This is a genomic window from Acetobacterium wieringae, from assembly GCF_001766835.1.
GTDB lineage: Bacteria > Bacillota > Clostridia > Eubacteriales > Eubacteriaceae > Acetobacterium > Acetobacterium wieringae.
This window is the reverse complement of the sequence record NZ_LKEU01000015.1, coordinates 1-57,671: the sequence shown is the minus strand read 5'-3', so window position 1 is coordinate 57,671 and position 57,671 is coordinate 1. Positions and strand designations below refer to the sequence as shown.

At 42.9% G+C, this 57,671-nt stretch carries 47 protein-coding genes and 1 riboswitch (1 of these 48 running past the window's edge); of the genes, 31 read left to right on the top strand and 16 right to left on the bottom strand.

Going from position 1 to position 57,671, the window contains the following annotated elements; translation table 11 throughout:
* The 15 genes from ACWI_RS03815 to ACWI_RS03745 form a co-directional block, all read left to right on the top strand.
* Positions 1–641: the 3' portion of a class II fructose-bisphosphate aldolase gene (locus ACWI_RS03815; RefSeq protein WP_070370107.1), read on the top strand. 208 nt of this gene lie to the left of the window's left edge; 641 of the gene's 849 nt are visible here — the last part of the coding sequence; its start codon lies off the left edge, out of view; it ends in the stop codon at positions 639–641.
* Positions 642–836: 195 nt separating this feature from the next.
* Complete coding sequence (locus tag ACWI_RS03810; RefSeq protein ID WP_084633477.1) at positions 837–1,886, top strand: thiamine pyrophosphate-dependent dehydrogenase E1 component subunit alpha; 1,050 nt, start codon at positions 837–839, stop codon at positions 1,884–1,886.
* A gap of 49 nt (positions 1,887–1,935) precedes the next feature.
* The gene (locus tag ACWI_RS03805) at positions 1,936–2,910 is read left to right on the top strand and encodes an alpha-ketoacid dehydrogenase subunit beta (protein ID WP_070370106.1); all 975 of its coding nucleotides are present in this window, start codon (positions 1,936–1,938) and stop codon (positions 2,908–2,910) included.
* 20 nt (positions 2,911–2,930) lie between these two features.
* Positions 2,931–4,160 (top strand): dihydrolipoamide acetyltransferase family protein, encoded by a 1,230-nt coding sequence (locus tag ACWI_RS03800; RefSeq protein WP_070370105.1) that lies wholly within the window; start codon positions 2,931–2,933, stop codon positions 4,158–4,160.
* Between the two features lie 57 nt (positions 4,161–4,217).
* The gene (lpdA, locus tag ACWI_RS03795; RefSeq protein WP_070370104.1) at positions 4,218–5,615 is read left to right on the top strand and encodes a dihydrolipoyl dehydrogenase; all 1,398 of its coding nucleotides are present in this window, start codon (positions 4,218–4,220) and stop codon (positions 5,613–5,615) included.
* Positions 5,616–5,829: 214 nt separating this feature from the next.
* Positions 5,830–6,822, top strand: coding sequence for a lipoate--protein ligase (gene lplA, locus ACWI_RS03790; protein ID WP_242871572.1), 993 nt, complete (start codon positions 5,830–5,832; stop codon positions 6,820–6,822).
* 226 nt (positions 6,823–7,048) lie between these two features.
* Positions 7,049–8,554, top strand: a complete 1,506-nt coding sequence (glpK, locus tag ACWI_RS03785; RefSeq protein ID WP_070370102.1) for a glycerol kinase GlpK — start codon at positions 7,049–7,051, stop codon at positions 8,552–8,554.
* A gap of 92 nt (positions 8,555–8,646) precedes the next feature.
* Entirely contained in the window at positions 8,647–10,146 is a 1,500-nt protein-coding gene (locus ACWI_RS03780; RefSeq protein WP_070370101.1) for an NAD(P)/FAD-dependent oxidoreductase, read from the top strand.
* On the top strand, positions 10,127–11,404 hold the full coding sequence (locus ACWI_RS03775) for an NAD(P)/FAD-dependent oxidoreductase (RefSeq protein ID WP_070370100.1): 1,278 nt from the start codon (positions 10,127–10,129) through the stop codon (positions 11,402–11,404). The genes ACWI_RS03780 and ACWI_RS03775 overlap by 20 nt, the downstream gene beginning before the upstream one ends.
* A gap of 17 nt (positions 11,405–11,421) precedes the next feature.
* Positions 11,422–11,790 carry a DUF1667 domain-containing protein gene (locus ACWI_RS03770; protein WP_070370099.1) on the top strand — a complete coding sequence of 123 codons (369 nt, stop codon included), beginning with the start codon at positions 11,422–11,424 and terminating at the stop codon, positions 11,788–11,790.
* A 263-nt stretch (positions 11,791–12,053) separates the two neighbouring features.
* Positions 12,054–12,995 (top strand): PHP domain-containing protein, encoded by a 942-nt coding sequence (locus ACWI_RS03765; protein ID WP_084633476.1) that lies wholly within the window; start codon positions 12,054–12,056, stop codon positions 12,993–12,995.
* A 37-nt stretch (positions 12,996–13,032) separates the two neighbouring features.
* A complete protein-coding gene (locus ACWI_RS03760; protein WP_070370097.1) occupies positions 13,033–13,707 on the top strand; it encodes an HAD family hydrolase in 675 nt (224 codons plus the stop codon).
* Positions 13,708–13,731: 24 nt separating this feature from the next.
* Positions 13,732–14,451 (top strand): deoxyribose-phosphate aldolase, encoded by a 720-nt coding sequence (deoC, locus tag ACWI_RS03755; protein WP_070370096.1) that lies wholly within the window; start codon positions 13,732–13,734, stop codon positions 14,449–14,451.
* A 114-nt stretch (positions 14,452–14,565) separates the two neighbouring features.
* Positions 14,566–16,107 (top strand): FGGY-family carbohydrate kinase, encoded by a 1,542-nt coding sequence (locus ACWI_RS03750; protein WP_070370095.1) that lies wholly within the window; start codon positions 14,566–14,568, stop codon positions 16,105–16,107.
* 117 nt (positions 16,108–16,224) lie between these two features.
* A complete protein-coding gene (locus tag ACWI_RS03745) occupies positions 16,225–16,956 on the top strand; it encodes a GntR family transcriptional regulator (RefSeq protein WP_242871571.1) in 732 nt (243 codons plus the stop codon).
* Positions 16,957–16,999: 43 nt separating this feature from the next.
* Here the strand turns inward: ACWI_RS03745 and ACWI_RS03740 are convergent, their stop codons facing one another.
* The 9 genes from ACWI_RS03740 to glpK (ACWI_RS03700) all read right to left on the bottom strand — a co-directional run bounded on the left by ACWI_RS03740 (position 17,000) and on the right by glpK (ACWI_RS03700) (position 26,514).
* The gene (locus ACWI_RS03740; protein WP_084633475.1) at positions 17,000–18,187 is read right to left on the bottom strand and encodes a DHHW family protein; all 1,188 of its coding nucleotides are present in this window, start codon (positions 18,185–18,187) and stop codon (positions 17,000–17,002) included.
* 10 nt (positions 18,188–18,197) lie between these two features.
* The gene (locus ACWI_RS03735; protein WP_070370093.1) at positions 18,198–19,598 is read right to left on the bottom strand and encodes an MBOAT family O-acyltransferase; all 1,401 of its coding nucleotides are present in this window, start codon (positions 19,596–19,598) and stop codon (positions 18,198–18,200) included.
* 9 nt (positions 19,599–19,607) lie between these two features.
* The gene (locus tag ACWI_RS03730; protein WP_070370092.1) at positions 19,608–20,078 is read right to left on the bottom strand and encodes a DUF4358 domain-containing protein; all 471 of its coding nucleotides are present in this window, start codon (positions 20,076–20,078) and stop codon (positions 19,608–19,610) included.
* A 12-nt stretch (positions 20,079–20,090) separates the two neighbouring features.
* Positions 20,091–20,855, bottom strand: coding sequence for a GDSL-type esterase/lipase family protein (locus ACWI_RS03725; protein ID WP_070370091.1), 765 nt, complete (start codon positions 20,853–20,855; stop codon positions 20,091–20,093).
* Positions 20,856–21,057: 202 nt separating this feature from the next.
* Positions 21,058–21,420 (bottom strand): DUF1667 domain-containing protein, encoded by a 363-nt coding sequence (locus tag ACWI_RS03720; protein ID WP_070370090.1) that lies wholly within the window; start codon positions 21,418–21,420, stop codon positions 21,058–21,060.
* Positions 21,420–22,685 carry an NAD(P)/FAD-dependent oxidoreductase gene (locus tag ACWI_RS03715; RefSeq protein WP_207648642.1) on the bottom strand — a complete coding sequence of 422 codons (1,266 nt, stop codon included), beginning with the start codon at positions 22,683–22,685 and terminating at the stop codon, positions 21,420–21,422. The genes ACWI_RS03720 and ACWI_RS03715 overlap by 1 nt, the downstream gene beginning before the upstream one ends.
* A gap of 2 nt (positions 22,686–22,687) precedes the next feature.
* Positions 22,688–24,160 carry an NAD(P)/FAD-dependent oxidoreductase gene (locus ACWI_RS03710; protein ID WP_070370088.1) on the bottom strand — a complete coding sequence of 491 codons (1,473 nt, stop codon included), beginning with the start codon at positions 24,158–24,160 and terminating at the stop codon, positions 22,688–22,690.
* A gap of 111 nt (positions 24,161–24,271) precedes the next feature.
* Positions 24,272–24,883, bottom strand: a complete 612-nt coding sequence (locus ACWI_RS03705) for a glycerol-3-phosphate responsive antiterminator (protein ID WP_070370087.1) — start codon at positions 24,881–24,883, stop codon at positions 24,272–24,274.
* Positions 24,884–25,023: 140 nt separating this feature from the next.
* Complete coding sequence (gene glpK / locus ACWI_RS03700) at positions 25,024–26,514, bottom strand: glycerol kinase GlpK (protein ID WP_070370086.1); 1,491 nt, start codon at positions 26,512–26,514, stop codon at positions 25,024–25,026.
* 513 nt (positions 26,515–27,027) lie between these two features.
* Here glpK (ACWI_RS03700) and ACWI_RS03695 point away from each other — a divergent pair.
* The 3 genes from ACWI_RS03695 to pyk all read left to right on the top strand — a co-directional run bounded on the left by ACWI_RS03695 (position 27,028) and on the right by pyk (position 33,452).
* Complete coding sequence (locus ACWI_RS03695) at positions 27,028–30,576, top strand: DNA polymerase III subunit alpha (RefSeq protein WP_070370085.1); 3,549 nt, start codon at positions 27,028–27,030, stop codon at positions 30,574–30,576.
* 1 nt (position 30,577) lies between these two features.
* Complete coding sequence (locus tag ACWI_RS03690; protein ID WP_070370084.1) at positions 30,578–31,534, top strand: ATP-dependent 6-phosphofructokinase; 957 nt, start codon at positions 30,578–30,580, stop codon at positions 31,532–31,534.
* A 175-nt stretch (positions 31,535–31,709) separates the two neighbouring features.
* On the top strand, positions 31,710–33,452 hold the full coding sequence (gene pyk, locus ACWI_RS03685) for a pyruvate kinase (RefSeq protein ID WP_070370083.1): 1,743 nt from the start codon (positions 31,710–31,712) through the stop codon (positions 33,450–33,452).
* Positions 33,453–33,523: 71 nt separating this feature from the next.
* Here the strand turns inward: pyk and ACWI_RS03680 are convergent, their stop codons facing one another.
* The 4 genes from ACWI_RS03680 to ACWI_RS03665 are packed head-to-tail and all read right to left on the bottom strand — an operon-like array spanning position 33,524 to position 37,891.
* Positions 33,524–34,654: a TolB-like translocation protein gene (locus ACWI_RS03680; RefSeq protein ID WP_070370082.1), complete on the bottom strand. Its 1,131-nt coding sequence runs from the start codon at positions 34,652–34,654 to the stop codon at positions 33,524–33,526.
* Positions 34,635–36,443, bottom strand: coding sequence for a HAMP domain-containing sensor histidine kinase (locus ACWI_RS03675; RefSeq protein WP_070370081.1), 1,809 nt, complete (start codon positions 36,441–36,443; stop codon positions 34,635–34,637). The genes ACWI_RS03680 and ACWI_RS03675 overlap by 20 nt, the downstream gene beginning before the upstream one ends.
* Positions 36,443–37,129 (bottom strand): response regulator transcription factor, encoded by a 687-nt coding sequence (locus tag ACWI_RS03670; RefSeq protein WP_070370080.1) that lies wholly within the window; start codon positions 37,127–37,129, stop codon positions 36,443–36,445. The genes ACWI_RS03675 and ACWI_RS03670 overlap by 1 nt, the downstream gene beginning before the upstream one ends.
* 51 nt (positions 37,130–37,180) lie before the next feature.
* Positions 37,181–37,891, bottom strand: a complete 711-nt coding sequence (locus ACWI_RS03665; RefSeq protein ID WP_070370079.1) for a tRNA 2-thiocytidine biosynthesis TtcA family protein — start codon at positions 37,889–37,891, stop codon at positions 37,181–37,183.
* Between the two features lie 150 nt (positions 37,892–38,041).
* Here ACWI_RS03665 and ACWI_RS03660 point away from each other — a divergent pair, with 150 nt between their 5' ends.
* The 5 genes from ACWI_RS03660 to ACWI_RS03640 all read left to right on the top strand — a co-directional run bounded on the left by ACWI_RS03660 (position 38,042) and on the right by ACWI_RS03640 (position 42,435).
* Positions 38,042–38,527 carry a COG2426 family protein gene (locus tag ACWI_RS03660; RefSeq protein WP_070370078.1) on the top strand — a complete coding sequence of 162 codons (486 nt, stop codon included), beginning with the start codon at positions 38,042–38,044 and terminating at the stop codon, positions 38,525–38,527.
* A gap of 15 nt (positions 38,528–38,542) precedes the next feature.
* A complete protein-coding gene (locus tag ACWI_RS03655; protein WP_070370077.1) occupies positions 38,543–39,724 on the top strand; it encodes an aminopeptidase P N-terminal domain-containing protein in 1,182 nt (393 codons plus the stop codon).
* Positions 39,725–39,847: 123 nt separating this feature from the next.
* A riboswitch (SAM riboswitch) is annotated at positions 39,848–39,943 on the top strand.
* A 94-nt stretch (positions 39,944–40,037) separates the two neighbouring features.
* Positions 40,038–41,216 (top strand): methionine adenosyltransferase, encoded by a 1,179-nt coding sequence (metK, locus tag ACWI_RS03650; protein ID WP_070370076.1) that lies wholly within the window; start codon positions 40,038–40,040, stop codon positions 41,214–41,216.
* Positions 41,217–41,344: 128 nt separating this feature from the next.
* Positions 41,345–41,779 carry a C-GCAxxG-C-C family protein gene (locus ACWI_RS03645; protein ID WP_070370075.1) on the top strand — a complete coding sequence of 145 codons (435 nt, stop codon included), beginning with the start codon at positions 41,345–41,347 and terminating at the stop codon, positions 41,777–41,779.
* Between the two features lie 41 nt (positions 41,780–41,820).
* Complete coding sequence (locus ACWI_RS03640) at positions 41,821–42,435, top strand: DUF308 domain-containing protein (protein WP_070370074.1); 615 nt, start codon at positions 41,821–41,823, stop codon at positions 42,433–42,435.
* A gap of 86 nt (positions 42,436–42,521) precedes the next feature.
* Here the strand turns inward: ACWI_RS03640 and ACWI_RS03635 are convergent, their stop codons facing one another.
* On the bottom strand, positions 42,522–43,796 hold the full coding sequence (locus ACWI_RS03635) for a glycosyltransferase (protein WP_070370073.1): 1,275 nt from the start codon (positions 43,794–43,796) through the stop codon (positions 42,522–42,524).
* A gap of 234 nt (positions 43,797–44,030) precedes the next feature.
* Between ACWI_RS03635 and ACWI_RS03630 the strand changes: the two genes are divergently transcribed.
* The 8 genes from ACWI_RS03630 (at position 44,031) to ACWI_RS03595 (ending at position 56,240) form a co-directional block, all read left to right on the top strand.
* Positions 44,031–46,520: a U32 family peptidase gene (locus ACWI_RS03630; protein ID WP_070370072.1), complete on the top strand. Its 2,490-nt coding sequence runs from the start codon at positions 44,031–44,033 to the stop codon at positions 46,518–46,520.
* 16 nt (positions 46,521–46,536) lie between these two features.
* Entirely contained in the window at positions 46,537–48,906 is a 2,370-nt protein-coding gene (locus tag ACWI_RS03625) for an endonuclease MutS2 (RefSeq protein ID WP_070370071.1), read from the top strand.
* Positions 48,907–49,044: 138 nt separating this feature from the next.
* Positions 49,045–49,578, top strand: coding sequence for a dCTP deaminase (gene dcd / locus ACWI_RS03620; protein WP_070370070.1), 534 nt, complete (start codon positions 49,045–49,047; stop codon positions 49,576–49,578).
* Between the two features lie 45 nt (positions 49,579–49,623).
* Positions 49,624–50,790: a cysteine desulfurase family protein gene (locus ACWI_RS03615; RefSeq protein ID WP_070370069.1), complete on the top strand. Its 1,167-nt coding sequence runs from the start codon at positions 49,624–49,626 to the stop codon at positions 50,788–50,790.
* A 17-nt stretch (positions 50,791–50,807) separates the two neighbouring features.
* Positions 50,808–51,968: a tRNA uracil 4-sulfurtransferase ThiI gene (thiI, locus tag ACWI_RS03610; protein ID WP_070370068.1), complete on the top strand. Its 1,161-nt coding sequence runs from the start codon at positions 50,808–50,810 to the stop codon at positions 51,966–51,968.
* A gap of 624 nt (positions 51,969–52,592) precedes the next feature.
* A complete protein-coding gene (locus ACWI_RS03605; protein WP_070370067.1) occupies positions 52,593–53,321 on the top strand; it encodes a DUF2971 domain-containing protein in 729 nt (242 codons plus the stop codon).
* Positions 53,322–53,456: 135 nt separating this feature from the next.
* On the top strand, positions 53,457–55,958 hold the full coding sequence (locus tag ACWI_RS19295; protein ID WP_070370066.1) for a Spaf_1101 family AAA-like ATPase: 2,502 nt from the start codon (positions 53,457–53,459) through the stop codon (positions 55,956–55,958).
* A gap of 51 nt (positions 55,959–56,009) precedes the next feature.
* A complete protein-coding gene (locus ACWI_RS03595; protein WP_070370065.1) occupies positions 56,010–56,240 on the top strand; it encodes a transposase in 231 nt (76 codons plus the stop codon).
* A gap of 10 nt (positions 56,241–56,250) precedes the next feature.
* Here the strand turns inward: ACWI_RS03595 and ACWI_RS03590 are convergent, their stop codons facing one another.
* Positions 56,251–57,141, bottom strand: a complete 891-nt coding sequence (locus ACWI_RS03590) for an IS3 family transposase (RefSeq protein WP_242871573.1) — start codon at positions 57,139–57,141, stop codon at positions 56,251–56,253.
* A 20-nt stretch (positions 57,142–57,161) separates the two neighbouring features.
* The gene (locus tag ACWI_RS03585; protein ID WP_070370063.1) at positions 57,162–57,446 is read right to left on the bottom strand and encodes a transposase; all 285 of its coding nucleotides are present in this window, start codon (positions 57,444–57,446) and stop codon (positions 57,162–57,164) included.
* Positions 57,447–57,671: the final 225 nt, after the last annotated feature.

The window sequence follows — 57,671 nt, the reverse complement described above, 5'->3', positions numbered from 1 at the left end:
CTGAAAATGCCAGGGTTAATGTGGCTATCCATCTTGATCACTCCACTGATGTTGATTTTACCAAAGCTTGCATTGATGGCGGTTGGTCGTCAGTCATGTATGATGGATCACAGTTATCCCTCATGGAGAACATCAAAAATACCAGTGAAATTGTGGCATACGCCCAAGCCAGAAATGTGACCGTTGAAGGTGAACTGGGGGCGATTGTCGGAGTCGAAGATGATATTGTCGTGCTGGAGGGAAACCACGCTCACGCCAATCCGGAGGATTGTCACCTTTATCTGAAGGAAACCGGGATTGATGCCTTTGCTCCAGCAGTCGGCACAGCTCACGGGGTATATAAAGGGGCAATCAATATCGACTACAATCTTTTTGAAACAATCAATCAGTTTTCACCATGTCCGCTGGTACTTCATGGGGGAACCGGGTTAACCGATGAGATGTTCCATCGGCTGATTGCTTTAGGTGCCTCAAAAGTCAATATCTCAACGGCCATAAAAATTGCTTATTGTCAGGGGATGGTTGATTATACCAGAAACTATCCGGATCAGAATGACCCACTGAAACTGGATGCTTTCACCAAAGAACAGGTCAAGAAAGTTGTAACAGAACATATCCGTTTCTTTGCGCTGCTGGATTAAAGAAGATCGGATTGAAGGCAAGACAAATAAAATTGCGTAAAAAGGTCGGTTAAAACCTAACGATGAATCTGTGAAAGTTCAGTGTGTGACATCACCCTGAATTTTCACAGATAATCATACTTTTTTTGCAGCGATGAAAAAATATAGCTACCATGTATACCGGAATAACGATGATAAAATACAAGGAGAACAATTATGAAAAATACCAATTGCATTGAAGAGCTCAAAAAAGAATTTGACGCTTATGCAGAGATGTATGTCCCAGAAGGACTGGATCGGGAAGAACAACTGAGAATGTACAGTATTATGTGGGTAATGCGCAAGTTTGAAGAAGCAGTGAAGCCATTGTGGATGGCCAATAAAGTCCATGGCTATTACCATCCCTATATTACTGAAGAAGCGATCGCAACTGGTATTATCACACAGTTGAAAAGAAGTGATTATGTCGGCTCAACACACCGTGGTCACGGCCATCTGATTGCCAAGGGTGGTGACATCAATAAAATGATGGCCGAGCTGTTTGGCAAAGAGGAAGGTTATAATAAGGGCCGGGGTGGTTCGATGCATATCAGCGATATGAGTATTGGGATGCTCGGCGCCACAGGAATTGTTGGCGCAGCGACGGCTCCGGCAGTTGGCAGTGCCCTAAAAAGCTGGATTAAGGGGACCGACGATGTGACCGTGGTATTTTTCGGTGATGGCGGAGCTAACGCCGGATCGATTTCAGAAGCCATGAATATGGCCGCTGCCTGGAAGCTACCCGTTGTTTTTGTCTGTGAAAACAATCAATGGGCCATCGCAACGGATTTTGCCCGGGTAACGGGTGAACAGGATCTCTACAAACGCGGCATCGGCTTTGGTATTCCCAGTTGTCGGGTCGATGGATATAACATTTATCAGATTTGGGATACGGCTAAGACGGCCATTGCCCGAGCCCGAGCTGGTGAAGGACCATCTTTTATTGAATGTAAAACGATGCGGATGCTGGGCCACCATGCCACTGACGATAGCTGGTACCGGGATATGACAGTTTGTGACAAATATTGGGAGATCGAACCAATCAAACGGATGGGTGAGTTTTTAGTCGAAAATAAGATAGCAACACCCGAAGAACTGGAAGCGATTGAAGCAGAGGCAATCAAACAAGTTGAGGCGTCCATCGACTATGCAGATACGCAATGCCATGAACCCTCTCTTGATACTTTCTACGATTATATTTACGCAGATGGCGAAGTTATCAAATAGAGGCAGAATCGATTAGCGGGATTATTAAAAAAGATTAGGAGAAAATATAATGGCAATCATAACACTTAGAGAATCGATTACCCAGGCATTACGTGAAGAAATGGCACGAGATGAAGATGTATTTATCATGGGGTGTGACGTCGGTCTGCGCGGTAATCCCTTTGGGATTACCAAGGGACTGATGAAAGAATTTGGCGAAAGACGGGTGATTGATACACCAATTTCGGAAGCAGCATTCACAGGTTTAGGCGTTGGCGCTGCCATTGCCGGCATGCGTCCGCTAGTCGAAATTCTATATTGCGACTGGCTGACCCTGCCAATGGATAATATTGTCAATACGGCAGCGAAAACAAGTTATATGTTTGGGGGGCAGGCAAACGTCCCGATTGTAATTCGTGCTCCGTTTGGAGTGGGCGGTGGGGTTGCTGCGCAGCATTCCCAGAATAATGAAAACTGGTTTGTTCATGTACCCGGTCTGAAAGTTATCGCACCGTCCACTCCTTATGACATGAAAGGTTTGCTGAAATCAGCAATCCGGGACAATAATCCGGTCATGTGCTTTGAACACAAACGAAATTACTCCCTGAAAGGCGAGGTTCCCGATGGCGAATACACCATTCCAATTGGGAAAGCCAATATTCGCAAACCCGGAACAGACTGTACGATTGTTGCTTATTCATATATGACTTACGTGGCCGAAGCCGCAGCCGCCGAGCTCGAAAAAGACGGAATCAGCTGTGAAGTCATTGATTTGCGGTCACTGCTGCCCCTGGATTATGAAACCGTCATGGATTCAGTCAAGAAAACCAGTCGGGTTGTTGTGGTAACAGAGGCGCCATTACGGGGATCCATTGCTGGCGAGATCGTTGGCGAAATCATCGACCGTGGCTTTGACTTGCTGGATGCGCCACCACAACGTGTCGGCAGCAAAAACTCTCCGGTTGCATATAATGAAGGTCTGGAAGCGTTGTGCACACCTAAGAAAGAAGACATTATTGCAGCAGTACGCAAAACATTTGAATAAATTGTGAAGGAGTGTATATTATGGCAAAACTAATGAATATGCCAAAGATCGGCGTTAACATGACAGACGGGACGGTCACGGAATGGTATGTAAACGAGGGCGACGAAGTCAAATTTGGCGAAATGGCACTGGCTGCCGAGACCGATAAAGACGTACAGGACATTCCGGCTGATCAGTCGGGGACTGTCTTAAAAATTATTGCCCAGGTAGGCGATAACGTGGAATGCCATAAACCTCTGGCAATCGTCGGAACGCCGGGAGAAAATATTGACAGCTTGCTGGCTGAAATCAGTGGTAGTGGTGCAACGTCAGCTGCGGTTGAAGCTTCTGTAGCCCCGGCGGCGGCACCAGCGCAAGCCGCTGAAGCAGTAGAAAAATCACCCACTGGACGGGTTCCGGTCTCACCTTTAGCCAAGAAAATGGCTAAGGATATGGGCATTGACCTGTCAAATGTCAAATACGGTGGGGTTCGTGTTACCAAGGCAGATATTTTAGCCTATCAAGAAACACCACAGCCAACAATGACAGCTCCCGTCACAGCAACTGTTGTCAGTTCGTCCACGGGTGTTCAAAACACCATTCCCTATGAAGGGATCCGTCGAAAAATTGGGAGCCGCATGACCGAGAGTGTGGTCACCAAACCCTGGGCAGCGTTGACTGTGGCAGTCGATATGACTAAAGCCATTGAATGGCGAAAACGGGTCAACGACTTGGCTGACATTAAAGTAGGCTTTAATGAAATGGTGGCCAAGGCCTGTTCACGGGCGTTGCAGGAATTCCCGATGATGAATTCTCAATTAGCAGCGGATGGCACAGAAATTTATGAGATGGAAGATATCAACATTGGTATTGCTGTCAATACAGACCGTGGTTTGATGGTACCAGTGTTAAAAAATGTGGCAGCCAAAGGCGTGGTTGAACTGGCTCGAGACTTTGCCAGTCTGGTCATCCGAACCAAAGAACAGGAAAATATTCCGGGTGATCTGTCTGGAGCAACCTTCACCATCAGCAATTTGGGTTCCCGGGGAATCGCAAGTTTCCGGGCGGTGATCAATCCGCCGGAATGTGGTATTCTGGCTTTGGCAGCTACCGTCAAAACCCCAGTTGTTGTCGATGACGAAATTGTTATCCGTCCGATGATGAACATCACCCTGAGCTTTGATCACCGGATCGTTGACGGCGATTATGCAGCTCAGTTTGTGGCTTACATCGGGACACTGCTGGAAGATCCGATGAAAATTCTGATGTAATACTAATACGCCATAAGGTTAACAAATGACCCGATGATTCAGTACAGGAGATAAAGAATGAATAAGTTTGATCTAATTGTAATCGGAGGTGGTCCAGGCGGCTATGTGGCAGCGATTTATGCTGCCCAGAAGGGCCTGAAAACTGCGTTGGTTGAAAAAGCGGATCTCGGAGGGGTTTGCCTGAACTGGGGCTGTATTCCCACCAAAGCACTGGCCAAAAATGCAGAGATCCTGCGGATGGTCAAGGAAGCCGATAAATATGGCATTGCACTAAATGGCAGTGGCATAAAAGCCGACTATGCCGTGGCGCAGAAGCGCAGCCGGGAAGTCAGTGGAAAATTGACCATGGGTATCAAGAGTTTAATGAAGAAGAACAAAGTGACCGTTTTTCAGGGCGAAGCTAATCTGATCAACGGAACCAGCTTGAAAATTGCGCCATCCGGAGAAATACTGGAAGCGAAAAACATTATTTTAGCTACCGGTGCCCATGCTTTCCGCATTCCCGGAATTGATTACAGCAATCCCCAGATTATGACATCCAAGGAAGCCCTGGAATTGACCCAGGTGAATCCGGGCGATCAAATCGTTGTCATTGGTGCGGGTGCCATCGGAATGGAATTTTCCAGCATCTGGGACAGTTATGGTGCCGAGGTAACGGTGATTGAAATGCTGCCACACTTGCTGCCGAACGAAGACTCCGATGTTTCGAAAGAGATCGAAAAAGCATTTAAAAAACGGGGCATCAAATTTAAGGTCGAAACAAAAGTTAATGCTGTCGTGGCAGATAAAAACAAGCTTAACCTGACAATTGATGAAAAAGGTAAAACCGAAACCATTATTTGTGACCGTCTGCTTGTGTCGGCTGGGATCCGACCAAATGTTGAAGGGATCGGGCTGGAAAAAGCTGGCGTAAAGCTGACCGATCGGGGCTACGTGCAGGTGAATAACCAATTGCAGACAACCTGCCCATCGGTTTATGCCATCGGTGATGTAACCGGTAAACTGGCCCTGGCCCATGTGGCTTCGGCACAAGCTTTGGCAGCGGTTCATGGAATTCTCGGAGAACCAGTGAAACAGTTCAATTATGTCAATATGCCACGTTGTACCTATACTTACCCGGAAGCAGCAAGCGTCGGCTTGACGGAAGACCAGGCCCGGAAATCCGGCTATGATGTTAAAGTGGGAATCTTTCCCTTGGCTGCCAATGGAAAATCAGTGGCGATGAATGAGACCGGTGGTTTTGTCAAAATTGTTGCCGATACTAAATATAATGAAATACTGGGTGTTCATTTGATCGGGGCCCATGTTACCGAGCTGATCACTGCGGCCACTTCTTACATCGATCTGGAGTTTACCGCCGATGACATTGCCCAGGTTGTGCATCCCCATCCGTCGGTATCGGAAGCGATCATGGAAGCTGCCCATGCTGTGGTTGGACATGCCATCCACATTTAGAGTTTCTATAAAATAGACTATTGTTTAAGAATTTTTGGGGATGCTGTAGAAGTTGACATGAAAGCTGCTAAGCATCCCCGGCAAACTCATTTAGAATGTGTCGAGTTTATCGATGTTTTGAATTTTAACGCTTAAAACTAAAAACTATTGCTAGTTAAGTTGGTTTTAGTACCGGAACCTTTGCACTAATGATTCAATCCCATTGAGGTGGCTGATGATGCATTTATACTACAGTGAATCCACAGATCCCTACTATAACTTAGCATTGGAAGAATATATTTTTGCGAATGTCAAATTGGACAAGGGGTTGTTTATGCTCTGGCAGAACGACAACACAGTTGTAATTGGTCGAAATCAGAATGCAATGAAAGAGATTGATCTACATTATGCCAGTAAAATGAATACTCGTATCGCCCGGCGAAATACCGGCGGCGGCACCGTTTATCACGACCTCGGAAATCTGAACTATTCATTTATTCAGGATTGTGACAAAAGATATAGCATTGATTTTAAACAATTTGCGGTACCGATTCTTGATGCCCTTAAACAGCTTGGTGTCCAGGCCGAATGTAACCATCGCAATGATCTGGTCATTAATGGCCGGAAGTTTTCAGGAACTGCACAGACGGTTAAAAACGGCCGGATGCTTCATCATGGAACACTGCTTTTTGACTCTGATTTGGATTTTGTACGCAAAGTACTGGCTGTAAAAGATGAGGTTATTCAGGGGGGCGGGGTAAAATCGGTTAGAAGTCAGGTTACCAATATCAGTGAGCACTTGCCCAAGTCAATGAGTGTCAATCAGTTTTGTGACCATCTGATGGCGAGCATCAGTGCGAAAGAGACAGCTGTTTTTTTACAGCTTGATGAAAAGGATTACAAAGCAATTGAAGCACTCAGAGATTCAAAATACCGGACCTGGGATTGGACCTATGGCAAGGCCCCGCATTACAAAATGCAAAAGGTCCGCAGCCATGAAGGTGGCAGCTTAACGATTGCGATGAATGTCGCAAAAAATGGCATTATCGATTCGATTACCATTGACGGGGATTTATTGGGGTCTGGCAACATCAGGCAATTGGAAAAACTCTTAACCGGGAAACGGTTAAAAAAAGATGATTTGCAGGAGGTGCTCAGCTATTGTGAAATCAGTGATTACATCACCAACTTAACGCCGCAGGAATTGCTTGAAATTCTTTTGTATTAAGGTTAAAAATTTTCGTGATGATTCGGCACAATGACACGTCATCACGAGGATCTTTAAATCTTTCGGGATTAAAAAACTAGACCAGGGAATATCATACAAAAAATACGTGCTCATGTTTCCAGCTTTGCTCGACAAATCAGGTGAGTGTTTGTCAAGGATTGGAAAAATTAAAATCGAAAAAATGCAATCTTCTGCATTTTAATAAATGAAAAGGTGGTAAAAACGGATGAAGGAGTATATTTTAAGTATTGATCAGGGGACTACAAGTATTCGGGCGATTTTCTTTAACCATGACGGCGATATTGTCAGTGTTCACGCAAAAGAATTTGCACAGTTTTATCCAGATTCAGGCTGGGTAGAGCAGGATCCAATGGAAATGTGGGCAGTTACCGGGGAAGTAATTGAAAAAGCCATGGCTAAATCCAATATTAAAGAAGAAGAAATTGTCGCAATCGGCATAACCAATCAACGGGAAACGTCCATTGTTTGGGATAAAAATACGGGCGAACCAGTATACAATGCTATTGTCTGGCAGGATCGCAGAACGGCAGAATACTGTGATCAATTAAAAGCAGATGATCCTGAGATCGAAGCAGTTGTTCGAAATAAAACCGGCTTAATGATTGACTCTTATTTTTCAGCCACAAAGGTAAAATGGATTCTTGATAATGTTGAAGGCGCCAGAGAAAGAGCCCAAAACGGCGATCTCCTTTTTGGAAACGTTGACACCTGGATTATGTGGAAGCTGACCGACGGAAAAGCTCATGCCACCGATTATAGTAATGCTTCACGAACATTGATGTTTAATATCAATGAACTGAAATGGGATGAGGAGTTGCTAAAAGTCTTTGATGTTCCAGCCAGTATGCTGCCTAACGTTCAGGAAAGCAGTAGCCATTTTGGTGTAACGTCAAAAATATTTAAACGTGCTATTCCGATTACCGGCGATGCTGGAGACCAACAGGCAGCAACATTTGGACAATGCTGTTTCCAAAAAGGGATGGCCAAATTCACCTATGGTACGGCTGGGGTTATGACTGTAAACATTGGTGACAAACCCTTCCTCTCAAACAACGGATTAACCACTACCATCGGCTGGGGATTAAATGGAAAAGTTGAATATCTTCTGGAAGCAGTGGCTTTTTCCGCTGGATCCGCCATTCAGTGGCTTCGTGATGAAATGGACATGCTCGATGAATCTCCTGATTCCGAATATTTTGCATTGAAAACAAAAAAAGTCAGTAACTGTGGTGTTTATTTCGTACCGGCGTTCACTGGTTTATGCGCACCTTACTGGAACTCCTATGCACGTGCCGCCATTGTTGGGATTGAACGGGGTACCACTAAAAACAATATCATCAGAGCGGTACTTGAATCACTCGGTTATCAAACCCGTGATATGTTCGATGCCTTTTCGGAAGATCTGGGCGAACGTCTGTCGATCCTTAAAGTTGATGGTGGAGCCTGCAACAACAACCTGTTGATGCAATTTACGGCCGACATTGTTAATGTGGACATTGAACGACCGGACAATACCGAAACAACTGCAGCCGGAGTAGCCTACCTGGTAGGCTTGGCAGTTGGTTTCTGGAAAGATCAGGATGAAATCGTCCAGAAACGAACAGTTGACCAGGTATTCCATCCACAAATGGATGAAGGCTTACGTTCAGACCTCTACAAAGGCTGGAAACGGGCAATCAATTCCAACCTTTGCTGGGCAAATGATCGTTAAAATAAATACAAGATAAAACTGACGTTGAGCAACATTTGCATGCACTATTGTAAGTGTTGCTCAACATAAAAAAAGAATATGGAGGTGACACCATGAAAACAGAGGTTTTAATCATTGGTGGCGGTGTAATTGGTGCTTCCATTGCACATCAATTAGCAAAATATAATTTGGATATCATTTTGGTGGAAAAGGCCAGTGATGTGTGTATGGGAACGAGTAAAGCAAACTCGGCAATGATTCATAGCGGTTTTAATATTGATGGTGGCACATTAAAAGGGAAGCTGGCATTAGCAGCCAATAAAGTTGTCAAGCAACTATGTCAAGATCTGGACGTCGATCTCGTGAAACCACTGGGCTCAATTACGGTAGGATTCGAAGAATCAGATTTGGAAAAAATGAAGAAAACCATGGAAAATGGAATCAAAAATGGCATTCAGGGGATGAGACTGTTAGATCAGCAAGAATTACATGAGATGGAACCCCACTTGAATCCAGAAGCAAAATACGGTTTATTCGAACCGGAAACTGGAATCATCAATCCGTTTGAATATACCGTTGCACTGGCGGAAAACGCTGTAATCAATGGGGCGAAGGTGATGCTGGACACAGAAGTTCTGGATATTATGATTGAAAATAAAACTGTAAAAGGTGTTAAAACAAATAAAGGCAATATTGAAGCCAAAGTGATTATTAATGCAGCCGGATTATATGCCGATAAAATTGCAGCGATGGTTGAAGACATTGATTTTGAAATAAAACCCCGAAAAGGACAGTATTTTCTCTATGATAAAAAATGGGGAAATATTTTGACCTATACCATTTATTCGGCCCCAACCAAGGTATCCAAGGGGATGATTGTGGTACCAACGATTGACGGCAATATTCTGGCCGGTTCCAATGCCGAAGCCCTCGAGGATAAAACGGATCTGCGAACAACGGCCGAAGCCCTCGACCAGATCTATACCAGTACGATTTCACACCTGTTTCCCGAGCTGCCTAGAATGGGGGATGTGATTACCACCTTCACCGGTCTGAGAGCAGCCAGCAGCAATGAAGACTTCATCATTGAAGCGGCGAAAACCGTAAAGGGTATGATTAACGTTGCAGGCATTCAATCGCCGGGCTTAACCTCGGCACCGGCAATTGCTGTCATGGTCGAGGAGTTGGTACGAGCGCAGAATCTGGAGCTGGATTTTACACCAAAAGCGAACTACGAAAAAGGTCGTAAAGCGCCAGTGATGCTGGCTGAATTGTCTTATGACGAAAGAAATGCATTGATTGAAAAAGAACCGGCTTATGGTGAAATTATCTGTCGCTGCGAGTCGATCAGCAAGGGGGAGATTAACGATGCCATTCATCGGCCGGTTCCGGCAACCAACATGGATGCCATCAAACGCCGTGTCCGTGCCGGGATGGGACGCTGTCAGGGTGGTTTCTGTGGTCCTAAAGTTTTGGACATTCTCAGCCGGGAGTTAAACATCTCTCCCCTTGAGGTGACCCAAAAAGGCAATGCATCCTTCGTGCTGGCTGCCAGAAACAAAGAGCTACCTTTAGCAGAAGGAGATCAAAAAAATGAAAAAATTAGAATATGATCTGGTTGTCATCGGCGGCGGCCCGGCTGGTCTGGCAGCTGCATTGGAAGCCAGAAAAAATGGTGTCAAAAAAATTCTGATTTGTGAAAGAGCGCCCTATCTGGGCGGGATTCTGCAACAGTGTATTCATAATGGCTTTGGCTTGCAATATTTCAAGGAAGAGCTGACTGGGCCGGAATATGCCAGCCGATTTATTGATGCGGTTGAACAGTCGGACATTGATGTGAAACTTGGAACAATGGTGATGGAAATTCTTGAGGATAAAAAAATTATTTCTGTCAACCGTGAAGATGGGATGTTTGAAATTGGCACAAAAGCCTTGATTCTGGCGATGGGCTGTCGGGAACGGACGCGTGGGGCGATTACCATACCGGGCAGCCGTCCGGCTGGAATAATGACCGCCGGAACCGCCCAAAGTTATGTTAATCTTGAAGGTTTGATTCCCGGTAAGGAAGTGGTTATTCTGGGTTCTGGGGACATCGGTCTGATCATGGCAAGACGTTTAACGTTAGAAGGGGTTAATGTCAAAGGGGTTATTGAGTTGATGCCCTATTCAACGGGGCTGATCCGTAACAAGGTTCAGTGTCTTGATGATTTCAATATCCCGCTGCTTTTGAGTCATTCGATTGTTGAGGTTCATGGGAAGGACAGACTGGAAGGGGTTACGATTGCCAGGGTTGATCAAAAACTCAAACCAATCCATGGGACTGAACAGTATATCAGCTGTGATACACTCTTGTTGTCAGTGGGATTAATACCAGAGAATGAATTGTCCAGTAAGTTGGGCTGCGAAATCGATACGGTGACCAGAGGACCAGTGGTAAATGAAAAACGGATCACCAACATTCCCTGGGTATTTGCCTGTGGCAATGTGCTGCATGTCCACGATCTGGTCGATAATGTAACCCAGGAAGCCGAGATTGCCGGGAGAGCAGCAGCAGATTTGATTAATCAAGCTGCTGCCGAGGTCGAAAAAGATGTAGTCATCCGTCACGATCAGAACATTGGTTATGTTGTTCCACAACATATTGATGCGCTGAACAATAAAGAAAAAACCGTCAAATTTTTCCTCAGAGTCAAAAATCCAGACGAACACGTTCGTCTGGTGGTGAAAGATAATTTTGATCAGGTGCTGCTTAATCTAAAAAAAACCATCGTTGAACCAGGAACCATGGTGACGTTTAACTTACCCCGAGAACTTGTAACGAAGGATACTTCATCAATCAGCATTTCAATTGCCCGGGAACAGGCAGAATAAAGATGGAGGTCAGAAAAATGGAAGTAACAAAATTAGTCTGCATCGGCTGCCCGAATGGGTGTGGATTAACAGTCGAACACAGTGGTAAAACAATTGAAAAAATATCGGATTATGGATGTAAAATCGGTCTTGAATATGCCAAAAATGAGTTTACTGAACCGAAACGCATCATTACAACGACGGTCAGGGTTAAAGCCGGTGACTTACCCTTTGTGCCGGTTAAGACGAAAGATCCAGTGAATAAAGAAAAAATCTTTGTAGTCATGAAAGAAATCAGTGAACTGGAAATTGAGTCACCAGTCCATGTCGGGGATGTGATCCGTTCAAACATTGCCGGAACTGGGGTTGATCTGGTCTGTACCCGTAATATCAAAAAAGTCTCTTAAGATAAAAACCGAGGGCTCTATGATGGCATATCTGTTCTTTTGGGAGGCGTTGTGGTTGATTTGAAAATCTGAAAACAATTGAAAGTTTTGTCATTAAATTTGGATAAATTATGATATAATGATATAGCAGTGATCATATCTCATCATACGTACGTATGATGAGATAAAAAAGAAGTGAGCCGCTGAAATGGGATTGCTTAACAAGATTAAAAGAGCGTGATAAAATGAACCCGATTTTTTATCAGAAATATTAGAGAGGTAAGATGATGACGACAAAACCCAACTATATTGTAGACCTACACAGTCATACCACACGATCTGATGGGGCTGATACCCCCCAGGAATTTATATGCAATGCAGCAGCTTTGGGAATGAAGGTGATTGTGATCACCGATCATGATATTCTTCCCCCAGATCGTATCGAGGTCAATGGTGTAATGGTTGATCCAGTTCTTTATGCAAAGAAAAAAGGGATGAAACTGTTGCCAGGAATTGAATTCTCTTGCGAGACCCTGGTTGAGGATGTGCACATTGTGGTACTGGGTTGTGATTATACCAATCCGAAAATACTGGAAATCAATGAGCAGATTGTCAAAAGCAAAATCTACTCCTACCAAAAGCTTTTGGATGTGCTGGCGGATAATGGCATTGACATCAGTTGGGAGGAGGTTTTAAATTATAACGACATTCCCCGAAACCCTGAAGATGTTCAGAAAAAAGTCATTTTTAATCTGATGGCTGAGAAGGGATACACCAAAACCTGGAGCGAAGCGAAATTATTAATCCGAAATAATCCGGTATTCAGTGTGAAACGCGAAAAACCAGACCCGGTTGAAATTATTCAAATCGCCCATGAAAGTGGCGGTATTGCGATTCTGGCGCACCCATACCTGATTGACGAAACCGTAATGACCCGTGATGGTAGCATGACCCGGGAGGAATACATAGACAAATTAATTGATGCCGGATTGGATGGCATTGAAGCGTGTTATACATATGATAAGACGACTTATAATGGACCGTTCACCAAGGAAGAGATCATCGCCAGGGTACGGGCCGCATACACAGACCGGGTCAAGATTATTTCTGGAGGTTCAGATTATCATGCTGACTATAAAAAGACTGATAAAAATGTCAGAACTATCGGTGAGTGCGGCGTTACTCTGGAATATTTTAACAGCAATGACTATTTAAGAAATCTGTGATTGGTTTTTGAAGTTAAAACTTAAATGGAGGCTGGTCATGATAATTAAAAACAAGGAACCGCGTGCGTATCAGTATGTTATTTTTGATTTGGATGGAACCTTGGTAGATACGTGTCCAGATATCATCGAAACGATAAAATACATTATTGATCGTTATCAGTTTGAACAAAAAGAAGATGCGTTTATTCGGAGCTGTATTGGTGGGGGAGCAAGAAATGTGCTCATTAAATCCCTGGGAGAGGATAAAGAAGATCTGATCGATCAGGAAATACTACCCTTATTTGTAGAGTATTACACCGAGAACTGTGATAAAAAAACCGTTGCTTACAGTGGTGTGGAAGAGGTGCTGGCATACTATAAAAGTCAGGGGAAAGCATTATCTGTGGCTACGTTTAAGATAAGAAGTGCCACCGAAAAGATTTTAAAAACGCTAAAATTATATGATTATTTTGATATTCTGGTGACAGCAGATGATGTAAAAAATCCAAAGCCGCATCCGGATTGTATTCATTCAATTCTCGATTATTATCGTTGCCGGAAAAATGAGGCGATTCTGATCGGCGATACAAAAACTGACTATCTCACTGGTACAAATGCAGGTATTGACGTTTGTGGGGTCACGTTCGGATATGGTGCCCCGGAGGTCGTCAGATCATTAAATCCAACCTATGTTATTGATCGTATAGAAGAACTGAAAGAAGTTGTTCTATAAAATAAAACTAGGAGGTATGTAGTTATGGTTGATTTATCAAAAATGGATAAAAAAGCCCTGGGAAAGTGTTTCGATCACTCGGTGTTGCCTAAAAACACCACTGAAGCTGATATCCGGTCCGGTTGTCGTGAGGCAGTAGCCTATAATTGTGCCGCATTTTATTCTGCGACACCTTATTGGACGCCTGTGGTGGTGGATGAACTAAAAGGAACAGACATTCATATCGGGACCGGTCTTGATTTTCCCTTTGGTGCATCGGCATCGATTGTTAAAGCCTTTGAAACTGAACAGGCAGTAAAAGCGGGTTGCACCGTGTTAGATCTGGTCATGAACGTTGGGGCGTTGAAAGACAAACGATACGATGTGATCAAAGGCGAATTGATGGATTTCAAAACCGCAGCTCAGGGTCATATCACCAAATGCATTATTGAAACCTGTTTTTTAAGTGACGAAGAAATAGCAGCAGCCTGCAAACTGATTGCAGAAGTTGGCATCGATTATGCCAAAACCTCAACCGGTCAATTTGAAGGACCCAGTATGGAACAGTTTCTGATTATGAAAAAGACGTTGACGGAAACGGATGTTAAACTCAAGGTTGCCGGGGTTAAATTCCCACGGCCTCAAAACGCCTATGTATTTATCTTGGCAGGCGCTGATCTGATCGGTACACGAGCTGCGGTTGCGATAATTGATGCTTTTGATCAAATGCGTGAAATTGGACTAGTACCCCAGTATAATGGCTAAGCCAAAGCGATCATTTTCATCACATTGCTGAGCAAAATTCCCTTTTACTAAGCATAATATTAAATTAATTCATGGTTTAGAAGTTAATTTTTATTATTAAAGGAGAATTTGAATATGGGTAAGTATTTAATCGGTATTGATGTAGGAACAACTGGCACAAAGGCGATGATTCTTGACAAAAAAGGCCAAATCTATGGTAAAGGATATGGTGAGTATCCCTGCAACTATCCAAATCCCAACTGGGTTGAACAGGATGTGGATTTACTGGTGGAGGAAACCTTTAAAGCCTGTAAACAAGCAGTTACATCATCAGGCCTTGATCCAAAGGAAATTGAGGCAGTTGGATTTTCTTGCCAACGGGCAACATTTACACTGGTCGATAATAATAATCAGGCTATCGACGCTATTTTTTATGGCTGGCAGGATAATCGTGGTGCTGAAATTTTAGAAGAAGCCATGGCACTGGTGGATCCCGATACTTTCTTTAAAAGTACTGGTATGCCAATGGCACCTACCTTTACGTTTATCAAATTGTTATGGTTAATGAAGAAAAAGCCAGAATTATATGAAAAGACCAAGTATGTGGCGATGATGCCGGAGTATATCCAATATTGTTTTGGAGCAGATGATTTTTATTGTGAAGTGACCAATGCCTGTACATCCGGCTATCTTAATCCGAATACAATGGATTGGGCGGACAACATTATTGATGCTTTTGGTTTTGATAAAACAAAATTCCCCAAACTAGTGAAACCCGGTGATATTGTCGGAAAAGTGACACCTGCCACGGCGGAAAAAACGGGTCTGGCAGTTGGTACACTACTTGTTGCCGGAAGTGGAGATCAACAATGCGCAGCAATCGGCGCAGGCGTAATTGAGGATGGCTATGCATCGCTGACACTGGGTACCGCAGGACTTTTGGTGGTTGGGACAAAAAATCTGGTCTTGGAAGATGTTCCGGGGGTCATGGCAACTTCATCTGCATCATTGGGATTATACAATCTTGAGGGAATCCAACTGGGTGCTGCCAGCAGTTATCGATGGGCAAGGGATGAGTTGGCTGAAATTGAAGTTGCATTCGGCAAAAAGACGGGAATTGATCCGTATGAAGTAATGGATTATCATATTCAAAAAAGTCCGGTCGGATCAAAGGGAATTGTCTTCATGCCATTCCTGACCGGATCAGGTTATCCGTATTGGAATCCTGAAGCGAAAGGGATCTTTGCGGGACTGACGTTCGCACATTCCAAGAGTGATATGATTCGTTCGGTTATGGAAGGGATTACCTTGGAAAGTAAAGACATGTACGAAACCATGAAGAAATCCGGACTGCTTTTGAAACAACTTGCAATTACGGGCGGGGCGACAAAATCTGCAGCATGGCGCCAGATTATCGCAGATATGTTTGGGGTTCCAATTCGTAAACTGGAGATACCCGATGCTACTATTGTAGGGGCGGCAGTGATAGCGGGCGTTGGTGCCGGGTGGTTTAACGATGTTACTGAAGGTGTCAATTCAATGGTTCGTTATCTTGAGACCATTGAGCCCGTACCTGAAAATGTCAAGAAGTATAATGACATTTATGATATTTACAAAAATTTGTATAGCGCATTAAATGATAATAGTATCTATTCGCAGTTTGCAAAATTAAAATAAACAGAAAAAAAACGATTTTAGTGGATCACTCTTTCAATTCGATTGCGTCTATGATAAAATAAAAGATATTTTGCTAAATAAGCTGCACAAAGGAGTTTTATGGAAGGAAGTATTGATATGTACAAAATAAAGCGAGAAAACCCAAAACCACTGTACATACAATTGGAAGAGTTAATCCGCAATAACATCGAAGAAGGCATTTGGAAGCCAAACACAGCGATACCATCGGAGAGTGAGATGAACCGTATTTACGGTGTCAGTCGAATGACAATACGTTCAGCATGCTCACAGTTGGTACAGGATGGTGTTCTCTATCGAGTCCCTGGTAAAGGTACCTTTGTTGCAGAACCCAAGATCATGACAGAGTCGCTGGCTTATATGGGATTTAGAGAACAATTGGAACGAATGGGGTACGAAATCACCACCGAGTTGTTAAATGTTACCGAAAAGGAAGCTTCTTTTTCGGTTGCAAAGCGTTTGCAATGTCCTCAAGGCGCACCAATACTCGAAATTGAGCGGTTGCGTTTTCTAAAAGGCGAGCCGATCAGCCTTCATTATTCCCGGATTCCTTTTGATTTGGGTAAGAATCTCAGTGATCAGGCGCTTGAAGAAGAACAACTTTGTATTCTTCTGGAAAAAGAATATAATTTAAAACCCAGCCGTGTCATCGAAACGTTCGAATCGGTGACGGCATCTGAAAAAGAAAGCAAACTGCTAAAAGTGCCGCAAGGCTATCCTTTGCTTGTTTTGGAAGATATTCTTTTTGATAAGGAAGATAAACCTTTTGAATATTCAAAAGTGGTCTTTCGAGGTGACAAAATCAAATTAAAATATGAATACCGCAACTAACGTTAAAAGGGTTTCCGCCAGACTGGTGGGAACCCTTTTAACGTTAGTCATCATTCAGTACCGGTTCCAAGGTGGTGTCCCGGAAAAAAGTGTTGGCATTAAAGAGGTATAGAATATCGGTAATCTGAGCGTCAGCAATCAACGCTTCGATGCTATCATAGTAATAACGGGGATCAATAACGGTGATCTCGCTATAAAATGGTGTTAGGAAGGGGATAAAGGCATTGGCATAAGAATCCTTGATGATCAACAGATTTTTGCCGTTGGCTACCGGATTTTTGATTTTTATCAGGGGATGGTTACCGGATAGAAAAACGGCATATTTGTCTTTTCCTTTGAGTTGTTCACTGTCAAAAAGAGATGCCGATTTTTTTTGTTCTTCGATAAAATTCACGACTGAATAATCATCTTCATTTTTGGGGATGTAGACATCAATGGTATCCGTAACAAAGGTCAAGTAGCCGCTTTTGGATGCCAGGGCGCCAGAAAATGAATGACTAACCGGATAGACGGTATAAGCATCAGGATCTGGTTTTATTCCCATGGCACTGGCAACACCCTGAAACGACAGCCAGGCCCCCAGAGTAGTCCAATGATGATCCGTCTTATAATATAATAGCTGATCCTTATTCTGCTTAAGAATTGGTCGGGGATCAAGGATGGTTAGCTGGTCACTTAAACTGGCAGTAAAGCTGTCTATATAGGTGTTTTGGTTCAAAACCGGAGCGTAAGCCGGTAATTTTTCATCAGTGACACTAATCGCATTGGGAACCAGCATGAAAAAGTGATTCAGATCGGAATGTTTTTCGACGAAGGTGTTAAGTGCAGTTTTTGTTTCTTCCGTTTGATCAGCCGGTAAGGGATCGAAGTTTTCAATCAGCGTAGAATTTTTGCCATAAAATACCCCATTCGAGCTATTCTTTCCAATGATGCGGTCGGTGCTGGTTTTGGTGTAAATCCAAAAATTCCGGCCGATTAGCTGATCAGCCGTATATTTCTGCATTTTTTTCATATAGCGTCCATCGACTACGCTATCTGCCGAAAAACGGGGAAATTGGGTTAATATCCGGTTTTCATTTGCAGATAGTTTAGTATCCGGTAAAATCAGCGAAGCCAGGGGAAAAAAGACAAGACTGCCGATAAAAAGCAGACCCAACAAGTTGATGTATTTTTTATAGTAGAGTGAATGGGAGTATTGATCGTGCTCCCGGTGGTTATCTTGTTTTCGCATAAGGCCTCACCTAAAATCTGAAATACAAAAAGGGATTGTATGTTTCGGTAACTAAATAAGCAATGGATAAAAACATGATCAGGCTGTTCAGTCCCAGACCAAATGGTATGACCCAGTTTTTCTCACTACGAATCAGTTTAGTATAACGCTGATGGACGATGGGGGTTGAACAGATCCCGCAAATTAAAAATAGAATAAGACTGGTATACAGGTAATAAAGGCCGGTTGTATCAATTGGGGATGCACCAGCGGTAAAAAACATCACCTGGAGATAAGACAGGGCAAATCCCATATCCGGACTGGCAAATAAGACCCAGCCAATCACGACCAATAGGAGGGTGTAAGTGTGTTGGATGAATGTGGGCAGTTTTTCGAGTAAACGGTTTAAAAATACTTTTTCAGTAAAAAGAATCAGCCCGTAATAGCCGCCCCAGATAACAAAATTCCAGCTGGCACCATGCCAGAGCCCAGTTAATAACCAGACAATACAAAGGTTTAAAAATAACCGGGGGATGGCAACACGATTTCCACCGAGTGGAATATAAAGGTATTCGCGAAACCAGGTGCCCAGTGAAATATGCCAACGTCGCCAGAATTCAGACACGTTTCTGGAAATATAGGGGTAATTGAAATTTTCCAGAAATTCAAAACCGAACATTTTCCCCAGACCAATGGCCATATCCGAATAGCCGCTGAAGTCGAAATAGATTTGAAAGGTAAATGCAATAATTCCAATCCAGGCCGTGAGTACCGACATTTCCCCCACATCCATGGCCGAAATAAGTGTCCAGACATAACCAATGTTATTGGCCAACAGGACTTTTTTTCCAAGTCCCTGGATAAAACGTTCTACCCCAATTCCAAATTTTTCCTGATTCATCACCCGATCGGAGAGCTGGTCATCAATGTCCTTATAGCGGACGATGGGTCCGGCGATCAGCTGGGGAAACATGGTGACATATAAACCAAAGGAAACAATGTTTTTTTGAACCGGAACCTTACCCAGATAAATATCGACCACATAAGATAGGATCTGAAAGGTATAAAATGAAATTCCAATCGGCAAAGGTAAAGGTGTATAGGGGATACTCAAACTAAAGAGTTGGTTAATGGTATCAAGTAGAAAACCCCAGTATTTAAAAAAGAACAGAAAACTCAGATTTACAATAACGGTAAAAATAAAAATTCGCTTGCGAACGAGATGGGGCTTTTTTTCCATGAAGATCCCCATCCCAAAGTCGAAAACGATGGTGAATAGCATTAAGAATACATAAACCGGTTCGCCCCAGGCGTAAAAAAACAAACTGACCAGAAGCAAGATCAGGTTTTTTCCCTGTTTGGGGACAAGGGTATAGAGACCCAAGGCAATGGGTAAAAAGGCAAATATAAATAAGATACTGCTAAAAACCATGGTTGCTCCTTACTGACTATTCTTTATGCTTTTGACAAAGGTGTCTTTTAGTGCGGCTGCATCCGGTGACACGCAATAAAAAAGTGTGTTTCCGACAATTTTAAGCTCATAATTATCAAGCAGAGCAACCTGATCAGGTCCGTAGCCGCCAAAGCTTTCCTGTTGGATGGCATTTCGGGTATCCACAGCAGTCTCAACCAGATCCAACTGGGCCGAGTCCGCAACTTTTACCACCAAAATTTCGGAAACGTCCATATAATTTGCCGGAACGTAAATCAACACTTCTTGAAAGTCGTTGATATTGAGACCATAATACCGTTTTAAGGCTTTTCCATCGCCTTTTGTCATTCCGTTGAGGTTTTGGGATGTAGCCAGCAGATCAGCTTCAACTTGCGATAAGGCCGCCTGGTCAGCAGTCTGACAGCCAAAACAGGGCAGAATCAGTATTAAAATAACAAGCAGTACAGCAAATTTTTTCATAAGCTTCCAATTCTACAGCAAATTTTTCAGATCACTGTTATTGACCAGGGTATCCATCCAGATAGGGTAAAATTCCCGAATGACATGGATGCCATCCTGCTCGTGATACTGAGGATTATTTTTTAAAAAGGTGTAGGTATCAATATAATGGATATTTTTGCGTTTGGCCATTTCCGCCAGGGCAGTATTGTAGGTCTCGATTTGACTGAATTCTGGCTTCTCTTTCAGGGCTTCATCGGTAACCGGAAAGATGCTGCAAAGATAAATTTGGGTGTTGGGTAATTGCAGACGCACTGCGTCGATGATTTTTTCATAATGACTGAGATAGGAATCAAGCGTACTGTCGGGATGGCTGATATCATTAAGCCCCAACTCAAAAAAAACATTACGGGGAGCCAGATTAACCAGACTTGGTACATCTTCAAGACTGTTTTCGGTGGATTTGCCCATCACCGCTACCAGCGAAGTTGGGCTTAAAAAACCGTATAAACCAAGACCTTCAGCAATTGAATCACCAAAAACAACCGCATTACCAAACAAAGCGGAATAATCTCCGGAATCGATGGCTTTGCGCTTCATATAATCAATTTTTTCTTCCATTGTATAAAGATCACGGGTTTCTAAGGTGGTTAGGGCCTGAATTCCTTCAGTTACCTTAGCGTTTTCTCGGGCGACGCTTTGATAATGAATAAGCAGGACGACGATAATAATGATACAAGGAATGAGAATGAAAACTACCAGGCTTTTATTAAAAGGGGGTGTTTGTTTTTTGTACATGAAAGGGCACCTTTGATAAGAGAATTTGTATAGTTAAACTTATCATAAAAGATGGTTGTAATTCAATGTCTGTTTTGTAACAAATTAATATTTTGTTGTTACGAATATAAAGAGTGAAAATATGAGTAAAAAATAAAAAAGAGCTGAAAATAATGGGTGAGATTATCTTCAGACTCTTTTTTAACTGTTTAAATCAATGGGATTAACATTTGTCCATGGTTCTGGTGGCGACCACATCAATGCCAAGACCTAAAAGATCCTTGATGACAACATCGCCGGTTTTAACAGGTGCTTCGACAACCACCTGGTTAATTGCAGCCATGGCATCAAAAATCTGGCCTTTAGGGATTGGTTCTGCCGTCTTAACCGGCAGACGGGGCAACATGGCGTTTTTGATGACCACGGTGGTCGGAATTACCCGGGTGGGGTTAGTCATTTCATTGATGGCATATTTGGGGCCACGTTTACAGGTGTTACCGGTGACCTCGTAGGTACCATCAGCTTTTTCTTCAATCGTCATTTGGCACCCGATGGGGCAAACAATACAGGTCATTTCTTTTTTCATTATTTGGCCTCCTCTACGACAAATCGGATTTCTCCGGCAGGATATTGAGCTAAAACATCTTTGGCAATTTTAAAGTTTACCATTTCAGCGGGTAGTAATTTCTTTTCTTTTTTGGTGGCGATTAACTGATCACCGATATAGGCGTTAACGACCTTATCTTTAAAGACCTGACGAACCCGCATATAGAAGGTAACCTTGTCTTCAACATTTTTCATGGCAACTTGTTGGGGAACAACATAGCCAATGCCGTCGCCGTTGGTGGTGGTGAAGGTAATCTCATTATCAAGCTCGCCTTTGATGAATTTTGCGGCACCCTTACCGGCAAGAACCGCTTCTTCGCTGACAAAATCCACCAGGTCATGAACATGAACAACATTGCCGCAGGCAAACACACCCGGCATCGAGGTTTGACGCAGTTCGCCAACAATGGCACCATTCGTGCGATTATCCATGACAACCCCGGCATTACGGGTAATTTCATTCTCGGGGATTAATCCGACAGAAAGCAGCAGGGTATCACAGGGAATATACTCTTCGGTGCCGGGAATGACTTTGAGTTTTTCATCAACCTTGGCAACGGTAACCCCTTCTAAGCGATCTTTACCATGGATAAAGGTAATGGTGTGGCTTAATTTTAAGGGAATATCATAGTCATCCAGACACTGAACAATATTACGAACCAAACCGTTGGAGTAGGGCATCAGCTCACAGACTGCCTGAACATGGGCGCCTTCCAGAGTCATTCGGCGGGCCATAATCAGTCCGATATCACCTGATCCCAGGATAACCACTTCTTTACCGGGCATAAAGCCTTCCATGTTAATAAACCGCTGAGCCGTACCGGCAGTAAAGACGCCGGAAGGACGGTATCCAGGAATTCCAATGGCTCCAGAAGTTCGTTCCCGACAGCCCATGGTTAAGATGACCGCCTTGGCTTCAATAATCATGTACCCGTTTTCTTCATTGATGACGTGGATAGACTTAAGATCGCCATTGTCGTGCATATCAAGTACCATGGTATCCAGCATATAGGGGATATTCAGATCTTTGACTTTCTGAATATAACGTTCAGCGTATTCCGGGCCAGTTAATTCTTCATTAAAGGTATGTAAACCGAAACCGTTATGGATACATTGGTTAAGGATACCGCCCAGTTCCCGGTCTCTCTCGAGGATCAGAACATTTTCTGCTCCACCATTTTTAGCTTCAACAGCTGCGGCTAGCCCAGCAGGGCCGCCACCTAAAATTACAACATCATAAATCATGATTATGCTTCCTCCTTAACAGATTTTGTGTGACCGGAAAGGATATAGGCAGAATCCTGTTGATCATACATTACATCATCCAATGGAACATTAAGTTCTCTGGCCAGAATTTCAACAACCCGGGGTGAACAGAAACCGCCCTGACAGCGGCCCATTCCGGCGCGGGTTCGTTTTTTTACCGCTTTAACACTTCTAGCACCAGCGCTACGGTGAATAACATCAATGATTTCACCTTCGGTAATGGTTTCGCAGCGACAGATGACCTTACCATATTTCGGGTCTTCTTTAATAATTTCAACTTTTTCATCTTCGGTCATTTCATCAAAACGCAGATGTTTGCGGACTTTTGGGTTATAGTCAGGATTCTCTTCAAGATGAGGAATCATTGGTTTGACAATATTTTCAACAACATGGTGAGCTACAGCCGGAATGGAAGTGAGCCCAGGCGATTCATAGCCAGCCACATTGATAAAGCCACGCACTGGCGATTCTTCAATGATGAAGTCACCATCTGTAGTGGTATAGGTGTCTCTTACCGGCGTATTTCGCAGACCGGCATAGGAGCGGATAATCTTATTAAAAGGCAGATCAGGACAATTTTTCAGGGCGTTTTCTTTGATATAATCAAGGCGCTCGCCGGTGGTGGCAATGTCACCCTTATAAGAAACTGGTTCGGCATCCGGGCCAATCAAAAGATTTCCATGAACAGTTGGAGCAACCAGAATTCCTTTACCTTTTTTAGATGGACATGGGAAGATCACACTGTTAACCAGAGAGCCGGCTTCTTTATCAAAAATAAAGTAATGTCCTTTTCGGGCCAGCAGTTTAAAATAGGGCTCACCGACCATTGCGTAAATATTGTCAGCAAATAATCCGGCTGCGTTGATGACGTATTTAGCTTCCACATTACCGGCATTGGTAATGATTTCGAAATAGCCGTGGTGGTTTTTGATGTCACTGACCATATGATTCATTTTCAGGGTCACACCATTGTCGACAGCGTTTTCAGCAGCGTGAATACACAGTTCAAACGGTGAGACGATGCCTGCGGTGGGTGCATATAAGGCACCGCAAATATCTTCATTCAGATTGGGTTCCATGGCATGGACTTCATCTTTGAACAAAATCTGGAGTCCGGGAACACCATTCTTCAGACCATTCTGATACAGTTCCTGAATGGTTGCCATCTCATATTCATTGTGGGCAACAACCAGGGAGCCGCAACGTTTAAAGGGAACATCCAGATCTTCGCAGACTTTTTCATACATGATGTTTCCGGGAGCGTTGAATTTTCCCTTTAATTTTGAAGCAGGTGCATCAAAGCCTGCATGGACAATGGCGGAATTGGCCATGGTAATCTGATTTCCAACATCATTTTCTCCGTCCAGTAAAACGATGTCCAGTTTGTATCGGGTTAATTCCCGAGCAATGTAGGAACCGGCAATACCAGCTCCAATAATGGCGATATCATACATAATATATTCCTCCTAAGAACTATAAAAAATTAAAAGCCATACAATTTTCTTAAATAAGGATTCATTTAAGAAAACAGTATGGCTCTCCGTTGCCTTGTATTTTATTTTTACTTATTCCTTGTGTAGCAATCGTTGCTCTTCCCGAATAAGCTCTATTTTATCCCACAATGGCTTGTGAGATGTGCTGGCAGATAATGCACCAGCAGCTAGACAAGAACGAACTTCTTCCTCTGTCTCGATGAATCCCCCGGTAACTATTGGAATATCGACCTCTTTCTTAACGGCTGTGATCAGCTTTGGAACAAGGCCAGGCAGAATTTCGATGGCATCGGGCTTAATTTTCTTGGCCGAATTGATTGAAATATCCATGGCTGAAGAATCCAATAGAAATAGACGCTGAACCGTCATCAGACCTTCCTGTTTGGCCCGAGTGATAATATTGTTTTTAGTGGTAATAATCCCTGCTGGCTTGATCTCATCTTTTAGATATTTAATAAAATAATTATCCTGTGAATAACCTTTAATCAGATCCAGATGGGTAAACACATATTTATCGGCGTTGATACAAAGTTCCACCATCTTTTTCAAATTATATACGTTGCCAGTCAGCAGAAAGATGATTTGTGATTTCGAATGGATGGCATCGTAAATATCTTTAGGATTACGAACGGCGACAATGATGGGGTTGTTCTGAAACATGAGAAGACATTTTCTCGTCGACATAAAACTCCTCCCGGTCGGATTGTATTTGTAAATTCATTATAACACAATCACAAAAATAGGAAAGAGAAAAATCTGAATTGTTGGGGTGTCAAAAACACCCCAACAATTGATGTTACAAATATTTCTTTAGGGACAACAGATTATTCTGCGTCTTCCCAGCCTTTAGAGCATTCTACAGCTTTTAACCAGCCAGCATATAATTTAGCACGAACATCGGCATCCATCGCAGGAGCGAATGAACGGTCAAGTTTCCAGGCGTTGGTTACATCAGCTTTACCATCCCAGAATTTAACAGCCAGACCAGCCAGGTAAGCAGCACCCATAGCGGTTGTTTCTACGATCGAAGGACGATCAACAGGAACGCCTAAGATATCAGCCTGGAATTGCATTAAGAAATCGTTAGCGCAAGCGCCGCCATCTACTTTTAATGCTGCCAATTTAATGTTAGAGTCTTTTTCCATTGCATCCAGAACATCTTTTGTCTGATAAGCTAACGATTCAACAGTTGCTCGGATTAAATGAGATTTGTTGGCACCACGGGTTAATCCTAAAATTGCGCCTCGCGCATACATATCCCAATGTGGAGCGCCCAGACCAACAAAAGCTGGAACCATGTAAACGCCATTGGTATCAGCAACTTTATTACAATAGAATTCGCTGTCTGGTGAAGAGTCAACCAGTCGAACTTCATCTCTTAACCATTGGATTGCTGCACCGGCAACGAAGATTGAGCCTTCTAATGCGTAGTCAACTTCGCCATCCAGGCCCCAGGCAATGGTAGTAACCAAGCCGCTGTTCGATTTAACAGGTTTGTCGCCAGTGTTCATCAGCATAAAGCAACCGGTTCCATATGTATTTTTAGCCATACCAGGTTCAAAGCAAGCTTGTCCGAAAAGGGCAGCCTGTTGGTCACCAGCAGCACCAGCAATTGGAATTTCAGTGCCATAAAGAGAAGTTGTGCCATAAACATCAGAGGATGGACGAACTTCTGGTAACATAGAAGCAGGGATATCCAGCTCTTTTAACATTTTTTCATCCCATTTGAGGGTTTTAATATTAAATGCCATGGTACGGGAAGCATTTGAATAATCAGTCACATGTACCTTACCATCTGTTAATTTCCAGATTAACCAGGTATCAATAGTACCGAAAGCCAGTTCGCCTTTTTCTGCTCTTTCACGAGCACCAGGAACGTTATTTAAAATCCAGTTGATTTTTGTTCCGGAGAAGTATGCATCGATTACAAGACCGGTGTTTTCACGAACGTAGTCTTCCAGACCGCGGGCTTTTAATTCATCACAGAAAGATGCAGTACGACGGCATTGCCAAACAATGGCATTATAAATAGGTTCGCCAGTTTTTCTGTCCCAAACGACAGTTGTTTCACGTTGGTTTGTGATACCGATAGCAGCAATCTCTTCAGCGGTTGCGCCAATTTTTGACATTGCTTCAGTAACAACACCACTTTGGGTAGCCCAAATTTCCATGGCGTCATGTTCAACCCAACCGGCTTTTGGATAGATTTGAGTAAATTCTTTTTGTGCAACACTAACGATTTCGCTGTCATGGTTAAATAAAATCGCTCTTGAACTCGTGGTTCCTGCATCCAGTGATAAGATATACTTTTTCATAAGTATAACCCCCTATTTATTTAATTATTTATTTAATTATGTTTGAGAAACATAACGAAACCATAAGGAAAGGATATAGAAGCAAACAAAAAAAGCACATACTAACAGATTTACATATTCTCTTAATGTAAAAACGAAAGTACGGCCCTCCATAACTCCTGCCAATATATGAAATTATTAAATCACTTCGCAAACAATCGTAAAATTATTTACGAACACATAATAACATAACTCAGAAATAATGTAAAGGATTACCGGTAAAAAAATAATGTTAAATAAATAACAAATAAAATGATGATTATCACTAATCATTTCAAATGAAATTTAATAATCGCTTAAAAATAGTATATAATGTAGGAAAGATATAAGATAAGGCAAGCTGGGATCAATATCATCCGACCGGGACAAAATGTCTATTTATTTTTAAGAATCTATGCTATAATAAAATCTAAAGAAATCGGAAATAGTTAAAAAAATATGAAACTTAATTTGAACAGTAGAGTGGAAAAAAAGATGGAAAAACAATTTACACATCTTCATGTACATAGTGAATATAGTTTACTCGATGGCTTCGGTCGAATCAATGAGCTTGTTAAAGCAGTTGCCCAAAGCGGCATGGATAGTATAGCACTAACCGATCACGGGGTGCTGTTTGGTGCCATCGATTTTTACAAGGCCTGCCTTGCTGAAAAAGTTCATCCGGTAATCGGATGTGAAGTTTACGTAGCACCCAGAGGTCTTGAAAAAAAAGATCCGGCCTATGACAAGGAACGGGCGCATCTTATTCTGTTAGCAGAGAACAATCTGGGGTATAAAAATCTCATGAAGATTGTCTCAAAAGGATTCGTTGATGGATTTTATTATAAACCCAGAGTGGATCATGAGTGTTTGCGGGATCACAGCGAGGGGATTATTTGCCTGTCCGCCTGTATTGCCGGTGAAATCCCTCAAATGCTTTTAAACAACGACTTGGCTGGCGCTGAAGCGCGCTGTCTGCTTTACCAGAATATTTTTGGTAAGGATCATTTCTTTCTAGAGGTTCAGGATCATCGGCTCCGGGAAGAAGCGCTAATTAATGAACGGTTGATTCAATTGTCGAAAAAATTGAGCATTCCTCTGGTTGCCACCAATGATGTCCATTATGTTCGTAAAGAAGACAGTGAAAACCATGACATTCTTCTATGTATTCAAACTGCTGCGACTGTTTCCGAAGAAAAAAGAATGCGTTTTCCCAACAACGAGTTCTATTTAAAGAGTCCGGAAGAAATGAGCAAGCTCTTTTCGGACATGCCGGAAGCTATTGAAAATTCCAACCGGATTGCCAGACGTTGTCAGGTCAGTTTTGATTTGGAAAAAACCCATCTACCCCAATTTGAATTACCTCCCGGAAAAACCGCAGAAAACTATTTAAAAGAACTCTGCATGACAGGGCTGTCAAAGAAATACGCAGAGCTGACTGACGAGTTACTGGATCGTCTGGTTTTTGAATTAAAAACCATTCATAATATGGGCTTTGATGATTATTTTCTGATCGTTTGGGATTTTATCAAGTATGCCAAAGATAACCAGATTATGGTTGGACCGGGACGGGGAAGTGCCGCCGGTAGTCTGGTTGCCTACAGCCTGGGGATAACGACCATCGATCCGATTAAATACCAATTGCTGTTTGAACGTTTTTTAAACCCGGAGCGGGTAACGATGCCAGATATTGATGTGGATTTTTGTTATGAACGACGACAGGAAGTCATCGATTATGTCGTCAACAAGTACGGCGAAGATCGGGTCGCACAGATTATAACCTTTGGAACCATGGCAGCCCGGGGGGCTCTTCGGGATGTTGGTCGAGCATTGGATATGCCCTATAATCTGGTCGATCGGGTGGCTAAAGAAATACCCATTCATCCCGGGGTGAATATTACCATTGCAGAAGCGTTGATGGAAAATCCTGAACTTAAAAAGATGGAAGAGGGCGATGCGGATATTGCCAAACTGGTAAAAACGGCTCAATCCATAGAAGGCTTATCCCGACATGCCTCCACCCATGCAGCCGGAGTGGTCATCTCTGATTTGCCACTGGTGGAGTACATTCCGCTGTTTCGCAACAATGATGTGATCACAACCCAGTTTCCGATGGGTCTTTTGGAAGACCTGGGCCTGTTGAAAATGGATTTCCTGGGTTTGCGCACCTTGACGGTGATCCGGGATGCCCTGGAAAATATTGAACATAGCATCAGCAAGCGGCTGGATCTGGACAGTCTGGAAATGGATGATGCCAAGGTCTATGAAATGCTCTCAAAAGGGGATACCCTGGGTGTTTTTCAGCTGGAGAGCCGGGGCATGCAGCAGTTTATCAAGGATCTTCAGCCCGGTAGCTTTGAAGATATTATCGCCGGAATTTCACTGTATCGACCTGGCCCCATGGATCAGATTCCCCGCTACATTGAGAATAAAAAAAATCCATCGCAGATAACCTATGACCATCCCATCCTTGAAAAAATCTTAAACGTAACCTATGGGTGCATGGTTTATCAGGAACAGGTCATGCAGATTTTTCGGGACGTGGCTGGCTTTTCAATGGGACGAAGTGATCTGGTCAGGCGGGCCATGTCCAAGAAAAAGAGCAGTGTGATGGAGGCTGAGGGTCAGGTATTTATCCATGGTGAGGTGGATGAAACAGGAAAAGTTGTCATTGATGGTGCTATTCGACGTGGCGTTTCCGAAACGGCTGCTAAAAAAATATTTGAAGAGATGAAAGATTTTGCCAAATACGCCTTTAATAAATCCCATGCTGCGGCCTATGCAGTGATTGCCTACCAGACCGCCTGGCTGAAGTGTTATTATCCCACCGAGTTTATGGCGGCGTTAATGTCCAGCATTATGGATGATGAGAAAAAAGTGGCAAAATATATTGAAGATTGCCGAAAAATGGGTATTCATGTATTACCACCCAGTATTAATGCCAGCTATGAGAAATTCAGTGTTTCCAGCAATTCCATCTGTTTTGGATTGGGAGCGGTTAAAGGTCTGGGGAAAAACGCCATCGCCGCTATCATTGAAGCTCGAAAAGCGAAAGGGGATTTTCAGAATCTCCGGGATTTTTGTGAACGGGTGGATCTCAAATCCCTTAATAAGCGGAGTATCGAAAGTCTTATCAAAGGTGGTGCATTTGATGGGATCGGCAGTAGCCGGGCACAGATGCTGGCTACGGCTGAACTGATTGTTGATCAGGTACAGCGGGAAAAGAAAGACCGGATCTCCGGGCAGATGTCTCTGTTGGATTTGGCTGGACTGGGCGGTTCAAAAGAACTGACGAACTTGAAAGAAGACCACTTCCCGCAAAAACAGCCGTTTTCCAAAGAGGAACGGCTGGCAATGGAAAAGGAGGTTTTAGGTCTCTACGTTACCGGCCATCCACTGGAGAAATATGAGGATGTCCTCAAAAAAACAGTCAGCTTGTTTTCCAATCTGGTTGACAGTTATCAGGATTTAAAAGATGCTGGGATCAGGGATGGACAACAGGTCAGTATTGGTGGGTTAATTGTGGAATTAAAAACCATGATGACAAAAAAAGGTCAGATGATGGCGTTTATAACCCTGGAAGACTTGTATGGACGGATCGAGGTAGTGGTTTTTCCCAAAACCTATGATGAATATCGTCGCTATTTAAAACCTGATCAGCCGGTCGTGATCAAGGGCCGGATCAATTACAATGAGGAAGCTCGAACCTCGGTGATTGCGGCGCAAATCTATCCCATCGGCGAGCCTCCTAAAAACAGAGAGAACCTTGAAGTAAAAGAAAAAACCGCTACCTATGCCACTAATGGCGGCGCGCAGAACCGACAAAAACTGATTTTGAGTTTAGGGGATTTAACAGAAAAGACCTTGATAAATTCAGTTAAATCGATTCTAATTAGGTATCCGGGGCCGGTGCCGGTGGTGTTATATCTGAAAAACGAAAATAAACATTTTGGAGCCAATAAAGATTTATGGGTTACTCCTGAAGAAAAACTGATCACAGAATTAGGCCAAATTTTAGGAATAAAAAATGTGGAGGTAAAGTAAAATGAGAATTGGAGTTTTAACCAGTGGAGGCGATGCACCCGGAATGAATGCCTGTATTCGAGCCATTGTGAGGACAGCAATTTATAATAAAATAGAAGTGTACGGAATTAATCGGGGCTATTCAGGATTACTGGAAGGGGACATTACACCCCTTAGTGTTTACTCGGTGGCTGATATTCTGCAGCGGGGTGGAACTGTATTACGAACCTCCCGAAGTGAGTTTTTTGCAACGGATGCCGGGGTGCGGCAAAGCGCCAACGTGCTCGAGGAGTATGGGATTGAGCACCTGATTGTTATCGGTGGTGATGGCAGTATGAATGGTGCTTTGGCGCTTCAGAAACTGGGGGCGAGTGTGGTGGGAATTCCCGGTACCATTGATAATGATCTGGGCTTTACTGATTATACCATTGGATTTGATACCGCAGTGACAACCGCTCTTGATGCCATCAGTAAGATCAGAGATACCACCTATTCGCACAACCGAATTAATGTGGTTCAGGTAATGGGGCGAAAATGTGGCGATATCGCCCTGTTTGCTGGATTATCTGGAGGGGCAGAAGCCTTGATCTTGCCGGAGGTTGAAACCGATCTGGATGCTATCTGCCTGCGTCTGCTCCAGGGTAAAGACCGGGGCAAACTTCACAGCATTGTGATGCTTGCAGAGGGGTGCGGTAATTACCGGGATTATTGCGTCAAGATCGAAGAGAAAACCCAGGTCACAACCAAGGGCACCAATTTGGGTTATATCCAGAGAGGTGGCTCACCCTCCAATATGGATCGGAATCTGGCCAGCTTTATGGGATATAATGCGGTGTTAAGTATTGTCAAAAAAGAAACTGGAACGGTGATGGCGCAGCGCTGTGGGTCGTATCTGGGCATTCCCATTGAGGAAGCACTGCAAATGCCAAAAATCTTCCGTCAGGATATTTACGATATGGCCTCGGTATTATCCATTTAAAATGAATCAGGAAAAATCGGCACCACTGTATATGGTGACCGGCTCATCTCCGTTGAAATTAGTTTAAAATAGGTAAATCAAAGATCGCAACAAAAACCAATAACGATGTTGGTAGAGACTTAACGGCCTCATCCGTTATTTTATAATACAGATTAAATATGAAAAGAGGTAGAAAATGAAAAAAACTAAGATTGTCTGCACGTTAGGACCAGCAGCAGATACAAAGGAAATACTACGAGAACTTATTCTCAATGGAATGAACGTGGCACGGTTGAATTTTTCTCATGGTAGCCATGAAGAACATGCTGCCAGAATTCAGCGGATTAAAGAAGTGCGAAAAGAGCTGGGAATCCCGGTGGCGATTATGTTGGATACCAAAGGCCCGGAAATCCGAACCGGAGAACTAAGTGCTGGAAAAGTGGAATTGGTGGCTGGAGAAAAGGTAACGTTAACGACTGAAATAATTTCGGGCGATGCAAAGCGATTCAGCATTTCCCATGAAAATCTTCCCAATGAAGTCTCACCGGGATGTCGAATTCTGATTGACGATGGTTTAATTCAACTGGAAGTCGACGATGTTTTTGACACGGAGATGGTTTGCAGCGTCTTAAACGGTGGAACCCTGGGCAGTAAAAAGAGTATTAACCTGCCAGGGATGAGCATTGAATTGCCAGCACTGACTGAAAAAGACCGCAGTGATATTATTTTTGGCATCCAGCAGAAGGTTGATTACGTGGCGGCATCCTTTGTCAGAAAGCCTCATGATGTACTGGAAATTAGAAAAGTTCTGGAACGTAATGGCGGCGACCGTATTGACATTATTTCTAAAATTGAAAATCAGGAAGGTGTTGAGAACATTGACCGGATACTAAATGTTTCAGATGGGATCATGGTCGCCAGAGGGGATTTAGGGGTAGAAATTCCTGCGGAAGATGTTCCTTTGGTTCAAAAAACGATTATCAGAAAATGTAATTTACTGGGCAAACCGGTTATTACGGCCACGCAGATGCTGGATTCAATGATGCGTAACCCCAGACCAACCCGGGCTGAAGTTGGCGACGTAGCCAATGCGGTATTTGATGGAACCGATGCTGTGATGTTATCTGGTGAAACCGCAGCTGGCTCCTATCCGGTTGAGTCTGTCAAGACGATGTATAATATTGTCGTAAAAAGCGAAGATTCAGAGGAGTATGCCCGTCGGAAAAAACCTGATCATGGCGAGCTGACCATTACCAATGCCGTTAGCGAAGGGGCCTGCCAGATTGCTGAACAGTTGGATGCTCAAACCATTATTGCGGCAACATCGTCAGGACACACCGCCCGGATGATTTCTAAATACCGCCCGGATTGCGGCATTCTGGCGGTAACCGATAAGGTAACAACCGTCCGTCGGTTAGCCCTGGTTTGGGGAGTCAATTGTATTTATACGCCAGAGTTTGGCGACACCGATACAATGATTATGGACGTGGTCAAAAAAGCTGTCGAACAGGGTTATGTCAAATTTGGTGATCTGGCAGTAGTCGCCGCCGGTGTCCCGCTGGGCGTTCAGGGAAATACCAATATGATCAAAGTTCATACCGTTGGAAATGCGATTATCAATGGGGTGGGTATTGGCAAAAAACCTGTGACTGGCCATGCCAAGCTTATTACTGCGGCTAACCTGGATGATTTCCGGGAAGGCGATATTTTAGTGGTAAAAACCCTGACACCGGAGGTCAGCCAGGTCTTGCCACTGGCTTCTGCAATAATTACGGAAGAAGGTGGACTCAGTTCGGAAGGTGCAATTGCTGGACTTCATTATGATATTCCGGTTATTGTAAATGTTGTTAAGGCGCTGGAGATTCTGGAACATGGTAAGCTGATCTCAGTTGACCCCAAACGTGGGGTTGTCTATCAGGGGCGGGTTCAAATGATGTAATTAGCCATAAATATTCAAAAAAGCGACCGTTGTTTTTCAATACGGTCGCTTTTTTGTGGAACAAATTCGCTTCAGTCAATTTTGTAAGTGAGCTGATAGGTTTGGGATAGGGTATGTTCATCAGCAGAACTGATACTGTCAGAGCTTTTTTCGACTGAGAAAAAAAGCACCGACTTGTATGGATGACAGATAATCTCAGAATTGATATTCAGTGGGGCTGTAAGTTGGAGGGGATTTTTGCCATTGGCATCCATAATCCAGATTGATTTTAGCTGAGAATCGGAATTTGGCGTTGTTTGGGTAAAGACAATCCGTTCCCCATTGGGTGTAAACCGGGCTGACTTGTAACTACCAGTAGCGAGGCTGTTTGTGGTACTGGCACTAGTGTTCCAGGTGCGAATACTTTGGGCATCTCCGCTGTTTTTAATAAAGACAACCTGATTGGTTAAATCGTTTATATCAAAACTGCTTACATTCTCGGCAATCATCGTTGAAGCCAGTTCGTTCGACCCATCTTTCATTTTGGCGTAATATAAATTGGTTCGCTCTTCGTTTTGAGGATCGGTGGCAATAAAGATAAAACCTTTCTCCTGACTGATGAAGTCAACAGCCAAAATAGTATAGTTATTAAGGACACTGTAAACCTGACGATTTCCCTCGCTATCGGCCAGGACAATTTGGTTGTTGTTGTTGGCATAGACTACCTGGCCGGAATCGCCAATGCCGAAGTGTTGAATGACGTTTTCTTCGGGAAGGGAAATAACCCGGGTAGTATTTTGATTGACATCTGACCAGATAATCTGGCTGCCAACATTGCCAGTAATCGGATCAATCAGCTTTTCGGCATAATAGATACCAGTATCAAAGGTATCATAAAGGGCACTCAAGGCTTTTTTATCAGAATTGACAAAAGCCGACAACTGCATGGTTTCGGTGTTATAGGTGTTGATGTTGTAGGTCGTACCAAAGGTGAAAAGAACCAGATTGTTGCCACTATTGGTGATGTCCTGAACCACTCCGGGAGACGCCATCGTATAGGATTGAATGCTGATTTGCTGGGGGGATGGCTTACTGGAGACCGGATCATTGCGCAAAACAACCGGAACGTTAGTGGGAATAAAGAGGTTCTGGCAGCCGCTGCTGGTGATCAGAATTAAGAGGATGAGAGCAAAAAAGCATAGTTTATTTTGCGTTTTTTTCATCTTGATCACCTCCATAAATTAAAACCGATAGAATGGGAAGGGTGACAATAATATTGGTACCTTCGCCAACCTGACTGACGATGTCGATTTTCCCCTCGTGTTTTTCGACAATCTGCTTGACAATATAGAGGCCCAATCCGGAACCGCCTTCATCAGTACCTCGGGAGCGATCTTCTTCAACCCGATAAAAAGCATTGAAAATGCGCTTTTGTTCGATTTCTGAAATCCCCGGACCATAATCCCGGATGGACACCACGATGTGATTATCTTCGATGGCAGATACAACATCAATGATATCACCACGGTTTGAGTACTTGATGGCGTTATGAATAATATTGATAAAGACCTGCTGAAGCCGGTCATAATCTCCCAAAATTTCTGGAAGTTCGTCAGACACATAGTTAATTTCAACGTCGGACTGGCTGGCTTTAATCTGCATTTGTTCGACGACATCGGAAAGCAGCAAAACGATGTTTAGATTCGTTTTCTTAAAATCAAACTCGGCTTTATCAAATTTATTCACATTTAATAAATTATCAACCAAGCGCAACAATCGGTGCCCTTCACGGTTGATGGTATTCAGCGAGCGGTTGATAATTTCCGGATCTGCCACCTGTCGACGGGTAAGCATATCCGTATAGCCAATAATCGTCGTTAGTGGGGTGCGTAACTCATGGGAAACACTGCTGATGAATTTTCGCTGTTCTTCCTGAATATGCCGGGCAGCGGTCATGTTACGGATAATAATCATATAGTTTTCTTCAAAACCTTTTTCCCGGATGGGACTGCCAATGAGCAAAAGATTCCGGTTGTTGCAGTCAATTTCTTCAGAAATATGATCCTTGCCGTTCTTAAGGCTGTCAAAGATATCCCGCAAAAATGACTGATATTGAAAGTCATAAATCGTTTTGGGATTGCTGACATTGAAATACGTTTTAATGTAACTGTTTGAGGTGATTATATTGCCATTCTTATCGATGGCCAAGAGCCCGTCATCAATCGATGCCAAAACTCCGGCCAGACGTTTTCGCTCCGATTCCAGCTGCAGGATGACATTGTTGATATTGGTAACCATGTCATTAAAGGCCTGGGTCAGATCGCCGATTTCATCGGTGTGCTTATAATAAATCGTCAAATTATAATTGCCATGATTGATTTCTTTGGAGATCTTCGTCAGATCTTTGATCGGTTGAAAAAAGTGTTTCGAGAATGACATGGTGACAAAAATTAGAACCATCAGACCAATCAATCCGCCAATTGCAAAAAGGATTCCGGCAACATGCAGAAAAGTGTCCATTTCATGCATCGAATAAACAAAACCAATGTATCCCACAATGCTATTATCAATGGTAATTGGGGCGGTAAAATAAGCCATACTGGCATCATTAATCGATTTGAGGGTAAATACCGGGGCATTCTCAGCCAACGACAGCTCAAGTTCGGTGTTAAGGATATTATTGATGGTCGTCTCATCGACGGAGTCCGCAATGCGATTGCCCTCTGTGTCAAACAGCAGAACCCGATGGTTTTCTTTTTCAGAAATGCTTTTAGAGAGATACAGACTATTGCCGATAAACCGGTTTTTTAGAGGGTCAGAGCTTTGAATGTTTTTTAATTCCTGGCTGATAAACAAGGTGGAGTCCTGGGCTGTTTTTTGTAAGTCATCTTTTGTTTGATTGATGTAGTAATAGGAGGTTCCCTGAAAAACGCAAAATACAACAATTAAAAATGCAAAAGCAAAAAGCAGAATGTTGTATAAGATCATTCGAACCCGATAGCTTAGTTGCATTAAAGTTTCCTCATTTTATATCCAATTCCAAAAACAGTTTGGATGTATTTATTGCCCTGGGTGTCAATTTTACGGCGGATGCGCTGAACGTGCATATCAACGGTTCGGGTATCGCCATAATAATCATATCCCCATATTTTTTCCAGTAGGGTATCTCGGGGGAAAACCTGTTCCAGATTGGAGGCCAGCAAAAAGAGTAACTCAAACTCTTTGGGAGTAAGATGAATTTCTTTGCCATCCAGCATGACCATTCGCTCATCGGCATAAATGCTCAAATCACCATTTTTAAGGAGTGATTCTTGTTTTTGGGGCTCAATGGTAATATTTGAACGACGCAGATGGGCTTTGATCCGGGCTAACAGCTCTCGATTGTCAAAAGGTTTGGTCAGATAATCATCTGCACCCAGTTCCAGTCCCAAAACCTTATCAATAATATCAGTTTTAGCGGTTAAAAGGATAATCGGAACACCGAGCTGGGGAGAGAGTTCCCGACAGACATCATAACCGTTTTTCTTGGGCAGCATGATATCCAGTACAATCAGATCGGGGTGAATCGCCAGTGCTTTTTCAACGGCTTCCACACCGTCGCTGGCAGTTTCCACCTGATAACCTTCAAATTCCAGTTCCAATTTTATTAAATCAACAATCGATGCTTCATCATCGACAACGAGAATTTTTTCATTCATTTTTATACCTACTTTCTTTTGTTACTATAATAAAATATTATTAATTAGAGATTAAAACCACAAGTTCAACTGTTCCTTATTTTGGATGGCGCCTAACACCCGGTCATCCAGATCCGGAATGGTTTTGCGGAGATTTTTAATCATCATTTTGATGTCTTCCCGTTTCGTATGGCCATCGGCAGGACAGGTGCTCGGGATGACCGGTAGAGTTTTGATTTCCGGATCGCCGATAATATCTCGTTCCTTAACAAAAATTAAGGGTCGGATCAAGGTGATGTCTTTTCGATCCAGATAGGTTACCGGTGAGAAGGTGTTAATTCGTCCTTCATAAAACAGACTAAGAAAAAAAGTCTCAATCGCATCGTCGGCATGGTGACCCAGGGCAATGGTACGACAACCCCGCTCAATCGCCAGATCGTGGAGGGCACCTCGTTTCATCCGGGCGCAGAGTGAACAGGGATTTTTTTCCTGTCGTTCTTCAAAAACGATTGGTCCAATGGAAGTTTTTTTGATGGTATAAGGGATATCCAGACGGGCACATAAATCAATCAATGGAGTCAGATCCATGCCCCCAAAGCCCATGTCGAGGGTAATTCCTTCCAGTTCAAAAGGGACTGGCGAAAAGTACTGAAAGCGCTTCATGGCGACCAATAGTGCGGTACTATCTTTACCACCGGACAAACCGACAGCAATGCGGTCACCGGGCTTAATCATTTGATATTTTTCAACCCCCCGACGTAGGGGGCCAAGAATTTTTTTCATTGAGTGCTCCTGTGTTTATCATGATGCCGAAGTAAGTGTTCCTTAACCGAAGCTTGTCAAAATCATTCATAAAAGGTACAATATAGACTTAATGGCATTCTATAGTCATTCTAACACTTAACCGGAGAGATTAAAAGGAGATTTGTTTATATGCAACAGGCAATTATTAATTTTTTGGCATTTTTGCCGGATTGGCTGGAGATCATCGTTATTTCAGCCATTCCGGTTGTTGAACTGCGCGGGGCCATTCCCCTGGCAATTTTAGCTTATGATATGTCGTATCTACAGGCCTATCTATTGGGGGTTCTGGGGAGCATTATCCCGGCGCCATTTATTTTGATGTTTATCCCAGCTATCCTTAAATGGATGTCAGGTACTAAAATATTCGGGAAGATGGCCAGTTGGATTATTGCCAAAGGAATGAAAAAATCAGATAAACTGACGCAGTATGAGTTTTGGGGTTTGTTTATTTTTGTTGCCATTCCCTTACCGGGAACCGGGGTTTGGACAGGGTGTCTGGCAGCTTCGCTAATCGGACTGGATTTTAAACATAGTATGATTTCAGTTACTTTGGGATCGGCTACGGCAGGAATTATTGTTACGGCATTGGTTGCCGGTGGGCTGTCTTTATTTTAGAAAACAGGAGTAGTAATGGCACTATCGCAGAATTTTTATCTAGAAAACAGAAGAAAGATGGCAGAACAGCTGGAAAATAATAGCTTGGCAATCCTATTTTCTGGTCGGGAAATCGCAATGACCGAGGACGCCAGCTATCCTTTTTTTGCCAATAATAATTTTTATTATTTAACTGGGATTCGTGAGCCGGAGGTGGTTCTGGTAGCGATCAAAGATCATCACGGTGATTTGTCCTGGAAGCTCTTTATTGAAGAAGCGGATCCACTGAAAGAAAAGTGGGTGGGTAAGAAGATTACTTGTGAAGCAGCAAAAGCGGTTTCGGGTATTAATGAAGTCTTTTATATCAAAGAGCTACCCCGGGTGATTGGTCTGACATCATCCAGTCAGATTTTGTATTTTGATTTTAAATCACCCCAACATCAAAGCTTTAAAACCGAAGACGAAGAGCTCAAAAAAACGTTGAAGCAGTGTGAAATAAGGGATTTGCATCCGATTTTGGCAGCAATGCGACTGATTAAAACGCCAGAAGAAATCAGTGCCATTACGAGAGCCAATGCCATTACCCGACAAGGCATTGAGGAGATGCAGGTTCTTATCAAACCGGGGACCTATGAATATGAACTGGCGGCTTTTTTTGAGTATTTTGTCAAAAAGCAGGGCTCCGAAGGCGTGGCGTTTGAAACCATCGTAGCAGCGGGAAAAAACGCCACTGTTTTGCATTATGTGTCCAATCGCTGTGCCTTAAAAGCCGGTGAGCTGGTGCTTCTGGATCTGGGGGCCCGGGTCGACGGCTACTGTGGTGACATCAGCCGTACCTTTGCAGTAAATGGAGAAATGACAATGGATCAGGAAAAACTCTACGGAATTGTCAATGCGGTTCAACAGGAACTGTTCACAGCCTATCGACCGGGGGCTGTGCTTAAAGAACTGCAGAATCTGACCAAAGAGCTGTTCCTGGAAAAATGTTGCCGCGCCGGTTTTGTTCCTGAAAACAATGATATCACGGAGTTTTATTATCATGGAATCGGTCATTCGTTGGGTTTGGACACCCACGATGTTCGACCAGCCGGAGATCTGATCCTGGCACCAGGCATGGTCATGACCGTGGAGCCGGGGCTTTATCTGGAAAAACGGGGTCTTGGGATTCGGATTGAGGATGATGTGGTGATCACTGATTGTGGCTGTGAAGTCTTGTAGCGATAGCTTGATTTGCTCATCAAATTAAGCTGAGGTTATCCTTGCCAAAACTTTAGTCAGTAATAAAATGCTTGACAAAGAAAATAATGATGTGTATGATTTAAAAAAAAGTAATTGAATATTTACCTATCCAGAGAGGTGGAGGGACAGGCCCGATGAAACCCGGCAACCAGCATGTGCATGGTGCCAATACCTGCGATATTTTCGCAATGATGGGATTTAATGTGAACATTAGCCTCGTCATCAGACGAGGCTTTTTTCGTGATTTAAGTATCAGGTAAATAGACATTACAGAATAAAAAAGGAGAACAAAATGAAAAAATTATTTACCTCAGAATCGGTAACAGAGGGACATCCCGATAAGATTTGTGATCAGATTTCTGATGCCGTTCTGGATGCGATTTTCGAGCAGGATCCGATGGCTCGGGTGGCGTGTGAAACGTTGGTGACAACTGGCTTGGTACTGGTTGCCGGTGAGATCACCACTTCTTGCTATGTGGATATTCCTAAACTGGTCAGAAATACCGTCCGCGAAATTGGTTACGACCGTGCAAAATATGGTTTTGACTGCGACACCTGTTCAGTTATCACAGCCATCGATGAACAATCGGCGGATATTGCCATGGGTGTGGACGAGGGATTGGAATCCCGAAAAGGTGAAGCCAGTGAGGTTGATTTGGCTACTGGTGCTGGAGATCAGGGGATGATGTTTGGCTTTGCCTGCAATGAAACCCCGGAACTGATGCCGTTGCCAATCTCTTTGGCGCATCAGCTGGCCAAACGACTCACCGATATTCGAAAAGAGAATGTTGTTGATTACCTGCGGCCAGATGGGAAAACCCAGGTAACGGTGGAATACAATGACGGCGTCCCGACCCGAATTGATACAGTGGTTATTTCGACCCAGCACAGCGCTGATGTTTCATCAGAAACCATTGAAAAAGATATGATCGAAAAAGTGATTAAAGCGGTCATTGATCCTCAATTATTGGATGCCGAAACCAAATATTTCATTAACCCCACCGGCCGTTTTGTTATCGGCGGACCTCAGGGAGACTGTGGATTAACCGGTCGAAAGATCATTGTCGATACCTATGGTGGTTATGGTCGCCATGGTGGCGGGGCGTTTTCCGGGAAAGATCCCACAAAGGTGGATCGCTCTGGAGCCTATGCCGCCCGACACGTGGCTAAAAATATTGTCGCTGCTGGTCTGGCCGACAAATGTGAAGTGGAATTGGCTTATGCCATTGGGGTGGCAAAACCGGTGTCAATATATGTTGATACCTTTGGTACCGGAAAAATTGAAGACGACCGAATTATTGCCTTGATTCAAAAACATTTTGATTTAAGACCGGCAGCGATTATTAAAAACCTAGGTTTGCGAGCGCCAATCTATAAACAAACCGCCGCCTATGGTCATTTTGGTCGCCCAGATCTGGATCTGCCCTGGGAACGACTGGATATGGTGGAAAAACTGAAAAACGATCGATAAGAAAACCGCCGATCAAAAATAGAATTTTATTGATTCGTGTGTTATGTCATTAATTCGGGGTATATCAAAAAGGCACATTAAGATTAGAATGTACCCCGAATCACCCAAAAAGCAAAGCGGAGGAAAAAATGAAAAAATCGATTGAGAGTTATAATGCCTTTGGAAAAGACAAACCGGTTGCAGAACAATCCCAGTATCATATGAATTGTGCCGAGGTTTTGCTACGGGCGGCCAATGACACGTATGAGTTAAAAATTCCGGAAGAGAGTTTTCGGATGCTTCAGGGTTTTGGGGCCGGATTTTATTCTGAAAGAACCTGTGGCGCTTTTTCTGGTTCACTGGCAGCCCTGGGCGCTTTATATACTGAAGAAAGACCATCAGACCAGGCTAAAATGACGCGTGCAGCAAAACTTTTAGTCGAAGAGTTTGAGAAAGAGTTTGGCAGTTTGGATTGTGATTATATCAAAAAACACTATCGGGATGAGGTGGAAGCCTGCAACCCGGTCAAGCTTCGGGCAGGACAGGTTTTTGATCGGGTCGTTGCAGCATTGGAAAAAGAATAAAGACAAAAATAGCCGTAAAAGAGAAAGATGGAGGTTGTCAGATGAATCAAAGTGAAGCGAGATCCCTGGGTATTGATATGTTGGAACGGTCATATGGCAGATGGTGGCTGATGCTGCTGGATGGGCTTTGTTTTATTGCATTGAGCATCTTTGCCATCTTTTTTAGCAATCAGGCCATTACCCTGTTGGTCTTTGTTTTTGGTGTCTATCGTGGGATTATGGGAATTATCTATATTGTCTCAGCCCTAGTGTTGCGTAGCAAATACGGCGCTGAGGCCGGCTTTAGCCTGGGCAGAGGTATCTTTAGTTTGATTATCTGCGCTATTTTTTTACTGGTACCCAATGTGATTGTCTCATTTTTTATTATCATAATCGGCATCTGGGCAATTATTACCGGGATTTTTCTATTGATTATTTCTGCAAATTCTGGGACTGCCGGCAGAATTGCAAAAATCGTGCTTGGGGTAGGATTTATTGCCTTTGGGATTTACGCCTTTATTAATCCGATGGGTCCGGCCAATCTGATTGTGATAATCGTTGGGATTGCGTTTGGCATCCTTGGTTTATTTTTAGTGATACAGTCAATTGGCATGAAACGAACCTTTTCCCAAATAAAAAAGGTCAAAAGAGGGTTTGAGGATTATCATGTTGAATGAAATGGCGAAATAATAGCGAATTATTGAGCAGCTCGGGTGAACAACCGGAGCTGCTTTTTTTAGTTGTGGAGCAAATCAGAGTGGTTTTATCGATTCCTCTTTACGTTGCTTCGACAATGCTTCTCAATAAATGCAAGGGCCGTTTCAGTTCCGTTTTCCTGATCTATGAGGGACTTCAGAGCCCGGGATTTTGATTGAACCGCCTCTTCTTCAAAGGCAATGAAGCGTTGAATCAGCGATCGTGTCGTGATCTGGGTTTCCTTGAGCGGTTTGAGGGCATACCCCTGTTGATAGAGGCGGTTGGCCCAGAAGGGTTGATCCACCGAAAAGGGTATAATCAGCTGCGGTTTGCCGCTTTTGATGGCGGCGGCCATGGTTCCCACACCACCATGATGGACGATTCCTTTTCCATGGGGAAACAACAGCGAATGGGGGGCTGCATCGATGGTCAGCAGATCGGCGTCATCTTCAAAGCGAATGCCACTGTTGCCAGTTAATAGGATACCCCGCTGATGGGTGGCAAGAAGCGCTTCCTGAAGACAGTTTTTGAATTGTTCAGGCGCTTTAAGAGGCATACTGCTAAATGAGACGATTATAGGAGCTGATCCGGCACTTAAAAACGATGTGAGGCTGGAGTCAAGTTGCTCGGCTGCGGAATCAAGATAAAAAAAACCCGGCGTCAGAACCCGGCCCTCCCAGCTGGTTACTTCCGGAAATAAGGCCTTACTGATGGGATAAATGATCGGGATTGCTTGATCGTTCAGAGAAAAGGTATAGAGTCCGCTTTTGCGTTTGGGCAGATGCAGGGTTTTTTCTCTGAAATCATTGACTTCATTGATACTTGAGCGTTCGGCCTGAGCCATTACTGAATAAGTCCAGCGATTGAAATGTTTTCCCAGATTTTTGGTCGGAGAGATGGCCAGGTTGGGGAATTCATCAATTGGCAAGGTGATCGGTACCGGGGGAATGCTGATACAGGGAATGTCGAGCGCTTCAGCAATATCCGGAGCACCGAAGGCTTTGGGGTGATAGAGGATCACATCTGTCCCCTGGGCGGCTTCATAAAATTGATCCAAAGACTTTCGAAAATTCGGGTTGACCACTTCATCGAGATATTTTTTAGTTCGGAATGGATGGCGCAGGGCATGTTTAAAAACCATCTGTCCTTCAGTGGTCTCCAGCATCGCCATCAGATCACTAGCTGCTTCTTTAAATTCGATTCCGGCTGCTTCAATAAATGGCTTGAATGTTTTTCCGGTACAGATGACGGCCTGATGCCCTTTTTCTAGGGCTTTTTGTCCCAGGGCGACAAAAGGTTGGACATCACCGCGGGTTCCCAAGGTTAAGATCGCAATTTTCATGAATGGTTCCTTTCTCTGCTTTTCAGTTTGCAAATCAATTCACGTCTAAATCATACCAGAATACAACATTTTTCTTATCATACTTTTTTTACCCTGATTTATCAAGAAGATTAGTCTCTTTCCTGTAAATAATTAAAAGAATATCAAATCTTCTTTATTTTATCTCGATATGTTATAATAATCAATTGCATAGATGTTACGTGAAACAGCGATTAATAGGAACATGAGGTAAAAATGAATAAAAAACCAGAACTGCTGGCTCCGGCCGGAACCACGGCAGCTGTGATAGCGGCCATCAACGGTGGTGCAGATGCAGTCTATTTTGGTGGCAAATCCTTTAATGCCCGTCGTAATGCCGAAAACATGACGGACGATGAGATTAAGGAAGCGGTCACCCGATGTCATCAGCATGGGGTGAAAGTTTATGTCACCTTGAATATTTTGATCAAAAACAGTGAAATGGCAGAAGTGGTCAATACGCTTAATTTTTTAAAAACCCTTAACCTGGATGGCTTGATTGTTCAGGATATCGGGTTGATTTATCTGCTCCGACATTATTTTCCGGAATTCAAACTGCAAACCAGCACCCAGGCTTCCGTTTATGGGTTGGAAGGGGTGCTGTTTTTTCAGAAACTTGGTTTTTCCCGGGTGGTGTTGCCTCGGGAAATGTCACTAACCCAGGTGGCTGATATTAAAAAGAAAACCCGGATTGAATTAAAAATATTCGCCCATGGAGCCTTGTGCTACGCCTATTCCGGTCAGTGCCTGATGAGCAGTATGATTGGCGGCCGTAGTGGGAACCGGGGGCTCTGTGCCCAACCCTGCCGGAAGCATTACCAACTCTTCGATGAGAACGCCCGTCTGGTAAAGGAAGGCTATCTTATCAGTCCCAAGGACTTAAATATTTTGGATGCGCTTCCGGTCGTTAGCGCTTCTGGCGTGGATTCTTTAAAAATAGAAGGACGGATGAAAACACCGGAATATGTTTATGGAATCACCCGGGCTTATCGGGAAGGCATCGATGCTGCTGCCGGAGATGAGGTTGATCAAACCATCGATAATCGGGCCGTCATGCAGGTGTTTAACCGGGATTTCACCCGGGGCCATCTTTTTAATGAAGCAGATATTCTCAATGCTCAGGTGGGTAAGAACCGGGGTGTTTTAATTGGTCAGGTTGTCAGTCTTGCTAAAACTGCCAAAAATACAAATCATAAAAGCACCTATCAACCGCTGGGGATTCGTCTTTATGAGGATGTGCAACTCAATGTTGGGGATGGGTTATCCTTTGGCGAGGACGGCAAAACAGGAACCAGAGTCGATGCGATTTTCACGCCGTCAGGTCGCCGGTGTGAACGAGGCCTTGGTGGCGAAACCGTGGTCATTCCCTGTCGCCATGGGGTTTCACCGGGAACACCGCTATATAAAAATTTCGATAAAAACTTAATGGACAGTCTTACAAAACGGGGCTCCGAATCGCTTGATCAACCAGCTTCGGCAGTCAATTTCAAACTGTACCTGAAGCTCGGCAAACCGGCAGAAATAGTCGCTTCTGCACAGGGGTGCGCAGTCACCTATCGTGCTGATTTTTATCCCGAAGCACCACTAAAAAATCCCATTGATGAGGCGATGGTGCGGGAGCAAATTTCCCGGATCGGTGGCACTGGCTTCGAACTGGGTATCATTTCCATGGAATTGGATGATCAGGTTTTTCTATCCCGTAGTCAGTTAAACACCTTGCGTAAAGAAGTGCTGATTAAACTGACACAGAAGCTGGCTGACACTGAAAAAAAAGAGGTCAGTCCCGATTTGTTACATTCAACCATTACAATTGTGCCGTTGGAAAAAGAACTTTTGGCCAAACCGGAGCGATTAAAAAAACGGCAATCAGATGGTGAAAAGAAACAGGTTTCACTATCATTTGAAAAAATGCCAATGATCGACTTTTTAATGCAATTGGATGGACTGGATCAGGTTGTGTTGCCTTTATTGGGGGAGGGCGTAGCAGAAAAGACCGCCCTCTTGAAGGATCGGGGAATCACAGTTTTATTGAAGACGCCTAAAATTATGGATGACCAGATGACTAAAAAAGTGCGGCAATTACTAAAAAAAGAGTTGAATCAGGATGGCTTTTTAATTGGTAATTATGAAGCGTTGCAACTGCTGAATAAAACATCATCTTATGTGGAGGCCGATTTGTCGTTTAACGTGTTTAATACCCTGGCAACTCGGGCATTAAAAGAGTGGGGTGTTGGTGGTGCCGTGTTATCGCCGGAACTTATTGAAACCGAGTTACAAGAAATTACCGAGCATTCTGAGATTGATATGGTGTTACCTGTTTATGGTGTTCAGGAGCTGATGGTCAGTAAAAAATGCCTGTTTGGCTGCAAAAATTGTCTGGAAAAGAAAAAAGGAACAACTGGTTTGTGTCATCGGGAGATGTCCGGTAAACTGCTCGATGAGCGGGGTTTCAGTTTCCCGGTGGAGCGGGATGATCAGGGCTTGATTCATGTCTATAATGGCGACACGCTATTTTTGAGAGAAGAAATCCTTGAATTGAAGTCCGTTGACACCTGGCGAATCTACTACCATAACGAAAGTATAAAAAAGTTAAGAACCATCATCAGTTATTACCGACAGGGAATTTATGACAAGCATTGGGGTCTTCCCGAAGGGTTGGGAACTGAAGGAACCACCCGGGGGAGTTTTAGACGAGGCGTAAAATAGAGGAGTGAAATAATACATGGATCAAAGAAGCTTAAAGGTCTTGGAATATCATAAAATATTAAAAAGCCTGGGTGAACATTGCGTCACCCAGGGTGGGAAGGATCAGGCAAAAAATCTATTGCCCCAAGAAAGCCTGACGGCAGTTAATCGAGCGCTTGATTTAACCAATGAAAGTTTGGGGATGATCCTCCGCAATGGTCGACCACCGCTGGCAGATGTACCGAACACCAGTGATTATGTCAAGCGGGCGGCCATTGGTTCGATGCTGTCAATGAAAGAACTGTTGTCGATCGCCACGCTCCTGCGGATTGCCCGGGATATGGATAATTATTATCAGGGGGACACCCAGATGGATACCCTTGTTTTGCTCAAGGATCTGTTTACCTCACTGGAACCCTGTGAAGAGTTGGAAAAAGAAATCAGCCGCAAAATCCTGGGACCGGAAGAAATGGCCGACAACGCCTCACGGGAGCTGTCCCGGATTCGCCGGGAGATGCAGTTTAAATACAAGCGGATCACCGAAAAACTGAATCAAATGATTAGTTCTACTGCCTATGAAAAAATCCTTCAGGAAAAAATTGTGACGATCCGGAACAACCGCTATGTTATTCCGGTTAAACAGGAATACCGCAGCCAGGTGCCGGGGATTGTACTGGACAAATCGGCCAGTGGGGCAACCCTGTTTATTGAGCCGATGGCGGTGGTGGAACTGAACAATGATATTAAAATTCTGGTTACCGAAGAAGAACACGAAATCACCCGGATTCTCAAAGATCTGACCCAGAAGGTAGCTGATTTGCGGGATGAAATTATCTGCAATTATGAGGTGCTGGTGGATCTGGATTTTCAGTTTGGCAAGGGCAAGTATGGTCTAACCATCAATGGAGTTCGTACCAGTGTCTCAGAAACTGGTTCCATTGAGCTGCTTAGGGCCAAGCATCCCTTGATTCCGGAAGACCAGGTTGTCGCCTCGGATATATATTTTTCCGCAGGCATTGATACCATGGTGATCACTGGGCCCAATACCGGGGGAAAAACAGTCTCATTAAAAACCATCGGACTATTGAATTTGATGGTGCAGTCCGGATTGTTTATCCCGGTTCGGGAAGGCAGTAAAACCCGGATTTTTGGTGATATCTTTGCCGATATCGGGGATGAACAAAGCATTGAGCAAAGCCTGAGCACCTTTTCATCGCATATGACCAATATCGTGACAATTATGAATAAGGCTGATCATAACTCACTGGTACTATTTGATGAACTGGGGGCCGGTACCGATCCGACCGAAGGGGCCGCCCTGGCCATTTCGATTCTAAATGCACTTCATCTGCGTCGGGTTACCAGTGTCTCCACCACCCATTACAGCGAGCTGAAGGAATATGCCCTGGTCACTCCGGGGGTGGTTAATGCCAGCGTTGAATTTGATGTCAAAACCCTGCGGCCCACTTATCGCCTGTTAATTGGCGTGCCGGGAAAATCCAACGCTTTTGAAATCGCCATTCGCCTGGGGCTGGGTGAGGACATTATTGAAAATGCCCGCGACCTGATTAAGAATGAAGCCATCCGCTTTGAAGAAACCCTGATTAAAATTGATGAAAAGCGGCGTCGTACCGAAGCTGAGCATGACGCCATTATTCGCCTGAAGCAGGAAACCGAAGCGCTGAAACGCCAAATGGATCGGGAAAAGCAGAAATTTGAGAATGAACAAAAAGCGCTGCTGCAAAAAGCCCAAGAAGAAGCAATGGAAATTGTTAAGAAAACCCGGGCCGAAACTGAAGAGATTTACCGGGAAATCCGAACCATTCAGGAAACGACGACCACATCCATCAAGGACAATAAAGAATTGGAAGCGATTCGCAAACGGATCAAAGAAAAAGAGAAAAATCTCTATCAGTTTGGCAGCCGACCCAAAGATTATCAGGGGGCAGCTTTGGAAATGGATGACCTGAGTGTTGGGATGAAGGTTTATATCAACAGCCTGCGTCGGGAGGGAGAGGTGTTAAATCTGCTGCCCAACGAGAACAAAGCCATGGTTCAGTCAGAGATGATCAAGCTAAAGGTTGATGTAGGGGATTTGAGCATGTCAACGGCCCTGGCCAAGCCGGAAGAAAAAAAGGTGACCTTTAAAAAGGTCGAGCGTCATGTGATGGAGACCAAACTTGATCTCCGCGGCAAAAATGGTGAAGAATCTCTGTTTCTGGTGGATAAGATGATTGGGGATGCCATGCTTTCAGGAAACAAGCAGCTGGTAATTGTGCACGGCAAGGGTACCGGCAGGCTTCGGGAGATTATTCATGAATACCTGAAAACAAACCCGCTGATTGAAGATTTTCGCCTAGGGGCCATGAACGAAGGAGGCTCTGGGGTAACCATTGTCAATCTCTAGGCATGCGGCAAAATGGGATAGTCGGAGCGTTAATGGCCGAGACGCAGAGGACTCGTTATGCAAAAAATTGACAGAAACATCGATTAATAATACAATTAATGGGAAAATTTTGCAGACCTATTGAATTTTGGAGGAAATATGATTTTATCGGATAAAACCATTTATAAATATCTGGAAAGTGGGGAGCTGGTCATTGATCCATTGGAACAGGGGCAGGTACAGCCAGCCTCGGTGGACATTCGTTTGGGAACCAGTTTTTTAAAGCTGGATGAAAATAATTTTGAGGCCATGTCCTTGACGGATGAAATTAAGTATATTTCCATGGAAGCGGATGAAATCATTATCCCGTCCAATTCCTTTCTTTTGGCAACCACCATGGAATACATCAAGCTGCCCTGCAATCTGACTGCCTTTGTTGAAGGGCGTAGTTCGATCGGTCGAATGGGTTTATTTATTCAGAATGCAGGCTGGGTAGACCCGGGTTTTGAAGGCGAGATTACCCTGGAGCTTTATAACGCCAATCGCTTACCAATTAAACTGGAAAAAGGCCGACGGATTTGTCAGCTGGTTTTTGCTCAAATGGATGATATGGCATTGAATCCTTATCAGGGGAAATATCAGGGCCAGCGTTCAGCAGTGGGAAGCCGGATTTTTTTGGATGAGGAATGCTAATTCAAATCGTAAGAAATTGGGCCGTATGGGAAAAGGATCGAAACAATGAACGAAATATATTTAGATAATGCGGCAACCACCAGGGTTCATCCCCAGGTGGCGCAAAAGATGATGGATACCCTAGTTAACAATTACGGGAATCCCTCATCCCTTCATCGCCTGGGGATTCGCAGTGAACAGGCGATTAAGGAAGTCCGGGGATTAATCGCAAAAAACCTGAACTGTCAAACCCAGGAGATCTATTTTACATCCGGTGGGACAGAAGGCAATAATATGATTATCCAAGGGGTGGTGGAGAATAAAAAACGGGAGCGGATGCGGATTATCACCTCAGCCATCGAGCATCCCTCGGTACTGGATGTGTTTACCTTCTATCAGAATCATCAGATTGAGGTGGTGGTTCTGGGGGTTGACGCTCAAGGACATATTGATTTGACGGAGCTGCAAGCGGCTATGAACGAGGATACCATTCTTGTCAGTATTATGGGGGTAAACAATGAGCTGGGAACCATTCAGGATCTCAAAGCGATTGGCAAAATCGTTAAGGCGGTTAATGCCAAGTGTGTTTTTCATGCTGACTTTGTTCAGGGCTTTATGAAAATTCCCATCGATGTGCAGGCCAGCATGCTCGATGCCCTGACCCTGTCCGGACACAAGATTTTCGGGCCGAAAGGCGTGGGCGCCGTTTATCTCAAAAAGGGTACCGACATTAAACCCCTGCTGCGGGGCGGTGGCCAAGAAAATAACCTTCGTTCAGGTACGGAAAATGTTCCGGGGATTGTTGGCTTTGGTGAAGCCGTTCGTTTACGAAGCGACTCATTTATGGATGAGTTTGAAGCGATCCGAAACGTGCGTACTGTCTTTATCAACGAATTAGAGACAAAAATTGATGACATCAAAATCAACGGTGATCCTAACGGCAGTCCCTATGTACTTAATGTTTCATTTAACCGGGTTCGGGGCGAAGTACTGCTGCACAGCCTTGAATCCAAGGGAATATTTGTTTCCACCGGCTCAGCCTGTTCGTCGCATAAAAAGGAGAAACAGTATGTCCTTAAAGCCATCGGGCTGGCCGAAGAATACAAAGAAGGAACCATTCGCATTAGCTTTTCAAAAGACATTAAAAACGATGATGTTAAAACAGCAGTGGCCGCCATTGCCCAGGCAGTCAGTAGCTTGCGGCTGTTGATTAAGCCAAACAAAAATAGATGACAGGAGCAAAAAAATTAATGGAACATGTTATTCTGGTTCGCTATGGGGAGATTGCCCTGAAAGGGTTGAACCGAAATTATTTTATCGAATTATTGGCAAAAAATATTCGAAATACCCTGAGAAGTGTACCATCGGCGAAAGTTAAAAAAATTCAGGGACGTCTGATTGTCAATGTGAGTGATGAAGATCTGGATCGGGCGATGGAACGGGTGCAAAAAGTATTTGGGATTGTGTCCATCAGTCCGGCCATTGTTATTGACAGTGAAATTAAGACAATTGAAGAAAATGCCATTGAACAGGTGCGGTCCACCGAAGGAATAAAAACCTTTAAGATTACCGCTAAGCGGGGGGATAAAACCTTCCCGATTAAATCACCGGATCTGTGTTGCCGTCTGGGCGAAGTAGTTCTGGACAACATTGAAGGGATTACGGTGGATCTTCATAACCCAGACCTGAATCTGTGGGTGGAGGTTCGCGAACAAACCTATATGTATCACCAGTTTATCCCCTGTAACGGCGGCTTGCCAGTGGGCTGCAGCGGTAAAGCAGCACTGCTTTTGTCCGGCGGGATTGACAGTCCGGTGGCTGGCTATCTGATGGCCAAGCGGGGGGTGGAAGTCATCGGGGTCTATTTCCACAGCTTCCCTTTCACCAGTGATCGGACCAAGGAAAAGGTTATTGATCTGGCTAAAATCATGAGCCAGTATTGTGGCAAGATCAAACTTTTTGTAGTGCCTTTTACTGAGATCCAGACCAAAATTGTGGAGATGTGCCCGGAACGGCAAACCACCATCATCATGCGGCGCTATATGATGCGAATTGCTGAGATGATTGCTCACAACGAAGGTGCCAAGGCGCTGATTACCGGAGAAAGTCTGGGGCAGGTGGCCAGCCAGACAATGGAAGGACTGGGAGCTACCAATGCGGTAGCCGAGCTACCGGTTTTTCGACCACTGATTGGTTTTGATAAAACCGAAATTGTCAAAATTGCCGAAACCATCGGCACCTTTGAAACTTCGATTTTGCCCTACGAAGATTGCTGTACCATTTTTGTGCCCAAACATCCGGAAACCAAACCCAAGGTTTCGGAGATGCTCCGCTCCGAAGAAAAAATTGCGGAAATGATGGGTGCGATGATGGAAACCGCCGTGGCCGAATCCGAAGTGGTCAAACTCTAGGAGAAACTTAAACACCCGTACAGACCAATGACCAAGGGTCATTGGTTCAAGTCCAATCGGGATCACCATTTATTAGATAACAAAGCCATTTGCAGGATTAATGCAAATGGCTTTCTTGTATAATTAACCAATTGGGAAGACATTCAGCTTTTGGTCATTTTCGTAGAGAGCATCAATGATTGATGCTGTTTTTGGTTTGCGAGGCATGTTGCCGAGCTAATGGACAGAAGAAGACCTGACAACCTGGCTAATTGGGAAGACAAGCTGTAAGCAAGGGCGTTTCCGGCGACGGAAGGGTCTGAAGGAAGCGATGGCGGTGTTGGAGCGGAACGCAAAAGCTTTTTGTGCATAAATTTAAGATAAACCAAAAATATTTTATAGCCAGTTTTTAAAGTGAGGCGTATAATAAAAAGTGCAGGAAAAAATAACAAAAGTTGAAGTAAGTACATAAATTAAAAGGTTACAGCTTGTCCGAAAAATAAATACAATCTTGTCATTAAAACCATGATTGAAAAAAGTCGGTTGGTACTTGATAAAAAAGTAGCTGTGAGTATTTTTATTGTGGATGAATGAACAAGTGGAAAACAAAGTTTCAAACTGAATTATTGTGAAATGAGGATTTTAATGAATTTTCCAGAAAAAATATTTAAATACAGAGCATTTAATAATTTAAAATATGTGAATGAAATTTTCGAAAAGAAACGTCTTTATCTGGCAAAAAGGAAAGAATTAAATGATCCATTTGAAGGGTGTAATTTTAGTGTCAATCTTGGGGTTGCGGGACAAGGCATAACAAAGGCATTAAAAGTACATCATCCAATTATTGAAGAACGATTAGATCGCTACCGAATTTTGTCATTGAGTGAGAATTGCAGAAGTCCTCAAATGTGGGCACATTACGCAGATAATTATAGAGGATTTTGTTTGCAGTTTTCGACTCTAAATACATTTAAACAGATTAAACCAGTTTCTTATATACCAAGTGATATAACGCATGAAGAACAAAAAATTCCAGGTGATGAGAACAAGCTCCTTGAAATAATAACCGATTCATATTTTAAAAAATGTAAAGAATGGAATTATGAAAAAGAGTATCGGATTCTAAAACCAGCAAGTGAAGAATACCTTGAATTTGATATTGAAGCGCTGGAAACAGTAATTTTGGGCATAAATATCTCGGAAGAAAATAAACGAAATGAAGAAATATTAATAAACCATGCTCAAAAAAATGGAATTAGAGTATTAAAAATGTTCATCTCAAATGAAAATTACAAGATACGTTTTTTTGATTATGATACAAAAATTCAATACACTGGGAGAAATATTGAAGAATATGAGTGTAAGGATATATAAGAAAATTTAGGTTTCATGCCGAAAAAGTCGGGAATCTTACTTAGGTGTCAGGAATTACGAAAAATTCTGATCAACGACATGGTTGACGGGCGGTTTAAGAAAGCGATGTTTCGAAAATTTTTGAGAGGAATATAAGTGGAAGGTTTCAAAAAAGCACATAAAGAACTAACTGAAGTCTATTATGAAATCAATCAAACGAAGAAAAAATACGGTGACTATTGTAAATGCTCATTTCATCTGCATACGCCGGCATCATATGATTATGCCTTGCTGGAGGAGAAACGTGAAAAAGATGGCGGGGATTTTTATTTGAGTTGTACCGAAAAAGAATTGCGTGGGATTTGTGCCAAATATAATTTAATACCGGAAACAGCAGAATTTGATATCTCAAATGATCCTCGTTTTGAAGTATTCGAACATTTAAAAGAAGCTTTGACTTATTTGTTAATCGCTCAAGAGCTTATTAAAAAAGAAATTGAGATGGTTCTTATCACAGATCACAACACGATTGAAGGGCATAAAAAATTAGAAGTTGCAATAGAGATAATGAAAGACTATAAACCTTGTAATGATGTCTATCCCGAAGTAATTTTGGGGGTTGAAATAAATTGTGCAGATAAAAACCATGTTGTTGGTATTTTTAAGAGCGATAAAGATTCAAAATTAAAAATTGAGAAATTTCTTGATGAAATAATTCTATCAAAACAGGATGGAGCTTATTTTACGAGCATCCAAGTGATGGAAGAAATTGTTAAACTAAAAGGGATTCCCTATATCGCACACATCGACACCTCTAATATGTTCAAAGAGTCAAAATATCTGAGTGGTGCTTATAAAAAGAAACTCCTGAATTCACGTTGCTTTCATGCGGTTGGATTATCTAACATTAGTAATCAGGGAATGTATGCAAAAATGATTGATGAATATCGTGATCATGAATGTTGTTTTCTTGTCGATGAAGATTCACATAGCATTGATACGATCGGTTCAAAAACATTCTGGTTAAAGGGTAAAAAACGTGATTTCCATACAATAAGGAGCGCTTTTCGCGATTACAATATCTCATTGCAGTATGAAAAACCGGAAAGACCACAAATTTATATCAAAGGCCTATTATTAAAAAATGGTAAAAATGGTTTTTTAATCAACCAGAAAAATGGTAAGAAAGAAAATTTCTGTTTGAATTTTTCAGATTCATTAAATTGCTTTATCGGTGGGCGTGGTTCCGGGAAAAGTACAATTTTGAAATTAATTGATTTCGTATTAAGGCAGAACTATGGCTCTAAAGAAGACTTGGAATATTTCTGTAAATTAGGATCAGTATGGTTACTGATTCAATTTGAAGAAAAAGAATATATGCTCAACTTTTATCCACCAGAACGAGAGAATGAGGGGGAAACATTTAGCATTTTAAAATATTTTTCGAATACGGTTAATCATAGACATCATTACAAGTATGAATTTGATAAAAATTCAATTGAAGAATACACTTTAAAAAATCTGATTCATCTATACGAGGTAGCGATCATAAATGACAGCGTAATGTCGCAGAAAGTAGTTGAAAAAAAAGCGTTGCTGGAAAAATTTTTTCATGTTCACTATTCATTCAATGAACTGGTTCAAAAAGCCAACGGTGAAGAAATAAATCAATATATTTATAGAATAATGTTTTCAGGTTTAAAACGTAATCAGTCGAAAATACAACGGGAAATTCGTTCCGAAAGAGGTTTGATTAAAACGTTGGATTTATTGGAAGAATCATTAAACACAAGAAAAAGCGATGTATTAACGGTGTTGAAGCCATTTAATGAAAAGCAAAATGGCATTTTAAGGATAACTTACTCACAAGATTTGAGACCGGATTATACTTTGAATTTTGAAGTGTTACTATATGGCGAATACGGTTGTAAGAAAAATAACCTATATCATCAATTTAATATCTATAAAGAAACCATTGTGGACTATTTGGAGTCGTTGTCGTCGAAGATTGGTTTGCCCAAATTGCTGCGTTTGTTTTTGATGAAGAAGTATGCTGAAATCAATCACATAAATGATATTGTCTCTTTTTCATTGGATTTAACAGAAAAATTGATTGAACGTGGCGTTAGAACGGTTGAAGAAAACCAGGAAGAGGTTCTTGATTTAATTCAAAAGAAACTCTTTAATAATAATATTGCAAAAATAAATAATTTCTTATGCGAACTACCGAATACATCAGACAATTTCAATCTGGAATTTAATATTAATAACAAAGAGCAAGGTGAACATTTACCTGAACTTTATCGAAATATTAGAGATTTATCTCTGGGCCAAAAAGTTGTAGCGCTACTTTCATTTGTGATTGGCTATAGTGAGTTTTCGAATGATTTCACGCCATTGATTATCGATCAACCGGAAGATAACCTGGACAACCAATACATCTATAAAAATCTTGTAAAGCAATTGAGAGACATTAAATCAAAAAGGCAAATTATTCTAGCTACTCATAATGCAACAATTGTGACGAATGCGAAAGCAGAACAAGTAATTGTGATGGAGTCGAACAATATTAATGGTTGGATAAATAAAGAAGGTTATCCAACAGAAAAAGGGATAAAACAGTCTATTATTAACCTTCTTGAAGGAGGGAAAGTATAATGTTCACAAATAGTTGGACACAAAATCCAGAAAATAAGATAAACTATACACATGAGTAAAAAACGACGAACCTGGACCCCTGAGGAAAAAGCAACCATCGTACTGGAAATCCTCAGAGAAGAAAATACGTTAGCTGAGATCGCAAAAAAGCATGAAGTATCTCAGCAATTGTTAAGCCGTTGGAAAACCGAATTTATCGCCAATATGTCAGCCGTCTTCAATAAGAAAAATGAAGATGTGGTCCTATGTCAAGATTTAGTACAAATTAAAATGAGAATTTGACACCCACATTTTAACCTGCTATTTGTAAATTTTCATTTTGTGTTTTAGTAAAAAGTTTTTCAAAATTATTCGGCGACATATAATTACAATGACTGTGGATTCGAGTTGTATTATAAAAGGTTTCCAGATACTCAAAGATCAGCCGGTAAGCATGGTTATAATCAAGGATTTTAAAGCGATTGAGCCATTCACGTTTAATAATGGCATGAAAGGATTCAATGCAGGCATTATCCCAGGGATATGCCTTTTTAGAATAACTTCGCTGCATTTTTGCCGTTGCCTTCTGGTATTCTTTTGAAACGAACTGACTGCCGCGGTCACTGTGAATGATCAATGGCGCATCGAGATTTCGACGGCTTTTAGCTTTATTAACAGTGTCGATTACACAGGAAACTTCCATTGTTTTTGACAGCGTCCAGGCAATGATTTTTCGAGAATACAAATCCATGATACTGGTTAGATAAAAAAATCCGTCCATTGTCCAAATATAGGTAATATCGCTGCACCAGACAGCATTGGGGCGTTCGGGATTAAATTGTTCGTCAAGAATATTTCTGAGTTTTTTACTGAAGTCAGAATCTTTAGTCGTGATCGTATAAGGTTTGATCCATTGAGCTTTGATACCCATTTGTTTCATGTATTTGCCGACAGTCCGCTCAGCAATTATTTCACCGCTCTGTTTCAATTTTTCGGTGATTTTCGGAGCTCCATAATTTTGCTTTGAGTCGTTATAAATGGTCTCAATTTTGGTTTTAAGAACTTCCTGTCGTTTTTGGGTATTCGATGGTTTTCTGTTAATCCATGATCGATACCCGGTTCGTGATACACCCAGTTTTTGCAGCATTCCGGAGACGGAAACCCGGCGCTTCTCGTGATGAGCAGCTTCCGCCTTTTTAGCAATCTCAACATAAATCGCTTCGGTTATTTTCCCAGAATGCCGATGGCCTTTTTTAGGACATCCAATGCATCTTGGGTATCACGCAACTCGCGTTTTAAACGCGCGATTTCTTTACTTTCATCCGATGCATAATTACCTGAACCACGACATTCAATACTGCCGCTGTCCTGAAGTTCCTTGCTCCATTTTCCCAGCGTGCTGTAACCAACGCCGAGATTTTCAGCGCATCCACGCAGACCGAGTTCCTTGTGTTCTTCATAGTACCGGACTGCATCCAGTTTGAATTGTTTATCATGTTGTTTTGCCATAATGAGATCCTCCTTCAGTACGATTCTTTTATCGTACCATGTTTTTATTAATTTTGGATTTTCTCATTTCGATTTGTACTATTTTTATTCTAGCACCAATGTTGACAAACTCAAACAGGAGCATGAAGATGAAAAGGAGCTGCTCGTAAAGAAAATAGGCGAATTAACACTGGATGTCGATTGGCTTAAAAAAAAACAAATTCAAATCTCTCAAATGAAGAAAAA

Coding starts and splice junctions, on each gene's coding strand:
- ACWI_RS03605 (WP_070370067.1), top strand. CDS start 52,593: ATGAATTTTCCAGAAAAAATATTTAAATACAGAGCATTTAATAATTTA.
- ACWI_RS03665 (WP_070370079.1), bottom strand. CDS start 37,891: ATGAAAAAAATTCTTGGCCCCCTACGTCGGGGGGTTGAAAAATATCAA.
- ACWI_RS03690 (WP_070370084.1), top strand. CDS start 30,578: ATGAGAATTGGAGTTTTAACCAGTGGAGGCGATGCACCCGGAATGAAT.
- metK (WP_070370076.1), top strand. CDS start 40,038: ATGAAAAAATTATTTACCTCAGAATCGGTAACAGAGGGACATCCCGAT.
- ACWI_RS03810 (WP_084633477.1), top strand. CDS start 837: ATGAAAAATACCAATTGCATTGAAGAGCTCAAAAAAGAATTTGACGCT.
- ACWI_RS03780 (WP_070370101.1), top strand. CDS start 8,647: ATGAAAACAGAGGTTTTAATCATTGGTGGCGGTGTAATTGGTGCTTCC.
- lpdA (WP_070370104.1), top strand. CDS start 4,218: ATGAATAAGTTTGATCTAATTGTAATCGGAGGTGGTCCAGGCGGCTAT.
- ACWI_RS03760 (WP_070370097.1), top strand. CDS start 13,033: ATGATAATTAAAAACAAGGAACCGCGTGCGTATCAGTATGTTATTTTT.
- dcd (WP_070370070.1), top strand. CDS start 49,045: ATGATTTTATCGGATAAAACCATTTATAAATATCTGGAAAGTGGGGAG.
- ACWI_RS03595 (WP_070370065.1), top strand. CDS start 56,010: ATGAGTAAAAAACGACGAACCTGGACCCCTGAGGAAAAAGCAACCATC.
- ACWI_RS03725 (WP_070370091.1), bottom strand. CDS start 20,855: ATGTACAAAAAACAAACACCCCCTTTTAATAAAAGCCTGGTAGTTTTC.
- thiI (WP_070370068.1), top strand. CDS start 50,808: ATGGAACATGTTATTCTGGTTCGCTATGGGGAGATTGCCCTGAAAGGG.
- ACWI_RS03640 (WP_070370074.1), top strand. CDS start 41,821: ATGAATCAAAGTGAAGCGAGATCCCTGGGTATTGATATGTTGGAACGG.
- ACWI_RS03750 (WP_070370095.1), top strand. CDS start 14,566: ATGGGTAAGTATTTAATCGGTATTGATGTAGGAACAACTGGCACAAAG.
- ACWI_RS03765 (WP_084633476.1), top strand. CDS start 12,054: ATGATGACGACAAAACCCAACTATATTGTAGACCTACACAGTCATACC.
- ACWI_RS03740 (WP_084633475.1), bottom strand. CDS start 18,187: ATGCGAAAACAAGATAACCACCGGGAGCACGATCAATACTCCCATTCA.
- ACWI_RS03770 (WP_070370099.1), top strand. CDS start 11,422: ATGGAAGTAACAAAATTAGTCTGCATCGGCTGCCCGAATGGGTGTGGA.
- ACWI_RS03705 (WP_070370087.1), bottom strand. CDS start 24,883: ATGTCGACGAGAAAATGTCTTCTCATGTTTCAGAACAACCCCATCATT.
- glpK (WP_070370086.1), bottom strand. CDS start 26,514: ATGAAAAAGTATATCTTATCACTGGATGCAGGAACCACGAGTTCAAGA.
- ACWI_RS03680 (WP_070370082.1), bottom strand. CDS start 34,654: ATGAAAAAAACGCAAAATAAACTATGCTTTTTTGCTCTCATCCTCTTA.
- ACWI_RS03775 (WP_070370100.1), top strand. CDS start 10,127: ATGAAAAAATTAGAATATGATCTGGTTGTCATCGGCGGCGGCCCGGCT.
- ACWI_RS03735 (WP_070370093.1), bottom strand. CDS start 19,598: ATGGTTTTTAGCAGTATCTTATTTATATTTGCCTTTTTACCCATTGCC.
- ACWI_RS03675 (WP_070370081.1), bottom strand. CDS start 36,443: ATGCAACTAAGCTATCGGGTTCGAATGATCTTATACAACATTCTGCTT.
- ACWI_RS03695 (WP_070370085.1), top strand. CDS start 27,028: ATGGAAAAACAATTTACACATCTTCATGTACATAGTGAATATAGTTTA.
- ACWI_RS03645 (WP_070370075.1), top strand. CDS start 41,345: ATGAAAAAATCGATTGAGAGTTATAATGCCTTTGGAAAAGACAAACCG.
- ACWI_RS03635 (WP_070370073.1), bottom strand. CDS start 43,796: ATGAAAATTGCGATCTTAACCTTGGGAACCCGCGGTGATGTCCAACCT.
- ACWI_RS03585 (WP_070370063.1), bottom strand. CDS start 57,446: ATGGCAAAACAACATGATAAACAATTCAAACTGGATGCAGTCCGGTAC.
- pyk (WP_070370083.1), top strand. CDS start 31,710: ATGAAAAAAACTAAGATTGTCTGCACGTTAGGACCAGCAGCAGATACA.
- ACWI_RS03715 (WP_207648642.1), bottom strand. CDS start 22,685: ATGATTTATGATGTTGTAATTTTAGGTGGCGGCCCTGCTGGGCTAGCC.
- ACWI_RS03615 (WP_070370069.1), top strand. CDS start 49,624: ATGAACGAAATATATTTAGATAATGCGGCAACCACCAGGGTTCATCCC.
- glpK (WP_070370102.1), top strand. CDS start 7,049: ATGAAGGAGTATATTTTAAGTATTGATCAGGGGACTACAAGTATTCGG.
- ACWI_RS03625 (WP_070370071.1), top strand. CDS start 46,537: ATGGATCAAAGAAGCTTAAAGGTCTTGGAATATCATAAAATATTAAAA.
- ACWI_RS03655 (WP_070370077.1), top strand. CDS start 38,543: ATGGCACTATCGCAGAATTTTTATCTAGAAAACAGAAGAAAGATGGCA.
- ACWI_RS03745 (WP_242871571.1), top strand. CDS start 16,225: ATGTACAAAATAAAGCGAGAAAACCCAAAACCACTGTACATACAATTG.
- deoC (WP_070370096.1), top strand. CDS start 13,732: ATGGTTGATTTATCAAAAATGGATAAAAAAGCCCTGGGAAAGTGTTTC.
- lplA (WP_242871572.1), top strand. CDS start 5,830: ATGATGCATTTATACTACAGTGAATCCACAGATCCCTACTATAACTTA.
- ACWI_RS03670 (WP_070370080.1), bottom strand. CDS start 37,129: ATGAATGAAAAAATTCTCGTTGTCGATGATGAAGCATCGATTGTTGAT.
- ACWI_RS03730 (WP_070370092.1), bottom strand. CDS start 20,078: ATGAAAAAATTTGCTGTACTGCTTGTTATTTTAATACTGATTCTGCCC.
- ACWI_RS03630 (WP_070370072.1), top strand. CDS start 44,031: ATGAATAAAAAACCAGAACTGCTGGCTCCGGCCGGAACCACGGCAGCT.
- ACWI_RS03720 (WP_070370090.1), bottom strand. CDS start 21,420: ATGAAAAAAGAAATGACCTGTATTGTTTGCCCCATCGGGTGCCAAATG.
- ACWI_RS03800 (WP_070370105.1), top strand. CDS start 2,931: ATGGCAAAACTAATGAATATGCCAAAGATCGGCGTTAACATGACAGAC.
- ACWI_RS03660 (WP_070370078.1), top strand. CDS start 38,042: ATGCAACAGGCAATTATTAATTTTTTGGCATTTTTGCCGGATTGGCTG.
- ACWI_RS03710 (WP_070370088.1), bottom strand. CDS start 24,160: ATGTATGATATCGCCATTATTGGAGCTGGTATTGCCGGTTCCTACATT.
- ACWI_RS03805 (WP_070370106.1), top strand. CDS start 1,936: ATGGCAATCATAACACTTAGAGAATCGATTACCCAGGCATTACGTGAA.